Source organism: Shewanella sp. 10N.286.52.C2 (assembly GCF_002874545.1).
Taxonomy (GTDB): Bacteria; Pseudomonadota; Gammaproteobacteria; order Enterobacterales; family Shewanellaceae; genus Shewanella.
The window spans coordinates 57672-98147 of record NZ_MCTV01000037.1 but is presented as its reverse complement, the minus strand read 5'-3'; the positions used below and the strand labels follow the sequence as shown (position 1 = coordinate 98147).

General features: G+C 40.9%; 30 protein-coding genes (1 of these 30 cut by a window edge). 17 read left to right on the top strand and 13 right to left on the bottom strand.

The window, feature by feature from the left end; all coding sequences use genetic code 11:
* Window positions 1–95: 95 nt before the first annotated feature.
* On the bottom strand, window positions 96–1358 hold the full coding sequence (punC, locus tag BCU94_RS13515; protein WP_102476648.1) for a purine nucleoside transporter PunC: 1263 nt from the start codon (window positions 1356–1358) through the stop codon (window positions 96–98).
* Window positions 1359–1484: 126 nt separating this feature from the next.
* On the opposite strand from punC, the gene punR reads away from it, so the two are divergent.
* The 6 genes from punR (at window position 1485) to BCU94_RS13485 (ending at window position 4812) form a co-directional block, all read left to right on the top strand.
* Window positions 1485–2387 (top strand): DNA-binding transcriptional activator PunR, encoded by a 903-nt coding sequence (gene punR / locus BCU94_RS13510; RefSeq protein WP_102437403.1) that lies wholly within the window; start codon window positions 1485–1487, stop codon window positions 2385–2387.
* Between the two features lie 266 nt (window positions 2388–2653).
* Entirely contained in the window at window positions 2654–3313 is a 660-nt protein-coding gene (locus tag BCU94_RS13505; RefSeq protein ID WP_102437401.1) for a Bax inhibitor-1/YccA family protein, read from the top strand.
* A 97-nt stretch (window positions 3314–3410) separates the two neighbouring features.
* Window positions 3411–3800 carry a sulfurtransferase complex subunit TusD gene (gene tusD / locus BCU94_RS13500; RefSeq protein ID WP_102437399.1) on the top strand — a complete coding sequence of 130 codons (390 nt, stop codon included), beginning with the start codon at window positions 3411–3413 and terminating at the stop codon, window positions 3798–3800.
* A 33-nt stretch (window positions 3801–3833) separates the two neighbouring features.
* Window positions 3834–4190, top strand: coding sequence for a sulfurtransferase complex subunit TusC (gene tusC / locus BCU94_RS13495; RefSeq protein ID WP_102437397.1), 357 nt, complete (start codon window positions 3834–3836; stop codon window positions 4188–4190).
* On the top strand, window positions 4190–4480 hold the full coding sequence (gene tusB, locus BCU94_RS13490) for a sulfurtransferase complex subunit TusB (RefSeq protein WP_102437395.1): 291 nt from the start codon (window positions 4190–4192) through the stop codon (window positions 4478–4480). Before tusC ends, tusB begins: the two co-directional genes overlap by 1 nt.
* Entirely contained in the window at window positions 4474–4812 is a 339-nt protein-coding gene (locus tag BCU94_RS13485; RefSeq protein ID WP_102437393.1) for a TusE/DsrC/DsvC family sulfur relay protein, read from the top strand. Before tusB ends, BCU94_RS13485 begins: the two co-directional genes overlap by 7 nt.
* Window positions 4813–4912: 100 nt before the next feature.
* Here the strand turns inward: BCU94_RS13485 and serS are convergent, their stop codons facing one another.
* From serS to lrp, 6 genes are all read right to left on the bottom strand, one after another.
* Window positions 4913–6199 (bottom strand): serine--tRNA ligase, encoded by a 1287-nt coding sequence (gene serS / locus BCU94_RS13480; protein WP_102437391.1) that lies wholly within the window; start codon window positions 6197–6199, stop codon window positions 4913–4915.
* An 18-nt stretch (window positions 6200–6217) separates the two neighbouring features.
* The gene (gene crcB, locus BCU94_RS13475) at window positions 6218–6592 is read right to left on the bottom strand and encodes a fluoride efflux transporter CrcB (protein WP_076537957.1); all 375 of its coding nucleotides are present in this window, start codon (window positions 6590–6592) and stop codon (window positions 6218–6220) included.
* Window position 6593: 1 nt separating this feature from the next.
* Window positions 6594–7925, bottom strand: a complete 1332-nt coding sequence (locus BCU94_RS13470; RefSeq protein WP_102437389.1) for a replication-associated recombination protein A — start codon at window positions 7923–7925, stop codon at window positions 6594–6596.
* A 6-nt stretch (window positions 7926–7931) separates the two neighbouring features.
* On the bottom strand, window positions 7932–8570 hold the full coding sequence (gene lolA / locus BCU94_RS13465; RefSeq protein WP_102476647.1) for an outer membrane lipoprotein chaperone LolA: 639 nt from the start codon (window positions 8568–8570) through the stop codon (window positions 7932–7934).
* A gap of 174 nt (window positions 8571–8744) precedes the next feature.
* Window positions 8745–11513: a DNA translocase FtsK 4TM domain-containing protein gene (locus BCU94_RS13460; RefSeq protein ID WP_102476646.1), complete on the bottom strand. Its 2769-nt coding sequence runs from the start codon at window positions 11511–11513 to the stop codon at window positions 8745–8747.
* Window positions 11514–11756: 243 nt separating this feature from the next.
* Entirely contained in the window at window positions 11757–12263 is a 507-nt protein-coding gene (gene lrp, locus BCU94_RS13455) for a leucine-responsive transcriptional regulator Lrp (RefSeq protein ID WP_076537850.1), read from the bottom strand.
* A gap of 178 nt (window positions 12264–12441) precedes the next feature.
* Between lrp and ald the strand changes: the two genes are divergently transcribed.
* Window positions 12442–13557: an alanine dehydrogenase gene (gene ald, locus BCU94_RS13450; protein WP_102476645.1), complete on the top strand. Its 1116-nt coding sequence runs from the start codon at window positions 12442–12444 to the stop codon at window positions 13555–13557.
* A gap of 397 nt (window positions 13558–13954) precedes the next feature.
* Entirely contained in the window at window positions 13955–14377 is a 423-nt protein-coding gene (locus tag BCU94_RS13445; protein WP_102476644.1) for a secondary thiamine-phosphate synthase enzyme YjbQ, read from the top strand.
* 8 nt (window positions 14378–14385) lie between these two features.
* Here BCU94_RS13445 and BCU94_RS13440 read toward each other — a convergent pair whose 3' ends face one another.
* From BCU94_RS13440 to BCU94_RS13425, 4 genes are all read right to left on the bottom strand, one after another.
* The gene (locus BCU94_RS13440; RefSeq protein WP_102476643.1) at window positions 14386–16644 is read right to left on the bottom strand and encodes an EAL domain-containing protein; all 2259 of its coding nucleotides are present in this window, start codon (window positions 16642–16644) and stop codon (window positions 14386–14388) included.
* Between the two features lie 249 nt (window positions 16645–16893).
* Window positions 16894–18111 carry an RsmB/NOP family class I SAM-dependent RNA methyltransferase gene (locus BCU94_RS13435; RefSeq protein ID WP_102476642.1) on the bottom strand — a complete coding sequence of 406 codons (1218 nt, stop codon included), beginning with the start codon at window positions 18109–18111 and terminating at the stop codon, window positions 16894–16896.
* A gap of 161 nt (window positions 18112–18272) precedes the next feature.
* Window positions 18273–19538 carry a sugar MFS transporter gene (locus BCU94_RS13430; RefSeq protein ID WP_102437415.1) on the bottom strand — a complete coding sequence of 422 codons (1266 nt, stop codon included), beginning with the start codon at window positions 19536–19538 and terminating at the stop codon, window positions 18273–18275.
* A gap of 130 nt (window positions 19539–19668) precedes the next feature.
* Complete coding sequence (locus BCU94_RS13425; RefSeq protein ID WP_102437374.1) at window positions 19669–21297, bottom strand: alpha-glucosidase; 1629 nt, start codon at window positions 21295–21297, stop codon at window positions 19669–19671.
* Between the two features lie 501 nt (window positions 21298–21798).
* Here BCU94_RS13425 and BCU94_RS13420 point away from each other — a divergent pair.
* The 9 genes from BCU94_RS13420 to BCU94_RS13380 all read left to right on the top strand — a co-directional run bounded on the left by BCU94_RS13420 (window position 21799) and on the right by BCU94_RS13380 (window position 38720).
* Window positions 21799–24522 (top strand): TonB-dependent receptor, encoded by a 2724-nt coding sequence (locus tag BCU94_RS13420; protein ID WP_102476641.1) that lies wholly within the window; start codon window positions 21799–21801, stop codon window positions 24520–24522.
* Between the two features lie 82 nt (window positions 24523–24604).
* Window positions 24605–26092, top strand: coding sequence for a tryptophan halogenase family protein (locus BCU94_RS13415; protein ID WP_102476640.1), 1488 nt, complete (start codon window positions 24605–24607; stop codon window positions 26090–26092).
* Window positions 26093–26111: 19 nt separating this feature from the next.
* Window positions 26112–28010, top strand: coding sequence for a glycoside hydrolase family 13 protein (locus BCU94_RS13410; RefSeq protein WP_102476639.1), 1899 nt, complete (start codon window positions 26112–26114; stop codon window positions 28008–28010).
* A 76-nt stretch (window positions 28011–28086) separates the two neighbouring features.
* Complete coding sequence (locus BCU94_RS13405; RefSeq protein WP_102476638.1) at window positions 28087–30063, top strand: alpha-amylase family glycosyl hydrolase; 1977 nt, start codon at window positions 28087–28089, stop codon at window positions 30061–30063.
* 450 nt (window positions 30064–30513) lie between these two features.
* The gene (locus BCU94_RS13400; RefSeq protein WP_102476637.1) at window positions 30514–30945 is read left to right on the top strand and encodes a hypothetical protein; all 432 of its coding nucleotides are present in this window, start codon (window positions 30514–30516) and stop codon (window positions 30943–30945) included.
* A 559-nt stretch (window positions 30946–31504) separates the two neighbouring features.
* Complete coding sequence (locus BCU94_RS13395) at window positions 31505–33556, top strand: glycoside hydrolase family 97 protein (RefSeq protein WP_241905007.1); 2052 nt, start codon at window positions 31505–31507, stop codon at window positions 33554–33556.
* A gap of 496 nt (window positions 33557–34052) precedes the next feature.
* Window positions 34053–35621 (top strand): MFS transporter, encoded by a 1569-nt coding sequence (locus BCU94_RS13390; RefSeq protein WP_102476635.1) that lies wholly within the window; start codon window positions 34053–34055, stop codon window positions 35619–35621.
* A 62-nt stretch (window positions 35622–35683) separates the two neighbouring features.
* On the top strand, window positions 35684–38191 hold the full coding sequence (locus BCU94_RS13385) for a glycoside hydrolase family 15 protein (RefSeq protein WP_241905005.1): 2508 nt from the start codon (window positions 35684–35686) through the stop codon (window positions 38189–38191).
* A gap of 175 nt (window positions 38192–38366) precedes the next feature.
* The gene (locus BCU94_RS13380; RefSeq protein WP_102476634.1) at window positions 38367–38720 is read left to right on the top strand and encodes a DUF805 domain-containing protein; all 354 of its coding nucleotides are present in this window, start codon (window positions 38367–38369) and stop codon (window positions 38718–38720) included.
* Between the two features lie 102 nt (window positions 38721–38822).
* On the opposite strand, the gene BCU94_RS13375 is transcribed toward BCU94_RS13380, so the two are convergent.
* Together BCU94_RS13375 and BCU94_RS13370 are read right to left on the bottom strand one after the other, a co-directional pair.
* A complete protein-coding gene (locus BCU94_RS13375) occupies window positions 38823–39764 on the bottom strand; it encodes a DUF808 domain-containing protein (protein WP_102476633.1) in 942 nt (313 codons plus the stop codon).
* Window positions 39765–39790: 26 nt separating this feature from the next.
* Window positions 39791–40476: the 3' portion of a transporter gene (locus BCU94_RS13370; RefSeq protein WP_241905004.1), read on the bottom strand. 289 nt of this gene lie beyond the right edge of the window; the window shows 686 of its 975 coding nt (coding positions 290–975); the start codon falls outside the window, past its right edge; the stop codon is at window positions 39791–39793.

Below are 40476 nucleotides of genomic sequence, written 5' to 3'. Positions count from 1 at the left end.
CTCTGCCATCTCTCCGAACGAGCGAGATAATAGCTATCTCACTCGCTGCTGTAAAGCATAAATTTAAGTTTCTTTACCGTTTGCTTAAGTTAGCATCAATCTGCGCTATTTTTATCAGCGTGAAGACTAATACTAGCAGGATCTGGTTTTATGAAGTTATTAGTTACTGAAGCCCAACTATCATGCTTTGACAATAAATAGCCTAAGTAAGCAACAACAGCACTCAATACGATACCTAAACCGATAGTCACTTCATTATATTGTACGAACATCGCGACAATACTTGATGCGCCGAACGCCATACCAATCTGAAGGAAGTTTTGTAAACCTGCAGCTTTGGTGGCATTTTTACTGAACTGCTGTAAGGCATTGTTGACGACCAAAGGATAAGTCGCACCGTTAGCTGCAGCAAGTAATGAGAAGGTTACCAATAGCGGATAAATTGATTCCATTGGGATTACCAAAGTCGCTATTGCAATGGTTGCAACACAGAAGAAAAACAGTCCCAATAAATAATTAAGCGCCTGTGTGGTACCGAATTTTTTAACAAGTACTTTGCTCATGTAACCACCCACGATAAACATGATGGTTTGTGGAATAAAGCTTAACCCAATGGCTTTAGCTTCATAACCAAATTTAATCATTACACTTGGCCATACCGTTAAATAACTAAAGAATGCTGCAGACAATGCACCAAATATAACCACGTTACCTAAAAATCGGGTGTTTTTTAAGATGGTTTTATAGCTGATGTTTTCTTGTGGTTCTGCTTGTTTGTTCTCTGGTGCAACTAACAGCTTGGTCATAACGATAAGCAAAACCGCAAGTATTGCTAAAGTAATGAAAACTGCACGCCAGCCAAATGTATCAACAATTGATGCGCCAATGAGCGGTGCAACAGCAGGTGATAGCGCAACTAAAGGCATGATGTTTGAAAACACTTTTTGCGCTTTTTCAGCATCATATTTTTCAACGACAATAGCTTGCCAAATTACACCAGCACTACAGGCTCCTAACGCTTGGAAAAAACGTGCGATATTAAGCATAATGATCGAGTCACTGGCGACAATTAAAGCACTGGCTGCTGCAAAGATGACTAAACCAATTATTAAGGCTTTTTGTTTGCCTACTTTTTCAACTAATGGACCATAAAGTAATTGGCCGATAGCTAAACCCGCTAAGAAAGTCGTTAATGAAAAAGCGACGTTGTTTAAGCTGGTATCAAATGAGTCAGCTATGTTTTGAAATGCAGGTAAATACATGTCGGTGGCAATAAAGCCCAGCATACTTAACAGTGCTAAGTAGCCTAATAAAATAAAGTACTGCACATTGGCAGAGGTAGATGATGCTTTTTTCATAAAAAAAGTGTCCGAAAGTGGCTTAATTAAAAATCAGCGTGCAGTCTAATCACTTGCAAAAGCAATGTGAAACGTTTAGTTTTGATGACTGCATTCATAAATTTTCACAGCAAAGGATAGCAAGCTATGCTTTCAGAACAAGCATTGGAAATGATCGACATTGTCGCTCGCTTAGGTAGTTTCACGGCAGCAGCCAATCAATTACACAAAGTTCCTTCAGCAGTCAGTTATGCCGTAAAACAAATCGAAGATGAACTTGGTGTCATTTTGTTTGAAAGGCATCATCGCAGTGTCAGCTTAACGGAACCCGGTAAACATTTTGTCGCCCACGCAAGAGAGCTATTGGGTGACATGAATGACTTAAAGCGTAGCACCCAACGTGTCGCTAATGGCTGGCAACCCACCCTGTCTATCGCTTTAGACAATATTGTCCGCGCTGATCGTATTAGTGTACTAATTGCAGACTTTTATCGTCACTTTGACGATGTTGAACTCATCATCCGTATTGAGGTGTTTAATGGGGTCTGGGAAGCATTAGCAACAGGTCGCAGTGACATCGCCATAGGTGCAACCACAGCTATCCCTGTGGGCGGCGTATATCAGTATAAAGATATGCGCGAGATTCAATGGTCGTTTTTAGTCAGTCGTAACCACCCTCTAGCAGAAATTGATCGCCCATTAACAGACGATGAATTACGCATCTATCCCTCTATTTGTTTAGAAGATACTTCAAGGGAAATACCCAAACGCACAACTTGGTTGCTGGCCAATCAGCGGCGATTAGTGGTACCAGACTGGATAAGAGCGTTCAATTGTTTCCGTGATGGCTCAGGTATCGGCTATATGCCTAGAAACCTTGCAAAACCCTTTATCGACTCTGGGGTATTAATTGAAAAAACCTTAGAACATCCAAGAAATGCAAGCCCTTGCTGTTTAGCGTGGAATCAAGAAAAGATGTCACCTGCACTTGAGTGGGTTTTAGAATACTTAGGTGATACCGATAAGTTACATCAAGAGTGGCTCGCATAACCACAAAGCCAGCATCTTGATGACATTATTAACAAGTTGTAATGATAATTTAATGTTCAGTTCAGCTTTCTTAGTAAAAATGTTGTTTAGGACAATTTTTTATATGAACATGTGTCATTAAATAATAGTTAACATGACAGTGACACTTATATACCTTTAAGCTGTGTTAAAGCTAAGGTATTATAAATCTAAATAATTTAATAAATATCTTTTGTAGTGACTCTTATTGCGTCATTACAGTTTTTTTCGAGTCTATGGAGACTGTTATGAATCAACAAACTTTATCGGGCCATCAAGCTACAACGATGGAAACCAATAAACTGATCAAAAATACCTACATGCTATTGTCGATGACGCTTGCCTTTGCCGCTGTAATGGCTGGTGTAGCAATGATGATGAACATTGGCCCTTTCATGTCAATCGGACTATCACTTGGTAGTATCGTGGTGATGATGGTGACCCTGAAAAAAGCAGACAATGCTTCAGGGCTTGCATGGATTTTTGCCTTTACGGGTATGCAAGGTGCATCATTAGGATACATTTTAAACCACTACGCAGGTTTAGCTAACGGCCCTGAACTTATTATGCAAGCGTTTGGCTTAACCTCTGTTATCTTCATTTCTTTATCAGCTTATGCAATTAGCACTAAGAAAGATTTCAACTTCATGGGCGGCTTCCTTTTTGCTGGTCTGATTGTGGTTATCGGCGCATCACTGATCAACATGTTTGTTGGTAACAGTGTTGCATTTATGGCTATTCAAGCTGCTGTAGCAATGTTGATGGTAGGCTTAATCCTTTATGATACAAGCCGTATTGTAAATGGTGGCGAAACTAACTATATCCGTGCAACGATTTCGTTGTTCTTAAACTTCATCAACCTATTCATGGCGCTATTACACTTGATGGGCATGGGTAATGATGACTAGGCGTTAAGTTACTTGATTATTCATTTGGTTCTGACCTTGTGATTAATTGGCTTACTACGCTAAAATGGCTCCCTTACAGGAGCCATTTTTTATTGTTATGAATAAATTTATTATCCAAGTTAATGGCACGGTTTATGGCTCAACAGCGAGCTTTAGAGCGCTGCGCTTTACGACAAGTGTATTGTCATTAGGCCATCAAGTTACGCGTATTTTCTTTTATCAAGACGGCGTGACTAATAGTAGCCAATTAATCTGTCCTGCCTCTGATGAATATGACTTGCACCAAGCATGGAAAAACTTGGCAACTGAACACAATATTCAGTTGATAAATTGTGTGTCAGCAGCGCTGCGCCGCGGTGTGTTGTCACAGCAAGATGCCATCGAAAACACTAAATCACAGTTCAATTCTAGCGCCCCATTTGAAATGGGTGGTTTAGGTGAGCTGGTCACAGGTATTGAAACATCAGATAGATTAGTGTGCTTTTAATGCTGATTTTAAATTGCTTGGCAAGGTAACCACATGAAGCAAATTTGCGTTATTTTCAGACAAAGCCCGTTGGGCAATAGTTCCAGCCGTGAAGGCTTAGACTTTGCGTTACTCAGTGCCAGTTTTGAGCAACAAGTTAGCGTGGTTTTTACTGATGAAGCTGTGCTGCACCTGCTAGCAGATCAGCAGCCAGAATTAGTCGGCAGTAAAGATTACCTATCGACGTTTAAAGCTCTTAATATTTATGATATTGAAACCGTTTTAGTGTGTGAGCAGTCAGCAAAACAATTTGGCATCACTGAAGACAAGTTTAATTTTGAGGCGCAATTAGCTGATAGCAATGCCATTAAGCAATTATTAGCGCAAAGTGATGAAGTGGTGGTTTACTAATGATTTTACATCACATTCAAACCTCAGCCACCACTGACAACGCGCTAAATTGCTGCTTACGTTATATCGCTAGTGAAGACAGTATCATCCTTGCTGACGATGCGATTAATTGCTTATTACAAAGCCATTGGCAGCAAAAATTGCTAGATATACAGATTTATATATTATCTGAAGATATACAAGCTCGAGGCTTAACAGCACTTTTACCTAGCAGCGCTAATATCTCAATTATTGATTATGACCAGTTTGTACTGGCTACATTGAAACACACGAAGGTGATTACTTGGTAAATTCAATTGAATTTAATGGGCAACAAATAGAAGTTGATGCTCAAGGTTATTTAAAAAACGTTGCTGATTGGCAACCTGATATGGCAATTATTTTGGCTGCAGGTGAAGATATCGTATTAACCGAGCAACATTGGGAAGTGGTTAATTTTGTGCGTAACTTTTATCTTGAATACAAGACAAGCCCTGCTATCCGCGTGCTAGTGAAAGCCATAGGTCAGACGTTAGGGCCTGATAAAGGTAATTCAAAATACCTTTATACCCTCTTTCCTGTGGGCCCAGCTAAACAGGCGACTAAAATCGCAGGCTTACCAAAACCTGCTAAGTGCCTTTAACTATCATGTAACCAGACTTGCTAAATTTACGGCACAAAAAAACCAAACATGATGTTTGGTTTTTTTTAGGCTCAGATAACGCCTTAGCGCTAGCGAAGACTTAGCCTATTTTTTCTAGGCCGCGCATATACGGACGTAATACGTCAGGCACGGTAATAGAGCCATCTGCATTTTGGTAGTTTTCAAGGATAGCAACTACTGTACGACCAACAGCAAGGCCTGAACCGTTTAAGGTATGAACCAAAGTTGGTTTCTTGTCATTAACACCACGGTAGCGTGCTTGCATACGACGTGCTTGGAAATCTTTCATGTTTGAACAAGAAGATATTTCGCGGTAGGTGTTTTGCGCAGGTAACCACACTTCAATATCGTAAGTTTTCGAAGCGCCAAAACCCATGTCGCCAGTACATAAAATCACAGTACGATATGGAAGGCCTAGCCCTTCTAGTACTTTCTCAGCATGACCTGTTAGCTCTTCTAACGCATTCATTGAATCTTCAGGTTTAACAATTTGAACAAGTTCAACTTTATCAAACTGATGCTGACGAATTAGACCACGAGTATCACGGCCGTAAGAGCCCGCTTCACTTCGGAAACAAGACGTTAATGCCGTCATTTTAAGTGGTAAATCAGCTTCTTCAACGATAGTGTCACGTACTACATTGGTCAAAGGTACTTCAGCAGTTGGAATCAAGCTTAAGCCTTGGCCTTCTTCAGTGGCCGGTTTAGTGTGGAACAAATCTTCACCAAACTTAGGTAGCTGACCTGTGCCTAATAAGCTTTCTTCGTTAACCAGTAATGGCACATACATTTCTGAATAACCGTGATTTTCAGTATGTAGATCTAACATATACTGACCCACAGCGCGGTTTAGGCGTGCGATTTGGCCTTTCATTACCACAAAGCGAGAACCGGTGATTTTAACGGCGTTTTTAAAATCTAACCCATCTAGATCTTCACCCAGTTTCACATGATCTTTTACTTCGAAATCAAATGTAGTTGGCTCGCCCCAAGTGCGGACTTCAACGTTATCATTTTCGTCAGCACCGGCTGGTACTGCGTCATCTGGTAAGTTAGGCATGCTCATAGCAATAGCATTTAACTCAGCTAACAATTCAGCTAGTTCAGATTTTTTCGCATCCAGTTGAGCACCTAAGTCCCCTACTTTAGCCATGATTTCACTGACATCTTCACCACGACCCTTTGCTTGACCAATGGACTTAGAAATTGCATTTCGGGATGCTTGCAATTCTTCTGTGGCCACTTGTAGCGACTTACGCTTTTCTTCTAAAGCGGTAAGGCGGCTAATATCAAGGATAAACCCACGCTTAGCTAACAGCTCAGCGGTGACTTCAAGTTCGTTACGCAAAAATTTTGGATCTAACATGTTTTATATTCTTAATAGTTAAATGCGAGAAAAAACTAGCTGCTGACCGACATATACCATGAAAATACACAGTACAACGTTCAACAACACGTTGAGAATAGCTTTTGCAAAAAGACCTTCTTGCATTAGCAATAATGTTTCATTGGAAAAAGTAGAAAAAGTCGTTAAGGCGCCTAACAATCCAACACCTATCATGGCTTTTAATTCAGGACTTAACTGGCTGGCTTGACCAATGGCATAAACCACACCCATCAAAAATGATCCCAATACATTTACCAACAGTGTACCAAAAGGGAAACTGCTTCCAAATAGCTGAAGCATGAAAATTGAGATTAGATAACGAAAAACAGCCCCAATTGAACCACCAAGGGCCACAAACATGATATTGCTCATGCTAATCATAGCGCTTTACCTCACTGGTTCGGTCTAGTTCTGCTAAATGGGCAAGTTTGTCTTTGATTCTTTTTTCAAAGCCGCGCTCGGTTGGATAATACAATTGGCTATCTTTTATTGACTCAGGGAAGTAATTCTCCCCATTTGCGTAGGCACCTGGTTCATCATGAGCATAGCGATACCCTGCCCCTAAACCCATATTTTTCATCAATTGAGTCGGTGCGTTACGTAAGTGATCTGGCACTGATTCATGCCCTGTTTCGCTTGCAAGCATTCTTGCTGCTTTAAAGGCGGTGTAAACCGCATTACTTTTTGGCGCACTGGCCAAGTAAACAATCGCTTGGGCGATAGCACGCTCACCTTCAGCAGGACCAACGCGGTGATAACAATCCCAAGCATTAAGCGCAATATTCATTGCAGTAGGATCGGCGTTTCCTACATCTTCAGAGGCAATGGCTAATAGTCTACGTGCTACATAGAGAGGATCGCCGCCGCCTTCAAGTATTCGACAATACCAATACAAAGCAGCATCAGGAGCTGAGCCTCTCACGGACTTATGCACCGCAGAAATCAAATCATAAAATTGATCGCCATTTTTATCATAAGCGGCCATTTGATGCCCAGCGACTTGCGTCAGCATCTCTTGAGTAAATTCACCGTTATCAGCAACCAAGTCACTCATTAACTCGAGTAAATTTAATGCTTTGCGCGCATCACCATCACTAATTGAAGCTAACTGCTGCATTACTGTTTCAGGAATAGTAAAACCACGTTTACCAAAACCACGCTCAGTATCCATTAATGCTTGATTGATAATCGCGGCAATATCATCGCCATCTAAGCGATTGATTAAATAAACTCTGGCACGAGACAATAAGGCGTTATTGAGCTCAAAAGATGGGTTTTCAGTGGTCGCGCCAACAAAAATAACAGTACCGTCTTCGATAAAAGGTAAAAACGCATCTTGTTGGCTTTTATTAAAACGATGGACTTCGTCCACAAACAATAATGTACGCTGACCACGGCTTTGAGCTACCGCTTTAGCTTGCTCAATGGCGGCGCGAATTTCTTTAACCCCTGAGGTAACCGCCGAAATGCGCTCAACATGGGCATTGGCATAATGCGCCACCAATTCAGCTAAGGTGGTTTTACCTGTGCCAGGAGGGCCCCATAACAACATAGAGTGAGCTCGATTGGCCTCAAGTGCTTGGCGCAGTGGTTGCCCTTTACCGAGTAAATGCTGCTGCCCTACATACTCACTTATCTCCCTTGGGCGCATTCTTGCGGCTAAAGGACGAAAGTCTGGGGCAAAATCGAAACCTAAAGTAGACACTATAACCTACTGAGCTAGGCTTGAACGTTGATCGTCAATATCAACGTTTGCCGGTACGGTAAATTCAAATAAGCCGTTTTCGTCTGCCGCAACCTTGGTTTGATTTGTTAACGTGAACTGACTGTAATTGCCTTGCTCATCTAACAAATTAAAATCAGTAAGCTCTGCCTCATTGAAACACACAGTGACAGTCACCACACTTGAATCATCCGCTTTGGGCTTAATGGAATAACAGGCTTTAGCTGACTCTGGCTGAATTTGCTCAACACGATACTGAGACCAAGTTGTTTCATCGCGATGAACTAACAAAGCCATTGGAGATGCGTCAATAGCATCGGAAAAATCCATTACTGAAACTTCTTCAGCAAAAGGGTTATAAATCCATAAATCTTTACCGTCAGCCACAATGAGCGACTCATCAGGCTCAGTTAAATGCCAGTAAAATTTGTTTGGATAAGCAAGGGCAAATACCCCTTTACCTGACTGAATGACTTTATTGTTTATATCGGTAACTTGCTGAGTAAAATCAGCTTTTAATGAGTCGGCTTTGGCTAAGCGATCACGCAATTGCGCTGATTCATCAGCTAACGCGTTGCCTGACAATAATAATGCTAAGGCTGTAACAACAGCAAAACGCTTGTTCATATAAATTCCTAATACTGTATTGCTAATTCTTAGCGATAAACTTTTAAGGCTAGTGGCTATGCTTTTTGTCACTAAGGCTTTTTCTTTATAAGGTTGATTATTAATGGCTTCATTATAACGGTTTATTTGGCCAAACTGGCTATAAGCGCAGTGATTGTTATGTTCGGTCCGAGGTTAGTTTCTCGGTGGCGGAGGAGCTAAAACCTCACGATTACCATTATGACCTTGTGTACTGACAATCCCCTGGGTTTCCATCATTTCGATAATCCGCGCCGCGCGGTTATAACCAATTTTAAACTTACGCTGCACACTTGAAATTGAACCTCTGCGGGTTTCAGTGACAAACGCAACCGCTTCATCATATAACTGATCAGTATCATCATCAGATTCTGTAGCTTCACCAGGCAGCAATACTTGCTCACCTTCACTGACGCCATTAAGGATTTCTTCAATATAACGTGGCTTACCACGAGCATGCCAGTCTGCAACGACTTTATGGACTTCATGATCGTCAATGAAAGCACCATGGACACGAATAGGTACGCTGGTACCTGGTGGCAAGTACAGCATATCACCCATACCGAGTAGTGTTTCTGCGCCTTGCTGATCTAAAATGGTTCTAGAGTCAATTCTTGATGACACTTGAAAAGCGATACGTGTTGGCACGTTTGCTTTAATCAAACCAGTAATGACATCCACTGAAGGTCTTTGGGTGGCTAAGATTAAGTGTATACCCGCTGCACGGGCCTTTTGCGCAATACGGGCAATCAGCTCTTCAACCTTTTTACCGACAATCATAATCATGTCAGCAAATTCATCGACCACTACCACAATAGAGGGTAATTTTTCTAACTCAGGGGCCTGTTCATCCATACTTTCAGATGACTTCCATAATGGGTCAACTATCGGTTCACCTGCTTCTATGGCTGATTTAATTTTAGCGTTATAACCTTTTAAATTACGTACGCCTAGCGCTGACATTAACTTGTAACGTCGCTCCATTTCACCAACACACCAACGTAGTGCATTAGCCGCTTCTTTCATATCGGTGACGACTTCACATAACAAATGTGGAATACCGCCATATACGGAAAGCTCCAACATTTTCGGATCAATCATGATAAAGCGCACATCATCAGGACCAGACTTATACAAGATACTGGTGATCATCACGTTGACGCCAACTGACTTACCCGAACCTGTAGTACCGGCAACTAATAAATGCGGCATTTTACCTAAATCAACCACCACGGGATCGCCAGCAATATCTTGTCCCAGCACCATGGATAAATCAGATTTACTTTCTTCAAAGGTTTTAGAGTCTAAAACATCGCGCATAAATACCGTTTCACGGAATTTATTAGGCAATTCAAGACCCACAAAGGCTTTACCTGGAATAACCTCAACAACGCGGACACTTTCTGCTAACAATGAACGGGCTAAATCTTTCGACAAATTAGTGATTTTTGAGGCTTTGACACCAGGGGCTAATTCAAGTTCAAATCGAGTCACCACAGGGCCTGGGAATACCCCAACAACATTAGCGACAATATTAAAGTCAGCCAGCTTAGTTTCAACCAACCTCGCGACAATATCTAGTTCTTCTTTGGTAATTGGGTTTTCTTTTCTATCAGGTACATCTAATAAGGTGATACTTGGCAGTGGCGGCATTTCAACTTTAGTTTGGCCATAAACTATTTGGGGTTCTTGGCCTGGCAACACCACAATTCCTTCAACAATACGCGCTTGCTCAACAGCTTTTGTAGTGGCAGGGTTTGGCTGCGAGGTCGCTGTTGCACCTGTGCTATTAGCTTGACTGAATGCTTCACCTAACGAGTCGCTATGACTAACATGAGCCTCAGACTGTTCACTTAAATGATGATTCGCTTGTGTGAAATCAGCTGCGGGGGCATCCCCTGATGCGATCCAAGCTGGGGTTAAATTATCATCGTCTTGGTGATCATTGCTGGCGTTTAATTTGGGTTCAAGTCTACCATTATGTGACGTTAATTTAGCCTCATGGTCTATTTCAGCGCCAAAGCTTGGCTCTACATCTTGCTCTAAGTCACCTGCCAAATTAGTTTCTTCTTTGTCGCGACTGGGTTTCACTTTCGATTTAATACGGCTGAAAAGAGAGGGTTTTTCTTCTAATTCATCAGTTTCTATTGCTGCAGTAACTTCAGCCTCATTATGCGGCATACTAGTGAGATCAATTGCTGCAGCATCAAGCTCAGCTTTGTCATGCTTTACGTTGCCAGCATCGTCACCACGGTCCTGTTTAAATTTATCAACGACAGACATAAAGCCGCGGGTATCTTCGGTTTCGTTACTAGCTGATAAATAACTTGGGATACTAATGATCTTTTTAACACACCAAATAGTGGCTAGACCTGTACTTTCAATAACGGTTAGCCAGCTTATACCGGTAGTTAAAGTAAAGCCTGCGCCGATAAAACATAGCAGTAATAAAGTTGTTCCAAGGTTATTAAAGTAAGGCATCATTGCTTGGCTGATCACATCCCCTGCCACTCCGCCAGCAGAAAATACATACATGTCATCGGCATTCATACTCGCTAACGCTGCCAATGCAAATACCACCAGTAAAAAACCGATAATCCTTAAACCGACAGAAAAATAGTCGATTTCAAACAGCTTGTGAGTACGATTAAAAATGAACCAGCCAGAAGCAGCAATAATTATTGGTATGAGATAGGCTATGAAGCCGAAAAAATAAAATAGAACATCTGCTGTCCATGCGCCAACTGCGCCAGTTAGATTACTGATTTCACCTTGGAAATGCGACTGGCTCCAGCCGGGATCATTAGGATCGAAGCTGCTAAGTGCAATAAGAATATAAGTTGCAGTCATGCAACAAATGATCAACCCACCTTCCAAAAGACGCTGAAGGCCACTAAGTGTTTGAAGACTATTTCCCTGAGACAAACGAAAACACCCAAATAAGATTTAAAAAGAATGATAACAATAACAGAATATCAATGTGTATGCAGTGATTATGCAACGCGCGGATGCCAAGCTCAACCTAATGTTTTCAGATAGATGACTGTAGAAGATAAATAATTTTAATCTGGCTTAAGTTGGTTACTTTTAAGCCTAAGATTAAGCTTGCTGTAAATTTTTGGCAAAAAAATAAAGGGCAATGCCCTTTATTTTTATTGGTTATTAAATTTAGTAAGTATCAGCTAATAAATTTAAGGCAACTTTATTAGTTTGCTTAACTTCTTCCATAACCACGTAAGTACGAGTATCAGAAACTGATGGTAACTTAAGTAATGTCTCACCTAACAAACGACGATAAGCTGACATATCTGATACGCGGGTTTTTAGTAGGTAATCAAAATCGCCAGAAACCAAATGACATTCTTGAATATCATCTAACAACTGAACGGCTTTGTTAAAGCGTTCAAAAATATCAGGGGTATCTCGAGTTAAGGTGATTTCCACAAATACAAGTAACGATGCACCCAAGTAATGAGGATTAACTAATGCAGTGTAGCCATTAATGTATCCTTGTTTCTCAAGACGTTTAACTCGTTCTAAACATGGTGTTGGACTCAGGCCAACACGCTTAGATAACTCCACATTTGATATGCGACCATCAATCTGAAGTTCGTTGAGGATATTACGGTCAATCCGATCTAAATCTTTCACAGAATTTTTCTTATTATTTGCCATATTATTAACCTTGCTTTAGCACAAAAACAACATATTCATCTTTTAATGTGTAAAGTTTAGCAGCATAAACTGCGTCAGGGGCACTATACTAGACTTCCCTGAAATAAGCACGTTCAGGTCATCGAATATAATAACTACTGGCTCGTAAAAACGAGTAAAAATCAATTAGAGGCTAAAAATGATTATTGGTATCCCTACTGAAATCAAAAACCATGAATACCGTGTTGGTATGGTTCCTTCAAGCGTTCGTGAATTAACAATTAAAGGTCATGATGTATTTGTTCAATCAGATGCAGGTATTGGCATTGGATTTACTAACCAAGATTATATTGATGCCGGTGCAGAAATCTTAGCAACCGCAGCTGAAGTGTTTGCTCAATCAGATATGATAGTGAAGGTTAAAGAGCCACAAGCTATTGAGCGCGCCATGCTGCGTGAAGACCAAATTCTATTCACTTATTTACACCTTGCACCAGACTTACCACAGACTGAAGATTTGATAAAAAGTAAGGCTGTTTGTATCGCCTATGAAACCGTAACAGATGACCGTGGTGGCCTTCCTTTATTAGCGCCAATGTCAGAAGTTGCTGGGCGTATGTCGATTCAAGCAGGCGCGCGTGCACTTGAAAAATCACTAGGCGGCCGCGGTATGTTACTGGGCGGTGTTCCAGGTGTTGAACCAGCCAAAGTAGTTATTATTGGCGGCGGCATGGTCGGTACTAATGCTGCACAAATGGCTGTAGGCATGGGCGCTGACGTGGTTGTGCTTGATCGTAGCATCGATGCTCTACGTCGTTTAAATGTACAATTTGGTTCTGCAGTTAAAGCCATTTACTCTACTGCTGATGCCATTGAACGCCACGTATTAGAAGCAGACTTAGTCATTGGTGGTGTACTGGTTCCTGGCGCTGCTGCGCCAAAACTTGTGACCCGCGATATGATTAGCCGTATGAAGCCTGGCAGCGCAATTGTTGATGTCGCAATTGACCAAGGTGGTTGTGTTGAAACATCTCATGCAACCACTCACCAAGAACCAACTTATATCGTTGATGATGTAGTTCATTATTGTGTTGCAAACATGCCTGGCGCTGTGGCTCGCACCTCTACTTTTGCATTAAACAATGCCACGCTGCCTTACATTATTAAGCTTGCAAACTTAGGTTATAAGTCTGCATTGCTTCAAGATAAGCACCTACTAAATGGCTTAAATGTCATCCACGGAAAGCTTGTTTGTAAAGAAGTTGCTGAAGCATTAGCACTTGAGTTTACCGAGCCAACAAGCCTGCTAAACTAATCAATATCTGATGGTTTAAGTACTAAAAAGCTGCTCAATGAGCAGCTTTTTTTATGGATTAAACAATTATGCAACAATTTGTATCTTAAGCTGTTTACAAGCAATATCCATCCAGAATCGTTCACTTTATCAGCACCACTGAGCAAGCACTTTGCTAACTTAATAAAATGCGCAATTTTAGTTAGCGTTTATTAATTAAAACCAGTGAGCACCTCAAGCCAACACTCAGCAAGGGTTACAGTAATTACAATAGCTAATATGAGTCATTTTAGTCATACTTTATGCTTACAGTTCATTATCCTACTACAATGTTTAAAATTAGTGCTTTCTACTGTTGGTCAAATCGCTGAAATTCACTACAATTCATCATCAAAATAGCGATTAAAAGCAGACTTATATGTGGTACCAAAAACAAATATCATTAAAGCCAAAAGCTCGTGGCTTTCATTTAATTACTGAAGAGGTATTAACTCAATTACCCGAATTAGCAAGGTTTGATATTGGCTTAGTGCACATATTGCTGCAACACACCTCAGCTTCCATTACTGTAAACGAAAATGCAGATCCAACTGTTCGGCAAGACTTTGAAGCATACTTTAATAATGTGGCGCCAGAGAATGAACCATATTACATCCACACTTATGAAGGCAGTGACGATATGCCAGCCCATTTAAAATCAAGTTTACTGGGCTGTGAATTAACCCTACCCATCACCCATGGTCAATTAGCATTAGGAATGTGGCAAGGGCTGTATTTAGGTGAACATCGCAATCATGGTGGGAGTAGACAGCTGCTGATCACCCTACAAGGTGAGTCGTAATCCAAGCATTAACTCAGATAAGCTTGTTGCTCCAGTAAATCAGCAAATGCATTTTGTGGCATCGGTTTATGAAAATAATAACCTTGAATAGCATCTACTTGACTGAGTTGAACAAATTCTAGCTGTGCTTTAGTTTCGACCCCTTCAGCGGTAACTGACAAGTCTAGAGCATGACTCATGGTCGTAATCGCTTCAACTAATGCTTTATGCCGTGCACCCTGCTCAATCTTTTGGATAAAGCTTTTATCAATTTTGATTTGATCTACCGGGAAATTTGCTAAATAAGATAATGACGAATAGCCGGTGCCAAAGTCATCAACGGATATTTTGATACCCCAATTTCTTAATCGGCTTAGAAGTTGTTCAACATTCTCATGCTGCTCCATCAACACTGACTCTGTGATCTCTATGGTTAATAAATGAAATGGAAAGTTGTCTATCGACTTTTCTACAAGGTAATCTTCAAAAAAACTAATGAATTGTTGTTGTAAATCTGCAGTGATAAATTCACTGGTAGAGACATTAACTGACAAGCTAATCGTACGTCCTTGCTGCCAGTAGTTATAGATTAAATCTAGTGCTTGCTGCCTAATCCATTTGCCAATTGAGACAATGAGCCCTGATTGTTCAGCAATAGGTATAAATTCTTCTGGCGAAATAAACTCACCATTAAGCGGCCAACGAAGCAACACTTCAGCGCTATCAATATGAGTTGAATTAGCGGCTAAAATAGGCTGAAAATACAGTTCAAAAGCATCATGACTTAAGGCTTTGTTTAATTCCATGTTTAAAAAAGCGGTTCTTTCAGCATTTTTCTGCATGCTTTGATCAAAAAATTGATACCCATTACGGCCTTTAACCTTAGCATCATGCATTGCTTGGTTAGCGCAATTAATTAAAGCATCAACTTCGGTAGAATCTTCAGGATAACGCGCAATACCAATACTCATAGAAGCTTGGATAGTTTTACTATTAAGCCAAGAGACATTACTTACAATTTGATTGATTTGCTTGGCAAGCTCAATGAGCTCGTTTGCCGACACCTTACCTTGTAAAAACACGCCAAATTCATCACCTGCGGTTCTGGCAAAAGTGCACATTTCAGGAAACAACGGGGCTAACCTTTTTGCTACCTCAATTAATAATCGATCACCGCACTCATGACCTAAGCTGTCATTGATAAATTTAAAATTATCAATGTCCATCAATAATATTGAACAACCTATCCCGGTCTGTTTACTTCGCTCCTGCTGCCAAACATAGTCATAGATTTTCTCAACAAAGTAACGTCGATTAGCCAAACGGGTTAACGCATCATTATTGGCCTGAAAATGAATAAGCTTGCTGGCATCTTTGTGTTCACTGATATCAGCAATTAACCAAGAAAAACAATTTTGTTCACCATGGTAATCCCTAAATGAGGTTACCGTTACTTCAGCATCAAAGGTCTTGCCATTACGTTTGCGGCCTGTTAACTCACCTTGCCAAGTTTTACCGATAGCAAGGTTTTTCATTAAAGACGTGATATTTTCTTGCTGAGAATGTTCGAAAAAGCGCTTTGGTTCAAAGCTCTCTGAGTCAACAGTAATATCGCCACAGATACTTTTAAACTCAGGGTTAATAAACAAAATGGTATTGTTTTCGTTAACGATCAATAAGCCCATAGGCAGTTTACTGAATATTTTACTGGTGAGTGTTTGTAGGTGTAGTCCTTGGCTTCGTTCAATGGCAAGACTTGCCAATCGAGCGGCTTCTTGAATCAGTTCTAGATCCAATGCTGATGGTGACTTTTGGGTATCGTAATACATGGCAAAAGTGCCCAATACGTTGCCAGTAGAGTCGATAATGGGTTCTGACCAGCAAGCTTTTAGCCCTGCCTTTAACGGCAATTCTTTATAAGGTGCCCAATTCGGGTGAGTGGCGATATCTTCAACAATAACTCTTTCGCCGGTGGCTGCTGCAGCGCCGCATGAACCGACTATCGGCCCAATTTCAATGCCATTAATAGCTTGGTTATATTGTTCCGGTAAACTGGGGGCCGCTCCGGTTAACAACCTTTTCTTGTCATTGCTCATTAATAGCACTGACGCTCTGGTGCCAATCTTTTGCGCTTCGATTGATAAGACTAATGAATGGAGAATTTCTCGTAATGGGGAACCCGCTAAGAGCATGGTAAGAATTTGGCTATAACGGTCATTATTAGAAGCACATGTTGTTAACACATCATAGTTTGCTGATTGTGATGCAAAAGTTTGCCCGCTATCCATAAAATTCCTTTTGAGAATAAACCATCTGGCTTTATTACTTACCGTTAATGCAGATTATTCACTCTTAAGGTTAATTGCAACACTAAGCGAGTAACTATCTGTTTATTATGAATCTCTTCGACTAGTCACTAACATTTATCACTAAAGCAATGCTACATTTATTGGCTATATATCGCAGGCATAAAAAACAGTGAAGTTATCTAACTGCACTGTTTTTATTCGGTATGATTTTATTTTAAAACAATAAATTTACACTTCGCTTATGCGTTCCATTCTTGCTAAATAAAAACCATCAAAACCATGCTCAGCAACCAAGATTAATTCATCATCTAATAATGTAAAATGTGGGTTTGCAGCTAAAAAGGCATCAACTTGATTTCTGTTTTCATCAGGCATGATTGAACAGGTAGCGTAGACTAATATTCCGCCCACTTTTACCATTCGGCTATAGCTTTGCAAAATGTCTTTTTGTAGCTCAATTAATACCGGTAATCTTTCTGGCGTGTCACGCCATTTAGAATCTGGGTTACGTTTTAACACCCCTAAACCTGAACAAGGTACATCGAGTAGGACTCTGTCAGCAGTCAACTTCATCCGTTTAATGGTTTTGCTGCTAGCGATAATGCGGGTTTCAACATTATGCGCGCCTGCTCTTCTTGCTCTAATTTTGAGGTTATCAAGTTTCCATTGCTCAACATCCATAGCAAGTAAACGACCTTTACCTTGCATTTGTGCGGCAATGTGCAAAGTTTTACCACCAGCGCCGGCGCAAGCATCAACAACTCGCATACCTGGTTTTGCATCAACTGCAGCAGCAACGAGCTGCGAGCCGGCATCTTGTTGTTCAAAATAGCCTTGTTTAAAGGCTTCAGTTTTGAATAATGCAGAATCTGAACGTATCTCTAACGCACTTTCAACGCCTTCAACCTCTACAGTAGCGACCAACTCTTTAGTTAACCGTTGCTTTAATTCTTCACGGGTGCCTTTTAAGCTGTTAGCGCGAATATAGCGTTTTGGCGCTGTTGCTAAAGCCGCTCTTTCTGCTGGCCATTTTTCGCCTAGTTGCGCAGCACCTAACTCGTCAAGCCACTCTGGGCAGCCATCCCACAAAGCCGGTTGTGCTTTTGCAACCTCTAGACGCTCGGCAAACTGTGCGCTATCAACTTGTAATGCATATTCCATCTTTGGTAAATCAAGATCGTGGAATAAATGCCAGCCGTTTAATAATTTAGAACCGGTACGTTCAATATCTTCTACTTTGATATCAACCAAATAGCAGTAAAGGTTCAAACGACGCAAAATATCACCAGTAACGAGAGTAATTCTTGCTAGCTCCGCAGGTGGATATTGCATACCTGAAAAGTTATGTGAATAAGCGCGATCTAAAGGTTTTCCTTCAGTTAGCACCATAGTTAACACATTAATGACCAGTTCAGATGAACTGCCTGAGAGCGGGTAAGTTAGCATTGGGGGATCTCAACGAGTTATAGAAATAAGATAAAACAGAAAAAGCGCATGGATCATAGGAGTTAACCGCCTTTTAAGCAAGTATTGATTCCTATTTATTGGCGGCGAAATAACAAAAAGGCAGCCGTTAGGCTGCCTGATATAAAGCGTCAGCTTAAAGGTTACATTTTAGAGCCTTTCGCGCCGTAAAATATGATAAATGCATAACACACTACAGGAAGAATAAACGCCGGTTGTATGCCCATGGTATCAGCCATTACCCCTTGTAATAATGGGATGATTGCTCCACCAACAATCGCTAAACATAAAAAGCCACTGCCTTGCGAAGTATGTGGGCCTAAGTCTCTTAAAGCCAAACTAAAAATAGTTGGGAACATAATGGAGTTAAATAAGCCAACCGCTAAAATTGCCCACATGGCCACTTCACCACTGGTATTAATAGCAACTAATACTAAGGTCGCAGCCATTAAACCATTAAAGGCTAACATGGTGCCTGCAGGTATTTTTTGCATAAGCGCTGAACCAATAAAACGACCAATCATCGCCCCGCCCCAGTAATAGGTAATGTATTTTGCTGCATCAGCTTCTTGCAGCCCTACAATGTGCTCTTCACCTAAAAAGTTAACCAAAAAGCTGCCAATTGATACTTCAGCGCCAACATAAACAAAAATGCCCACCGCGCCCAATACTAAGTGAATGCTTTGCAACGCGCTGGTTTTACCTTTGTAAGTAACCTTACCATCTGTTTCAACTGCGGTATGAGATTGGATAATAGGCAACTTTAATTGTGAAAAAATCACAGCTAAAACTGCTAACGTGGCAGATAAAAATAGATATGGCATTTTTACCACGTCAGCTTCAGCTTGTGCATGGCTTAACTCACCGACGGCACCCGTTGCGACTGAAAGAATCAACACAGCGCCAAAATATGGGGCGACAGTGGTGCCTAATGCATTAAAGGCTTGGGTTAAGTTTAAACGACTTGAGGCTGTTTCTTCAGAGCCTAGTGCATTTACATAAGGATTAGCGGCTACTTGTAAAATGGTGATACCTGAAGCCAAAACAAACAATGCCCCTAAGAATAACGCGTAAGTTTCCAATGCTGCAGCAGGGTAAAATAAGGCACAACCGATACTAGCAATAACTAAACCGGACACAATGCCTTTTTGATAACCAATCTTTTTAACCAGACTGCCAGCAGGTAATGACACTAAGAAATAAGCGCCAAAAAAACAAAACTGAATCAGCATGGCTTCAGTGTAACTTAATGAAAATACCGCCTTTAGATGAGGGATTAGTATGTCATTAAGACAGGTAATGAATCCCCACATAAAAAATAGTGAGGTTAACGATACTAGTGCGAAACGGTAACTACCGTCGCCAGTACTGCTAACTGTTGTTGAACCCGTTGGAATAGCTGAAGCCATAATATGAACTCTCTTGTTATCGTTGTTATCACCAATTACTAGCATGTCTACTGGCAACTGAATCTTGTTATTAAAAACCTACAACACATATAAAAACAGCAACCGATTAAGCTGCTGTTTTATCGTTACATTATTTAATTAATGCGAAGAAACTTCCAAATGCGTTTAATGTTAGTTTAGCATCAGCTTGCAAAGATGCAGACTCAAGACCGTGATCATCTTTAACTGCAACAATGTCATATGCAGAGGCATCAAATGTATTGGCACTATTATCTAAGTTAAATACTACCAGCATTTTTTGAGTTTCAAAGGTACGTACAAATACCAAAAGGTTAGAATCCACATCAATAAAGCTAATATCACCCATCACCAATGCAGGATATTGCTTACGCCATTTTAAAAAGCGGCGATAAGCATGTAGATTGGATTGTGTATCTGCTTCTTGAACATCTGCAGCCATAGCTTTATGTGCAGCAGGAATAGGTAACCAAGGTTTACTGCTGTCAGAAAAACCCGCTTGTTGATGATCTTTCGACCACGGTATTGGGGTTCTGCAGCCATCACGGCCTTTAAACATTGGCCAGAAGGTAATCCCAAATGGATCTTGCAGCTCACTGAACTCAATAGGCGCTTCCGTTAAGCCTAATTCTTCACCTTGATAACTGCATACGCTGCCTCGCAGCGAAAACAACATCGCATTGAGCATTTTAACCATGGCGGGATTAGTTTCACCTTTGCCCCAGCGGGTCGCAACGCGTTGCACATCATGATTACCTATAGCCCAGCACGGCCAACCGTCACCAATACTGGCTTCCAGTTCTTCAACTGTTTGGCGAATATAAGCCGCGCTAAAATCATTGGTTAATAGCTCAAAACTATAGGCCATATGCAAACGATCATCGCCTTGGGTATATTCAGCCATGGTCGCTAAAGAATCTTCTGCTGACACTTCGCCTAAAGTCACGGCGCCTGGGTATTGATTAATAAGTGCGCGCAGCTCTTCAATAAAGCCGACAGTTTGTGGACGGGTATTATTGTAATAATGATATTGGTAGGCATAAGGGTTATCTTCACTAAAGCCACGACCTTGGCGTTGATCTTTGGGTTTAGCTGGATTATCACGCAGATGCTCATCGTGATAGCAAAAAGTAATCGCATCTAAGCGGAAACCATCAACGCCTTTTTTAAGCCAAAAATCGACATTTTCAAGCACTGCAGCGCGAACTTCAGGGTTATGGAAATTTAAATCAGGCTGACTTTTTAGGAAGTTATGCAAGTAATATTGCTGACGACGCGGCTCCCACTCCCAAGCACAACCACCAAAAATAGCTAACCAGTTATTAGGCGCGGTGCCATCTTCTTTAGGGTCGGCCCAAACATACCAATCAGATTTGTCGTTATCACGACTTAATTTACTTTGTTTAAACCAGGCATGCTCGTCAGATGTATGACTTAATACCTGATCGATGACTATTTTGATATTGAGCTTATGTGCCTTTTCAATCAGTTCGTCAAAGTCTTCCATTGTGCCGAACATAGGATCAACATCGAGATAATCACTGATGTCGTAACCAAAATCTTTCATTGGCGACTTAAAAAAGGGCGATATCCAGATTGCATCAACATTCAAACTAGCAATGTAATCAAGTTTGGTAATTATTCCTTGTAGATCACCGACTCCGTCGCCATTTGAATCCATTAAGCTTCGTGGATATACCTGATATATCACTCCGCCGCGCCACCATGATAACTGACTCATTACTCGCCCTCTGTAATAAAAGCATTAACCATATAGCTACCTCACCCATGGTTAACCCTATGTTGCGACCTAGTAACTGGTCGTCATTATTATTTAATTGCCTCGAGGATACGTGAATAGTGAAATCAGGTTCAATAGAGCTGCATACGTATGCAAAGAATTAATACGAATTTTAAAAATACAAACCAAGCACTTAAATGCTAATATTCAATAACTTAACCAATACATAAACTATCTTTTGAATGTTAAAAAAAAGTAATAAAGTGGCCATTTAAAGTCTACAAAAGCTTTGAATACGTATGCATAACGTTGTCGATGAAAGAATGCTAGGAGTAGTATCTTTACTGTTCCGCAACAAAGTGGAAATAAACCTCAGCGCTTATGCAGTCATTTAAGCAAGCTGAAGTAAAAATACTATAAAGACTGTAATTATAAATAATAGAAATCTAGCAGCTCGACCTTATAAAAAGGGCTGCTGGCCATTCAGAAGGGGAAAGATGGATGTCGCTATTTAAACCAAGCTTACTAACGTTAGCAATGGTAGCTGCCAGTACAAGTATGTACGGTTACGCTGCAGAAGCAGAAGATGTTGCAACTGCTGATGAATCAATTGAAGTATTAAAAGTCACTGGTATTCGTCGTAGTTTAAAAGAATCACAATCATTAAAAATGTCTTCATCTTCAATCGTTGAAGCTATTTCTGCAGAAGATATCGGTAAATTACCTGATGTCAGTATCGCAGAATCACTTGCACGTCTACCAGGTGTTTCGGCTCAGCGCCTTGATGGCCGCGCAAACGTCATTTCAATCCGTGGCATGGGGCCGGATTTCACTACCGCGACACTTAATGGCCGCGAACAAGCGTCTGTTAACGATAACCGTGGTGTTGAATTTGACCAATACCCTTCTGAATTATTAAATCGTGTTGTGGTATACAAAACACCTGATGCAACCGTTATGGCTCAAGCTATTGGTGGCACGGTTGATATGCAAACAATCAGCCCGCTAACCCATGGTGAACAAACATTCGCTATTGGTTTACGTGGTGAAATGAATGACCTTGGTGCGTTAAATAGCGGTTCTGATGATACCGGTTACCGTGGCAGTATTTCTTATATTGACCAATTTGCTGATGACACTATTGGTATTGCATTAGGTTATGCACGCATGATGTCGCCTAACCAAGAAGAGCGCTGGCAAGCATGGGGTTACCCAGAAAATGCTGCCGGCGACAGTGTATTAGGTGGTGCAAAACCTTTCGTTCGTTCATCAGAACTTGAGCGTGATGGTGTTTTAGCTGTATTTGAATATGCGCCAAATGATTTCTACCAAACAAAAGTTGACCTTTACTACTCTAAGTTTACTGATGACCAACGTTTACGTGGTATTGAAATCCCAGCTGCTTGGGGTGCTAACGGTGGTATCGAAGCAACTAACATTGAAAATGGTCTTGTTACTGAAGGCGTCATTCGTGGCGCTGAAGTAGTAGTACGTAACGATGTCAACAAACGTGATGCTGAATCGCTATCAGTTGGCTGGAATAACAAATTTCAAATCAATGATAACTGGAATGTTGAAGCTGACATCGGTCTATCTAAAGCCGAACGTACTGATATTGGTATGGAAAGCTACAGTGGTACCGGTCGTGGCACAGGCGTTGGCGCAGTTGATGATTTAGGCTTTGCTTACAATGGTGATGGTAGCTACAACTTTACTCACGGTTTGGATTACTCTGATCCAAATGTCATCAAGCTAGGCGATCCGCTTGGTTGGGGTAGCCCACTGGGAGCGAATACTCAAGACGGCTTCATTAACAAACCAGAAATTGAAGATGAATTACAGTCTTTCCGTTTAGCTGCTGAATATATTTTTGATGACAGTGCGATTCGCAGTGTGAAATTTGGTGTGAATTACACTGAGCGTGAAAAATCAAAATTAGATAAAGGCTACTTCCTAACCCTTAAAGGTTATGATGGCACCGATCCAAACTATGTTATGACGGTCCCTGATAAATACCTATTAAGATCAACTTCACTAGACTTTTTTGGTATGGGTGACGTATTAAGCTATGACTCATTAGCTTTTTACAATGACGGTAACTACATTGAAACAGACGTAGCCGATGTTGATGCTAGCCGTGCAGTTAACTCATGGGATGTCAGTGAAGAAGTCACTACTGCATTTGTAATGGCTACTATTGATACTGATGTTTACGATATACCTTTTACAGGTAACTTCGGTGTTCAAGCGGTTCAAACAGACCAAAGCTCTAATGGTACTGCGTCTACGTTAGAAAATGGCGAACTGGTTACTAACGCCAACTACGACAGCGCATCTTATACTGAATGGTTACCTAGCTTTAACTTAGGTTTTGAAGTTGCTGAAGGCCAAATGTTGCGCGTATCTGCAGCTCGTACCTTGACCCGCGCTCGTATGGACCAAATGAACTCCAACATTGGTTATAGCTATGAAGCTAATCCAACTGACGGCGTTAACTGGTCAGGTAATGCGGGTAATACTCAGTTGCGCCCATGGTTAGCACGCCAGTACGATATCAGTTACGAAAACTACTTCAGTGATCAAGGCTACTTTGCATTAGCGGTATTCTATAAAGACTTAGAAAACTACACTTATAAGCAAACAGCATTTATTGACTTTACCGACATTGTTCCACCTCAAAACCCAGGTGATAACCCTGTAGGTCGATTTGAGCAATGGCAAAATGGTCAAGGCGGTTATGTTCAAGGTATTGAAGCGTCATTCTCTATGGACTTTGGTATGTGGGCTGATGCGCTAGAAGGCTTTGGTACGGTATTAAGTGGTTCTTACAACGACAGTGAAGTTAAAGAAACGGCTGATAGCGAGCCAACAACTTTACCTGGTCTTTCAGAGAAAACCTTCAATGCGACGGTTTACTATGAAAACTCAGGCTTTGAAGCACGTGTTAGCTCACGCTACCGTAGTGACTTCTTAGGTGAAGTAACCGCAATCAGCTTAACCCGTCAAAATGTTAATGTTAAAGCTGAAACCGTAGTAGATGCGCAAATTGGTTATGACTTCTCTGAAAGTGGTATTGATGCCCTATATGGTCTATCAGTGCTATTCCAAGTGAATAACTTAACTAACGAGCCATTCACGTCATACACGGGTGAAGATGCTCGTCATGTACGTGATTACCAAAATTACGGCCGTAACTTCATGCTAGGTGCGAACTACAAGTTCTAATCTTAGTGTAGAAATAAAGCCTCTGTAACCTGTTACAGGGGCTTTTTTACTTTAAAAACAATAAAAATATAAGGCGATTACCATGAATAATAACAAGATCAAAAACATTGTAATTGTTGGTGGCGGCACTTCGGGCTGGATGACTGCTGCCATGCTGGCAAGGTTATTCAAACACCAGCTTAATATCACTTTGGTTGAATCAGAAGATATCGGCACCATTGGTGTCGGTGAAGCGACTATTCCGCCACTGCAAATATTTAATAATGTTTTAGGCATTAAAGAGTCAGACTTTATTAAGCAAACCCAAGCCACTTTTAAGCTGGGCATTGAGTTTGAAAATTGGGGCAACCAGCAACAAAGCTACATGCATGCTTTTGGCAATATCGGTAAAGATATTGGCTTTACTCAGTTTCATCATTATTGGAAAAAATCTAACCCAACCGATGTCAATCAATTCTGGGATTACTCATTAAATTACCAAGCAGCTAAAAATAATAAATTCTCCATAATGGACCAGGTACAAGGTTCGCCCTTAGCTGGTATCACCCACGCTTATCACTTTGATGCCAGCCTCTACGCTAAGCTATTACGTAACTACAGTGAAAAGCTGTCAGTTAAGCGTATCGAAGGCTTAATCACCTCCACAACCCTTGCCAATGACGGCAGCATTGAATCCGTGTCATTAAAAGATGGCCAGATAATTAGCGCTGAATTTTTTATCGATTGCTCAGGCTTTGCTGCATTATTAATTGAAAAGCAATTAGATGTGGGTTATGAAAACTGGCAGCATTGGCTGCCCTGTGACAGTGCTTATGCCGTACCTTGTGAACGAACTGAAGCATTAACCCCCTATACTCGCTCTATCGCCCATGATGCAGGTTGGCAGTGGCGTATTCCGTTGCAACACCGTACTGGTAATGGCTTAGTTTATTGCAGTCAATATTTATCTGATGAGCAAGCCAAAGCGTTATTGCTTGAAAACCTCGATGGAAAACCGCTGGCAGAGCCCAGAAAAATCAATTTTAAAACCGGACGCCGTGAAAAGCAGTGGCATAAAAACTGTGTTGCCATTGGTTTATCAAGCGGCTTTTTAGAGCCACTTGAGTCCACCAGCTTACATTTAGTTCAATCAGCCATCATACGTCTGTCTAAGCTGTTCCCCCACAATGGCGTTCAGCAAGCTAATGTTGATGAGTTTAACCGCCAATCAAAACTTGAGTTTGAACAAATTCGTGACTTCATTATTTTGCACTATCACCTGAATCAAAAAGACTCACACCATGATTTATGGCAGCAATGCCGTGATATGGCGATACCTGACAGCCTTAAACAAAAAATTGAACTATTTAAAGCCACTGGCACTGTCAGTCGCTACCAAGATGAATTGTTTACAGAAGCTGCTTGGATACAGGTAATGCTCGGCCAAGGCATTATGCCTAATGACTATAACCCGTTAGCTAATAGTGTAAGTGATGCTGACTTACATGATTATCTGGGCAATATTAAGCAAATCATCAATAGGGCTGTTGCTGCTATGCCGTCTCATCAACAATTTATTGATAAATTGTAATTTCATCAAAGGTAAACTTATGACTATTAGAAAACTTGCTCCGCTAGCCTTGATGGTTAATGTATTAATGACTAGCGCTGCTGCTACTGCTGAAATCAATAATGTCACCGTTGAACCACAATCTTGGTGGGCTGATATGCAAAACAGTCAATTGCAGTTATTAGTCTATGGCGAAGGTATTAGCGCCTATGAGGTCAAACTTGTTGAATCTGCCAATGTGGCACTTAAAGCGGTTCATCAGTCAGCAAGTAACAATCATCTTTTTATCGATTTAGACTTAAAGGATGCAAAGCCGCAAACCATTAAAATAGGTTTGTTTGATAACAATCAGCTAGTTCAAACCCTTGAATACCCTATTCAGGCCCGAGCGGCAGATTCACGCCAGCGTGAAGGGTTTTCTAACAAAGATGTTATTTACCTCATCACTCCTGATCGTTTTGTAAATGGTAATCCTGACAACGATAATCACCCAGACATGTTAGAAACAGCCAATCGTGACGATAAAGATGGCCGACATGGTGGTGATATTCTCGGTATTCGTCAGTCACTACCCTACTTCAAAGATCTAGGTATCACACAGTTATGGATAAACCCGCTGCTTGAAAATAACCAAGCCCAGTATTCCTACCATGGTTACTCCACCACTAATTTTTATAAAATTGACCCACGTTTTGGTAGCAACGAAGAATACAAATCCTTAGTAGAAGAAGCGAAGCAGTTTGGTATTGGTATTATTAAAGATGTGATTGTTAACCATATGGGTTCGGGGCATCGCTGGATGGCTGATTTTCCAACTTCAACTTGGATAAATGGCCAACAAAAATGGCAACAAAACCCTCAAGACATCATGTATACCAGCCATCGCAGAACCACAGTTCAAGATCCATACGCTATGCCATCTGATACTGCAGAATTCGAAAATGGCTGGTTTACTGACACCATGCCTGACATGAATCAAGGTGATCAGTTTATGGCAAAATACTTAATTCAAAACAGTATTTGGTGGATTGAATATGCCGGCCTCAGTGGTATTCGCGAAGACACCTACTCTTATGCAGATAAAGGCTTTTTAACCACTTGGTCAAAAGCCATTATGGATGAGTATCCCAACTTTAATATTGTTGGTGAGGAATGGAGCGATAACCCCATTACAGTAAGCTACTGGCAGGCGGGTAAACACAATGCTGATGGCTATGTCTCACATACCCCGAGCATGATGGACTTTCCACTTTATGAGGTGCTCATTAAAAGCTTAACTGATGAAGAAAGTTGGGGTAGCGGACTTATTAATCTATATGAAACGCTCGCCAATGATGTGGTTTATGCCAAGCCTACTGATTTAGTTTTATTTGAAGGTAACCATGACACTAACCGTTTATACAGTCTGATGAACAATGACCTAGCCCTGTATAAAATGGCCATGGCCTATGTGTTAACCAGTAACCGCATTCCGCAAATTTTCTACGGTACCGAAGTTTTGATGCAAAGTCCGACAAAAGATCGTAATGACGGTTTAGTTCGCAGTGACTTACCCGGCGGATTTGCTGAAGATAAACTCAGTGTATTCAAGCCATCGTCTTTGTCCGCCCAACAACAAGATGCGCTTGCCTTTAATCGCGCGCTTTTAAACTATCGTAAAAACTCATTAGCGATACAACAAGGCAGCCTTAAACACTTTGCTCCTAAAGAGGGTGTTTACCTGCAAGCCCGTGAATATAATCAAGCAGGCAACAAAGAGAGTTTATTGATTATTTACAATAAAAATCAGCAAGAATACCAGCTTGATTTAAGCCGTTTCGCACCAGTGATTAAACAACATACTGTGGCTAAAGATATCATCACACAACAAACGTATTCATTAACTAAGCCGCTCACATTAAAAGAAAAAGGTGTCATTATTCTTAAGTTAATCAAATAACGGTTAAACTCTAGATCATAACTAAAGCTTGTTAATCTCCTTTAGTTAAATAATATAAATCTGCCACGAGAAGCATATGTATTTACAAAAATTCAGCGTAAGTTTACCGATAAAATTGGGCCTGGTATTAACGGGAGTCAGTATGGTTATTGCTGGTTGCGCCACAGATAAAGCCAGTATTAATGAGACGGTTAAACAGAGCGGTACTGAGCAGCTAAGTGCTGCTGCACAACCTTTAACCGGTAAGCCGGTGGTTTATCAGGTTTTTACCCGTCTTTATGGTAATACCAACACTACCAATAAGCCTTGGGGCACTATACAAGACAACGGTGTCGGCAAGTTTAGTGACTTTACCGATATTGCCCTGCAAGACATTAAGTCATTAGGGACAACCCATGTCTGGTATACCGGCGTACCCCATCACGCATTGATCAATAATTACACTGACATAGGGATCAGTAATGACGACCCAGATGTGGTAAAGGGCCGCGCTGGCTCACCTTATGCGGTAAAAGATTACTATAACGTTAACCCTGACTTAGCTAATGACCCGGCTAACAGATTAGCTGAATTTGAAGCGCTTATATCACGTACTCATCAAAACGGCATGCAGGTGATTATCGATATCGTGCCTAACCATGTGGCTCGCCAATATCAATCTGCCCCACAAAATTCGCCGCTTCCAGCTAATCGCAACTTTGGTGAGCAAGACAATACCGCTGTTGAATACGATAAAAACAATAACTTCTATTATATTGTCGGTGAGAGTTTCTCTGTTCCCGATGCCAAAGATAACTATCAGCCCTTAGGCGGTGAGTCTCATCCCCTCGCTGACGGTCAGTTTATTGAAACACCAGCTAAATGGACCGGTAATGGCTCACGTTTAGCCAAGCCAGACGCCAACGATTGGTATGAAACCGTTAAGGTTAACTATGGCGTTAAGCCTGATGGCAGCTACGACTTCCCTACTCTGCCAAGTGAATATGCCCAGATGTCTTCTGCGCAGCATTACCAATTTTGGCAGACTCAACCACTGAGCGATATCCCTGATTCTTGGGTTAAATTTAAACACATCACCGAATTCTGGCTAGCAAAAGGCGTTGATGGCTTCAGGTACGATATGGCCGAAATGGTGCCAGTTGAATTTTGGAGTTATCTCAACAGTAATATCAAACACCTAAACCCCAATGCTTTTTTACTTGCTGAAGTCTATAACCCAAGTCTTTACCGTGATTATATTCATTTAGGAAAGATGGATTATCTGTACGATAAAGTCGATTTATACGACACATTAAAAGACATTATCCATGGTAAAAAGTCGACGGCTGAGATTGCAGCCGATCAAGCAAAAATTGCAGATATTGAGCAGCACATGCTCAACTTTTTAGAAAATCATGATGAGCAGCGAATTAATACTGGCGACTTTGCTGGCAGCGCCGAAGCCGCCTTGCCTGCGATGGTGGTGTCTACCACCATAAGTCGCTCACCGACCTTGCTTTATTTCGGTCAAGATGTCGGTGAAAAAGCCGAGCAAGATGCCGGTTTTGGCCAAGCCAGCCGTACCAGTATTTTTGATTACGTTGGCGTACCGGCCCATCAACGTTGGATGAATAACGGCAAATTTGATGGCGGTCAATCAACGGATGCTGAAAAAGCACTGCGCAAATATTATCAAACCTTGGTTAACTTAAGTCACACGGCGCCAGCCCTGCAAGGTGAGTACTTCGAGCTTGATACTATTAACCGTTCCGCTAGCCAAAAAACCAATCAACAAGGCTATAACGATAACACCTTTGCTTTTAGCCGTTATAACGACGAGCAGTTTATGCTGGTAGTCAGTAATTTTAGCGACAGCCAAGCTACGAGTATCAACTTACACCTACCTCGAGCATTAATCACTAAAGCCCAAATCAAGGATGGTAGCTATCAATTAGATGACTTGCTCACCATTGGTGCTAACGAAAATCATCCTATGAATGTGGTAAAGCAACAAGCTAGCATAGCGATTAATCTGCAACCACTAGAATCTCAAGTGTTAGTTATTAACTGGTAATCAACACCTGCTCGGAAGAGCCGAGCTCATTGTAACGGTCAAATAAAAGAAACCTGCAATAAAAAGACTTATTGCAGGTTTTTAGGCTAGTTACTCAAATAGTCAGTTAAAAGCAATTCTTACCATGGATAAACGTCATTTAAATTAAGGTGTTTTGTTATAGATAATGGTAACCCTAGTACTTAAATCGTTTCGAATAATTATAAACAACAAAAAACTAAAATACTTAATCGAGAATATTATACATAACCAGCATATCTTTAACTTATCAAAAGCTAATTGATGCTTTACCCATTTTAGCTTATGCCCCACCATCATTTCAGGTTATAATATTTATTAAAGGTTCAATTAAACTTTCAAGCTATATAATCTAAACTATGTAGCCCTTTTATGAATTTAGTTGAACACATCCACAATAGGATTTAAATTTTATAACTAAAAGGCCTGATAATGTTTTTGATGAACTTTAAAGATAGGTGGCGAGCAACAGAACTCAGTCGCGCAATAGAAGTTACACTTAAATCACAGCCAGTTTGGTTGCAATCATCCAATTCAGCTAAGTCAATTGAGTCAATCTGCAATAAATTATCAGTCATGGTCATACATGACTATAGAAGACTTGATGTGATCCCTAAACAACTGACTGAAAAAGATTTATTAACAGTATTCTTCAATGGGTTTAGTATACTGATTAATAAAAACTTAACTGGTGAAACTTTGGTTACAGAGGAATCCGCCATCATAGATCTTGCAAGAGATTTTGCAGTCCATGTTGATTTAGCCCATGACCAACAGTTAATAAACCATGCCGAAGCAGTTATTCAATTATCACATAACTTGACTAAAAAAATACGGCATACAAACCAAAATATTCACAATTAATTTATTTATTAACTTAATATTCACCTTGAGGTTTAATTGATAAATGTTTTGATACAGTCTTAAAAACATCAATTAATTTAAATCATAAAAACAAACGAATGTCTTTTTATTTAATTGAACTCAAAACAAAACAAAACCTTAGACTTATACAGCGTCATCAATCGAAATTAACAATGAACACAACTTGAATATACTTTAAAACTTTACAACAAAACATAAAGTCATCTTTATAAAAACCATCTTAAGTCTTAAGCTACAATTATTGCAATGTAATTTCATTTATTACAAATAACACTTCTATATATCCACATTTAATAATTACATAATATGAAACCTCATTTTATGTAATTGAATTAACCTCTCGTCCCTAATTAAGCTTTCAAAACATCTTTGAGCTACACCCTTTGAATACGTATGCAATAAATTGCCGCTAAAGGCTCAAGCGCTCTAGTATGTAAGAATTAAATAATAACAACAATATGGAGCCTTCATGCTCATAGCCACAGCCGCAAACTGCCTTCAGCGTTCAGTTCAATGTCAAAAACACACTCATCAGAACATGAGTTTTAAGCTTACGGCCTTATCAATAATTATTGGCTTGTCAGTAGCAGCTACCACTAGCGATGTCAGTGCTAAAACTGTTTCAATAACGTCACCAGATAACAATATTACCGTCAGCTTATCTGATGATGCTGATAGACCAGAATATAGCGTCACCTTTAACGGCGAACAGGTAGTAAACGCATCTCGAATGGGTTTGGTTTTTGAGTCTTTGGGAGAATTTGGCAGTGGTTTTAAGATCAGTAAATCTGCCACTGACAGCAATCAATCGCGCTGGCAACAACCTTGGGGCGAACGTGAATGGATTGAAGATCATCACAACAAACTTACCACCAGCTTTAGTAACGGCAATTACAATTTTATCGTAGAATTTAAAGTATTTGATGATGGTTTAGGCTTTAGATATCAAGTGCCAACACAAAAAGGCCTTGCCTCAAAATCCGCCTTAAACATTACCAATGAACTAACTGAGTTTTCAATTCCTGATGCCCATAATGCGACTGCTTGGTGGATACCGGGGCGCGGCTGGAATCGATACGAATACTTATATAACACCACCACGGTAAACAAAGTCGACCGTGCTCATACCCCCTTCACTTATAAACTCGCTTCAGGCACTCATTTAAGTATTCACGAAGCGGCGCTAACAGATTATGCCGCTATGGTATTAGATCAACGCCGTGATGGCACCTTAAAAGCCGACTTAACCCCATGGTCTGATGGCATCTTAGTCAAAACTAAACCTGGATTTACTACCCCATGGCGAACCATTCAAATTGCCGAAAAAGCCACTGGTTTACTCAATTCAGATTTAATCCTTAACTTAAACGAACCTAACAAGCTCGGTGATGTGTCGTGGGTTGAACCAGGTAAGTATGTTGGGATTTGGTGGGGAATGCATCTTAATGAAAATACTTGGGGTTCAGGTGATAAACATGGCGCAACGACCAGCGAAACCAAACGTTACATGGACTTTGCTGCTAAGTACGGCTTTGACGGCGTATTAGTTGAAGGCTGGAATGTCGGCTGGGATGGCAGTTGGTTCCATAATGGCGATGTGTTTAGCTTTACTAAACCATATGATGATTTTGATATTGATGCTGTCAGTGAATATGGCGCTAAACAAAACGTGCGCTTAATTGGTCACCATGAAACCTCAGGTTCTGTAACGAATTACCGTAATCAAATGAGTGATGCTTATGATTTATATAAAAAGCATGGCGTAACTCAAATCAAAACGGGTTATGTGGCAGATGGGGGTGACATCAAGCGTGTTGATGAAAACGGTATTACCCGCCATGAATGGCATGATGGCCAGTTTATGGTGAATGAATACCTGCACAGTATTACCGAAGCCGCAAAGCGTGGCATTAGTATTAATACTCACGAACCCGTTAAAGATACTGGTCTGCGCCGCACCTATCCAAACTGGATTGCCCGAGAAGGCGCCCGCGGCCAAGAATTTAACGCTTGGGGAACTCCGCCCAATAACCCAGAACATACAGCGATTTTACCTTTTACTCGTATGCTGTCAGGGCCAATGGATTTCACTCCAGGGATATTTAATCTCGCACCAGAAGGCTTAGATGCGGTTAATCGGGTGCAAACAACATTAACTAAGCAACTCGCTTTGTATGTAGTGCTTTATAGTCCAATTCAAATGGCGGCGGATTTACCACGTAATTATGTTGAACGCCTTGACGCCTTTCAGTTTATTCAAGACGTTCCCACTGATTGGAGTGAGAGTATTGCGGTTGCTGGTGAAGTCGGTGATTTTGTTGCCTTTGCGCGTAAAGACCGTCACTCTGATGATTGGTATCTTGGCGCACTCACTGATGAACAAGCCCGCAGTTTTGATGTTGTATTATCATTTTTAGATAATAACCAACAATATGAAGCACAAATATATCGTGATGGCGATAAAGCGAACTGGGAAACCAACCCATATGATTACGTCATTGAAACGACAAAAGTGACTTCGAAAGACAATCTGTCACTGGTATTAGCAAAAAGTGGTGGTACTGCGATTCGTTTTAAAGCCTTAAATTAAAGCCTTTTAAAGCGCTTTAAAGACAAAACACAACAATTTTACCCCAATAAAACCTGATGTATTGCAATGTTCACTTTTTGTGTTCATTGCCATCAGGTTTTTGTTCATTTACATTGACCTACCAAATATCGGTTAATGCGCTATTTACCCCCTTCCTGTTACAAATATGATCAGCTTTCGTTGTGCATAAATGATGAATACGTATGTAATTGGTTGTGCCTAAATCCGACACAAGGCTAATATGAAACCTGCTAAATTTCTCCTCTGCTTGTGTGGATGAAATGGGCTAGGTCGTTACTGGCGCATCACCTTCATCGGATTGTGTCAGGTTTTAAGTGCCTTTTTTTACTTCAGCCTTTTTGAAGTGCAAACCAGGTCTTTGGCGAATACCCGTCTTAGGGAGATGTGTATTCGCCATTTTTTTACCTAGTACATTAGCAAACGTGATAATAAGAGTTCAGCCATGAAGTTGAACGACCTATAAAAAGGAAGATACATGTCTACCGATACGATTAGTCAAACATCGACAAATACTCAGCAGCGTCAGCAGCCAGAACTCAACTTTTGGCAAATCTTTAATATGTGCTTTGGTTTTTTGGGGATCCAATTCGGTTTTGCACTGCAAAATGCCAATGTCAGCCGTATTTTCCAAACGCTAGGTGCTGAAATTGACGAAATTCCTATTCTTTGGATAGCTGCTCCGCTGACTGGACTCATAGTCCAACCAATTATCGGTTATTTAAGTGACAACACCTGGAACGGGCTTGGCCGTCGTCGCCCGTATTTTTTAATTGGCGCAATTTGTACCACGCTGGCGTTATTTGTCATGCCGCACTCTCCTACTCTGTGGATTGCTGCCGGTATGTTGTGGATTATGGATGCATCAATCAACATCGCTATGGAGCCATTTCGTGCTTTTGTCGGCGATAACTTACCTAAGAGTCAACGCACTCAAGGCTATGCGATGCAAAGCTTCTTCATCGGCATTGGCGCGGTTGTTGCCTCTGCACTGCCTTATATTCTTACCAATTACTTTGATGTTGCAAACACAGCACCTGCTGGGGAGATTGCCGACTCAGTTCGTTATGCCTTCTACTTTGGTGGCGCAGTATTATTCTTAGCTGTCGGCTGGACGATTGTTAGCTCTAAAGAATATTCGCCAGAAGAAATCAGTGCCTTCCATGCACATGAACAAACCGCTAAGCAAGAAGACCGTATTGATGAAACTCGCAGCCGCACCGCTACGCAATATAAAACAGCAGCACTGGTTTGGATGACTATTGGTGCGATATTTACTGGGTTAGTTTATGGACTCGGTTGGGACAAACAGTTATTTATTCTTAGTATTGGCATCTTTGCTTTTGGCCCATTACAGCTTTATTGCGCTAAGGTACTTGCTGGGGTCAAGGGTAAAAAACGTGACTCTTTAGGTATGGTATTTAACGTCGTTGATGACTTATTTCATATGCCTAAAGCCATGCATCAACTGGCTATAGTACAATTTTTCTCATGGTTTGCACTCTTCGCCATGTGGATTTATACCACCTCAGCGGTGACCTCTTATCATTACGGCAGCTCTGATGTTGTTTCACAAGCTTATAACGACGGCGCTGACTGGGTCGGGATGTTATTCGCTTCATACAATGGCTTTGCCGCCCTTGCTGCTGTGATGATTCCTTTTTTAGCTAAAGCCGTAGGGATTAAATTTACTCACACCATCAACTTAACACTCGGTGGACTAGGGCTGATTAGCTTTTACTTTATTAAAGACCCACAAATGTTATGGATCCCAATGATTGGTGTCGGCATCGCTTGGGCCTCTATCTTATCCGTACCTTATGCCATGCTATCAGGCATATTACCGCCTAAAAAGATGGGTGTATTTATGGGTATTTTTAACTTCTTTATTGTTATTCCACAGTTACTTGCAGCAAGTGTTTTAGGTGTTATTTTAAATGGCTTATTCGATGGTGAACCCATTTTTGCGCTAATCACTGGTGGGGTATTTATGATTATTGCCGGTATTGCGGTGTTATTTGTCGATCAACCCAGTTCACAAGCTTAAACAGAAAATCAAAACTCATTAAGTTATAAAAATTATTTAAAAATATTTGGGGAACGTTATTCATGAGCGCAATGTTAAATATTAATAACTCACAAACAATTTGTTTTAAAAAGTCATTTGTCGCTAAGGCGATCAATGCTGCTGTTGTAACGGCTTCATTACTGGCATTATCAGCCTGCTCTGACGCTGAAGTAGCGCCAGAAAAAACCATTGAAACAGCGGCTGAGATCACCACCATTAAGCAAGTTGCTCCCGGCGCTCCGGGTATCGATCCAACCTGGGCATTTTCTGGTAAGACTGGTATTGGCACCTCTTATGAGCCTTATGTAAACGGTCAATACCAAAGCACAGCAGACAACCCAGTCAGCAAAGTCTGGTTTTCCATAGCCCAAGGTGTGCTAACAGAAACCATGTATGGCTTGATCCACAATGCGCAGTTAAAAGAAATGCAGTTCATCATTACTGGTGATGGCTTTGTTGATACTGAAAAAGAAGACACCATCAGTAGCATCGAATATTTACATCAAGATGAACAAGGCCGCCCATTATCATTAGCCTATAAAGTGATTAATAAAGCTAAAAATGGCCAGTACCAAATTGAAAAGCATATTTTTACCGATCCAAACCGTGACAGCATGATGATGAAGGTGATTTTTACCGCTTTTGCTGATGGTATTACCCCACACTTATATGCCAATCCACATGTAGATAATAGTGGCGCCAATGATATCGCCAGTATTGAAAATGGCGCGTTAGTGGCATACACCAATAATGCTGACTCATCAGTAATGACCATCAAATCTGATGTAGAATTTACTCAAGCCAGTGCCGGTTTTGTCGGTAAATCTGATGGATTAGTTGATCTAAAAGACAACGGTCAGCTCAATAACCTCTATAACACCACCAGCAGTGATAACAGTGTTATTGGCAATGTTGCGCTTACTGCTCAATATCCAACCTTAAGCAAATCAGCAGATAACAATACCCTAGAAATGAATATTGCTATCGGCTTTGGTCATGATAAGCAAAGCAGTTTAGCCAATGTCGATGCCACATTGACTAGCGGCTATGACAAGGTATTAAGTGCTTATCTTGGCGATGACAAACATGTCGGCTGGAAAGACTATTTAACTTCGTTGCCAGTGCTTAACGACATGAGTGCTAACACCACTGATAACGGTCAATTACTTTATACCAGTGCACTAGTGTTAAAAGCTCAAGAAGATAAAACCCACGCAGGCGCACTAATCGCTTCACTGTCTAACCCTTGGGGTGACAGTGTTTCTGCAAAGGTGGGTAGCACCGGTTATAAAGCGGTATGGCCGCGTGATTTTTATCAATGCGCTATGGCCTTTTTAGCCATGGGTGACACACAAACCCCAAAAGTGGCTTTTGAGTATTTAAAGAAAGTACAAGTCAGCCAACAAACACCTGAATATGTCGGCACTCCAGGGTGGTTCTTACAAAAAACCCATGTTGATGGTGAAATTGAATGGGTTGGTGTTCAGCTTGATCAAACAGCAATGCCAATAATGCTCGGTTGGAAATTATGGCAAGCGGGCGTATTAACTGATGCTGAAATCAGTCAATGGTATACCGACATGCTTAAACCTGCGGCAGAGTTCTTAGTTACTGGCGGCAATGTAAAACTAGATTGGAATGACACCAGTATTACGCCTCCTAGCACCCAACAAGAACGCTGGGAAGAACAAGCGGGCTTCTCACCTTCTACCACTGCTGCGGTTATTGCTGGGCTGGTAGCCGCCAGTGATTTAGCTAAGCTGGCCAAAGATGAAGATGCTGATAAATACCTACAACTGGCGCGTAAGCTAGAAGCCAGTCTTGAATCAACAATGGTGACGACAACGGGTGAGCTTACTCAGGACAATAAACCTTATTATGTTCGAATCAGCCCAAATGGTAACCCAAACAATGCCGACAAGTTATTAGATAACAATGGCAAACCCGGTCTTGATCAAAGAGTCATTCTTGATGGCGGTTTCTTAGAGCTAGTACGTTACGGCGTGAAAGTCGCTAATGACAGTGTGATTCAAAACAGCGTTATGCTAATTGATAACACAAGCCTTGAGCACAACCTAAGAGTTAAGTACGAATTTAAAGCCAAAGATGGCAGTTTAATTCCTGGCTTTAGACGCTATGGTAACGATGGTTATGGCGAAGATATCACTAGCGGTTTAAGTTATGCCGAAAAAGGGAATACTGAAGACCAACGTGGCCGCGTATGGCCTTTCTTTACTGGTGAGCGTGGTCATTATGAACTGGCGTTAGCTAAAGCCAATGACACTCTGACAACTGAAAGCCATCAAGCGCTTATAAACACCTATGTTCAAGGCATGGAAACCTTTGCCAATGAAGGCATGATGTTACCAGAACAAGCTTGGGACGGTGTGGGTAACCCGACGCGTTATAACTACGCGATGGGCAATGGCACCAACTCAGCGACACCACTTGCATGGACACACGCAGAATACGTGAAACTGGTTCGCTCTATGACAGATAAAGCCGTATGGGACTATTACCCTATCGTGGCTGACAAACTGGCTAAATAACCGCAAAGGTTTACATACATTCAAAAGCCGCAAATAAAATTTGCGGCTTTTTTTATGCACTTAGGCCAAAAAAACGTGCTTAATTGTTGGTATGTCTGACTAAAGTAGTTAATACTATTCTCGCAACAAATTGTTGCAAACCAAACAATAAACAAACAAGGTTAAGGAACAACCCATGGATTGGTATATTAAGGTTTTAAAACAATATTTTGATTTTTCAGGACGAGCAAGACGCAAAGAGTATTGGATGTTTGGTCTAATTAATTTAATTTTCTGCATCGTGTTGATGTTAGCGGATCAAGCTCTAGGCACGGTTTTTATATATTCACTATATTCTATCGCTGTTTTAATACCAGGAATTGCTGTTTCTGTAAGACGTCTTCATGATACAGATCGAACTGGTTGGTGGTTATTAATTGGTTTAATTCCACTAGTTGGTATTATCGCTCTTCTTGTTTTCTTCTGCTTAGATAGTAAGGAAGACAATGATTATGGCGCCAATCCTAAAGCGGTTAACACTGACGTCTAATATCGAACAACGAGTATGATTACAAAGCTAAGTTAGTAAAAAAAAGCATATTGAATTTCAATATGCTTTTTTATTTGCCATATAGAAACCAAGCTCCTGAAGCTAACTCAATTGCTGTTTTAATTTTAAGCCAGCATTTATGAACAGCAAAGTGACACCACCAGCAATGAGTCCAAATAATGCGTTTAACAAGCTTGGCGTAATAGCTTGTAGTATCACGCCAACATAAGCTAACTCTCCCGCCATTACAGCGATATGGCTAATTTGTTCACCTACGATATGAATCCCATGGGTTAAAATGCCGCCACCCACCATAAACATCGCAATGGTGCCAATAATGGTTAAGCCCTTCATTAGATATGGCGCTGCTGCAAGTAGCCAAAAACCGATTTTGTGCCATATTTTTACTAATGTGCCCTCACCTTTTCTTTGGGTAAGGTAAAGGCCTAGATCATCAATTTTTACTATGCCAGCCACTAAGCCATACACCCCTACAGTCATAATTATTGCTATTACACTTAAGGTTAAAAACTGACTCATTAAACTACTTTGAGAAACAACACCAAGGCTTATCGCTATAATTTCAGCAGAAAGGACAAAGTCAGTTCTAATAGCACCTTGAACCTTCTTCTGTTCAAATGCGGCCAAATCTTGTTTTGATTTTTCAACAATTTGTTCATCTGCCACGGACACTTTTTTATCTTTACGATGTACATAACTATGATGCACCTTTTCAAAGCCTTCATAGCATAAAAAGATGCCGCCAAACATCAGTAAAGGGGTTATTGCCCAAGGAATAAAAGCGCTGATGAGTAAAGCGGCCGGGACTAGAATTAATTTGTTTCTAAAAGAGCCTTTGGCTACCGCCCATACCACGGGTAACTCACGCTCTGATGCAACACCAGACACTTGTTGCGCATTAAGCGCTAAATCATCACCCAATACCCCTGCGGTTTTTCTTGCCGCGACTTTACTCATCGCGGCGACATCATCTAATATTGTTGCAATGTCATCGAGTAAAACTAATAAGCTTGCACCCGCCATAATGGCTTCCTTGTCGTTTCTACTAATCAGTTAAAAGCATATTGCCAAACAAGTCCAAAGGTATCAAAATCATTGCCTATACGGGTAATAACACCGGTACTGGCATACACTTTAATACTGTGTTGCTGATTTAAAGCCAATGAGTAAGTCAATCCAAAACGCGAATTATCCTGACTATCATTCGCATCAATACCATTTTTATCCGTTTCACCACCAACAAAATAATTGCCGCTTAACGACAACCATTGGCCACGAGCAATACTGTAAATAATGTGACCTTGAAAAGTATATTGTGGGTCTTTTGAAAGTAAAACCTCATTATAAAATTCATCATTATCACTATAAAAACGAACAGAGCCCATGGCACTGTAATACCAATCGCCTACTTTATAAGAAATACCAATGCCCGGTCTAAATACCCATTGGTTGGCACCAGCATTAATCAGTTTGGTTTCATCATAAGAACCAACAGGAATGCTCAGCTGTAAGCTTGTCCCCATTACGAGTCCTTCACGATATTGCCCAAAGTCTTTTTTTTCAACGGCTGGAGCGCCGTAAAAGTTCCATGTTAGCCGTACATTAGGATCACCATAACCACAACGATCAGCTTCTACAAATTCGCCCAAGTAATTTGCACTGCCTTTCATACAAACTCGTGAAGCAGAAACGTCTAGTTTTGATGAACGGCCCGCAATAGCAAAGCTTGTGGCAT

What these genes read in the sequence shown, in the direction of transcription:
- punC (WP_102476648.1), bottom strand. Translation starts at nt 1,358, where the DNA reads ATGAAAAAAGCATCATCTACCTCTGCCAATGTGCAGTACTTTATTTTA.
- punR (WP_102437403.1), top strand. Translation starts at nt 1,485, where the DNA reads ATGCTTTCAGAACAAGCATTGGAAATGATCGACATTGTCGCTCGCTTA.
- BCU94_RS13505 (WP_102437401.1), top strand. Translation starts at nt 2,654, where the DNA reads ATGAATCAACAAACTTTATCGGGCCATCAAGCTACAACGATGGAAACC.
- tusD (WP_102437399.1), top strand. Translation starts at nt 3,411, where the DNA reads ATGAATAAATTTATTATCCAAGTTAATGGCACGGTTTATGGCTCAACA.
- tusC (WP_102437397.1), top strand. Translation starts at nt 3,834, where the DNA reads ATGAAGCAAATTTGCGTTATTTTCAGACAAAGCCCGTTGGGCAATAGT.
- tusB (WP_102437395.1), top strand. Translation starts at nt 4,190, where the DNA reads ATGATTTTACATCACATTCAAACCTCAGCCACCACTGACAACGCGCTA.
- serS (WP_102437391.1), bottom strand. Translation starts at nt 6,199, where the DNA reads ATGTTAGATCCAAAATTTTTGCGTAACGAACTTGAAGTCACCGCTGAG.
- crcB (WP_076537957.1), bottom strand. Translation starts at nt 6,592, where the DNA reads ATGAGCAATATCATGTTTGTGGCCCTTGGTGGTTCAATTGGGGCTGTT.
- lolA (WP_102476647.1), bottom strand. Translation starts at nt 8,570, where the DNA reads ATGAACAAGCGTTTTGCTGTTGTTACAGCCTTAGCATTATTATTGTCA.
- lrp (WP_076537850.1), bottom strand. Translation starts at nt 12,263, where the DNA reads ATGGCAAATAATAAGAAAAATTCTGTGAAAGATTTAGATCGGATTGAC.
- ald (WP_102476645.1), top strand. Translation starts at nt 12,442, where the DNA reads ATGATTATTGGTATCCCTACTGAAATCAAAAACCATGAATACCGTGTT.
- BCU94_RS13445 (WP_102476644.1), top strand. Translation starts at nt 13,955, where the DNA reads ATGTGGTACCAAAAACAAATATCATTAAAGCCAAAAGCTCGTGGCTTT.
- BCU94_RS13440 (WP_102476643.1), bottom strand. Translation starts at nt 16,644, where the DNA reads ATGGATAGCGGGCAAACTTTTGCATCACAATCAGCAAACTATGATGTG.
- BCU94_RS13435 (WP_102476642.1), bottom strand. Translation starts at nt 18,111, where the DNA reads ATGCTAACTTACCCGCTCTCAGGCAGTTCATCTGAACTGGTCATTAAT.
- BCU94_RS13430 (WP_102437415.1), bottom strand. Translation starts at nt 19,538, where the DNA reads ATGGCTTCAGCTATTCCAACGGGTTCAACAACAGTTAGCAGTACTGGC.
- BCU94_RS13425 (WP_102437374.1), bottom strand. Translation starts at nt 21,297, where the DNA reads ATGAGTCAGTTATCATGGTGGCGCGGCGGAGTGATATATCAGGTATAT.
- BCU94_RS13420 (WP_102476641.1), top strand. Translation starts at nt 21,799, where the DNA reads ATGTCGCTATTTAAACCAAGCTTACTAACGTTAGCAATGGTAGCTGCC.
- BCU94_RS13415 (WP_102476640.1), top strand. Translation starts at nt 24,605, where the DNA reads ATGAATAATAACAAGATCAAAAACATTGTAATTGTTGGTGGCGGCACT.
- BCU94_RS13410 (WP_102476639.1), top strand. Translation starts at nt 26,112, where the DNA reads ATGACTATTAGAAAACTTGCTCCGCTAGCCTTGATGGTTAATGTATTA.
- BCU94_RS13405 (WP_102476638.1), top strand. Translation starts at nt 28,087, where the DNA reads ATGTATTTACAAAAATTCAGCGTAAGTTTACCGATAAAATTGGGCCTG.
- BCU94_RS13400 (WP_102476637.1), top strand. Translation starts at nt 30,514, where the DNA reads ATGTTTTTGATGAACTTTAAAGATAGGTGGCGAGCAACAGAACTCAGT.
- BCU94_RS13395 (WP_241905007.1), top strand. Translation starts at nt 31,505, where the DNA reads ATGAGTTTTAAGCTTACGGCCTTATCAATAATTATTGGCTTGTCAGTA.
- BCU94_RS13390 (WP_102476635.1), top strand. Translation starts at nt 34,053, where the DNA reads ATGTCTACCGATACGATTAGTCAAACATCGACAAATACTCAGCAGCGT.
- BCU94_RS13385 (WP_241905005.1), top strand. Translation starts at nt 35,684, where the DNA reads ATGAGCGCAATGTTAAATATTAATAACTCACAAACAATTTGTTTTAAA.
- BCU94_RS13380 (WP_102476634.1), top strand. Translation starts at nt 38,367, where the DNA reads ATGGATTGGTATATTAAGGTTTTAAAACAATATTTTGATTTTTCAGGA.
- BCU94_RS13375 (WP_102476633.1), bottom strand. Translation starts at nt 39,764, where the DNA reads ATGGCGGGTGCAAGCTTATTAGTTTTACTCGATGACATTGCAACAATA.